At 35.6% G+C, this 56,454-nt stretch carries 69 protein-coding genes, 1 pseudogene and 1 other annotated feature (1 of these 71 only partly in view); of the genes and pseudogenes, 39 read left to right on the forward strand and 31 right to left on the reverse strand.

The features are described from left to right. A protein-coding gene (locus tag MKY76_RS10255; protein WP_342557770.1) for a DNA alkylation repair protein crosses the window boundary here: on the reverse strand, window positions 1-121 show its 5' portion. It extends 587 nt beyond the left edge of the window; only the first 121 of its 708 coding nucleotides appear in the window; the start codon lies at window positions 119-121; the stop codon falls past the left edge of the window. A gap of 166 nt (window positions 122-287) precedes the next feature. Continuing rightward, window positions 288-908 (reverse strand): hypothetical protein, encoded by a 621-nt coding sequence (locus tag MKY76_RS10260; RefSeq protein WP_066038480.1) that lies wholly within the window; start codon window positions 906-908, stop codon window positions 288-290. A gap of 226 nt (window positions 909-1,134) precedes the next feature. On the opposite strand from MKY76_RS10260, the gene MKY76_RS10265 reads away from it, so the two are divergent. The 7 genes from MKY76_RS10265 to MKY76_RS10295 all read left to right on the forward strand — a co-directional run bounded on the left by MKY76_RS10265 (window position 1,135) and on the right by MKY76_RS10295 (window position 5,070). Next, window positions 1,135-1,524: a KGG domain-containing protein gene (locus MKY76_RS10265; RefSeq protein ID WP_066038479.1), complete on the forward strand. Its 390-nt coding sequence runs from the start codon at window positions 1,135-1,137 to the stop codon at window positions 1,522-1,524. Between the two features lie 179 nt (window positions 1,525-1,703). Then, window positions 1,704-2,258 (forward strand): integrase, encoded by a 555-nt coding sequence (locus tag MKY76_RS10270; RefSeq protein WP_269898599.1) that lies wholly within the window; start codon window positions 1,704-1,706, stop codon window positions 2,256-2,258. A gap of 71 nt (window positions 2,259-2,329) precedes the next feature. Next, window positions 2,330-2,512, forward strand: coding sequence for a hypothetical protein (locus MKY76_RS10275; protein ID WP_227744851.1), 183 nt, complete (start codon window positions 2,330-2,332; stop codon window positions 2,510-2,512). Between the two features lie 127 nt (window positions 2,513-2,639). Then, the gene (locus tag MKY76_RS10280; RefSeq protein WP_115673747.1) at window positions 2,640-2,858 is read left to right on the forward strand and encodes a hypothetical protein; all 219 of its coding nucleotides are present in this window, start codon (window positions 2,640-2,642) and stop codon (window positions 2,856-2,858) included. A gap of 280 nt (window positions 2,859-3,138) precedes the next feature. Then, window positions 3,139-4,176, forward strand: a complete 1,038-nt coding sequence (locus MKY76_RS10285) for an aminotransferase class V-fold PLP-dependent enzyme (protein WP_342557771.1) — start codon at window positions 3,139-3,141, stop codon at window positions 4,174-4,176. 94 nt (window positions 4,177-4,270) lie between these two features. Continuing rightward, window positions 4,271-4,822, forward strand: coding sequence for a DUF1697 domain-containing protein (locus MKY76_RS10290; RefSeq protein ID WP_342546571.1), 552 nt, complete (start codon window positions 4,271-4,273; stop codon window positions 4,820-4,822). A 35-nt stretch (window positions 4,823-4,857) separates the two neighbouring features. Beyond that, entirely contained in the window at window positions 4,858-5,070 is a 213-nt protein-coding gene (locus MKY76_RS10295) for a hypothetical protein (RefSeq protein WP_315058103.1), read from the forward strand. Window positions 5,071-5,432: 362 nt separating this feature from the next. Here the strand turns inward: MKY76_RS10295 and MKY76_RS10300 are convergent, their stop codons facing one another. After that, window positions 5,433-5,993: a carbon monoxide dehydrogenase gene (locus MKY76_RS10300; RefSeq protein WP_342557772.1), complete on the reverse strand. Its 561-nt coding sequence runs from the start codon at window positions 5,991-5,993 to the stop codon at window positions 5,433-5,435. A gap of 177 nt (window positions 5,994-6,170) precedes the next feature. Between MKY76_RS10300 and MKY76_RS10305 the strand changes: the two genes are divergently transcribed. Further along, the gene (locus tag MKY76_RS10305) at window positions 6,171-6,971 is read left to right on the forward strand and encodes an SDR family NAD(P)-dependent oxidoreductase (RefSeq protein ID WP_342557773.1); all 801 of its coding nucleotides are present in this window, start codon (window positions 6,171-6,173) and stop codon (window positions 6,969-6,971) included. A 62-nt stretch (window positions 6,972-7,033) separates the two neighbouring features. On the opposite strand, the gene MKY76_RS10310 is transcribed toward MKY76_RS10305, so the two are convergent. Together MKY76_RS10310 and MKY76_RS10315 are read right to left on the reverse strand one after the other, a co-directional pair. Then, window positions 7,034-7,537, reverse strand: a complete 504-nt coding sequence (locus MKY76_RS10310) for a DinB family protein (protein WP_048393832.1) — start codon at window positions 7,535-7,537, stop codon at window positions 7,034-7,036. A gap of 349 nt (window positions 7,538-7,886) precedes the next feature. Beyond that, window positions 7,887-8,759, reverse strand: a complete 873-nt coding sequence (locus MKY76_RS10315; RefSeq protein ID WP_342557774.1) for a DMT family transporter — start codon at window positions 8,757-8,759, stop codon at window positions 7,887-7,889. Window positions 8,760-8,971: 212 nt separating this feature from the next. On the opposite strand from MKY76_RS10315, the gene MKY76_RS10320 reads away from it, so the two are divergent. Then, window positions 8,972-9,388, forward strand: a complete 417-nt coding sequence (locus MKY76_RS10320) for a GNAT family N-acetyltransferase (RefSeq protein ID WP_342557775.1) — start codon at window positions 8,972-8,974, stop codon at window positions 9,386-9,388. 36 nt (window positions 9,389-9,424) lie between these two features. Here MKY76_RS10320 and MKY76_RS10325 read toward each other — a convergent pair whose 3' ends face one another. The 5 genes from MKY76_RS10325 to MKY76_RS10345 form a co-directional block, all read right to left on the reverse strand. Continuing rightward, entirely contained in the window at window positions 9,425-9,895 is a 471-nt protein-coding gene (locus MKY76_RS10325) for a hypothetical protein (RefSeq protein ID WP_342557776.1), read from the reverse strand. 51 nt (window positions 9,896-9,946) lie between these two features. After that, window positions 9,947-10,396, reverse strand: coding sequence for a DinB family protein (locus tag MKY76_RS10330; protein ID WP_082148155.1), 450 nt, complete (start codon window positions 10,394-10,396; stop codon window positions 9,947-9,949). 127 nt (window positions 10,397-10,523) lie between these two features. Next, entirely contained in the window at window positions 10,524-11,069 is a 546-nt protein-coding gene (locus tag MKY76_RS10335) for a hypothetical protein (protein WP_342557777.1), read from the reverse strand. Between the two features lie 345 nt (window positions 11,070-11,414). After that, on the reverse strand, window positions 11,415-12,599 hold the full coding sequence (locus MKY76_RS10340) for an MFS transporter (RefSeq protein WP_115673753.1): 1,185 nt from the start codon (window positions 12,597-12,599) through the stop codon (window positions 11,415-11,417). Window positions 12,600-12,616: 17 nt separating this feature from the next. Further along, a complete protein-coding gene (locus tag MKY76_RS10345; protein ID WP_342557778.1) occupies window positions 12,617-13,435 on the reverse strand; it encodes a MerR family transcriptional regulator in 819 nt (272 codons plus the stop codon). Window positions 13,436-13,674: 239 nt separating this feature from the next. Between MKY76_RS10345 and MKY76_RS10350 the strand changes: the two genes are divergently transcribed. Together MKY76_RS10350 and MKY76_RS10355 are read left to right on the forward strand one after the other, a co-directional pair. Then, complete coding sequence (locus tag MKY76_RS10350; protein WP_342557779.1) at window positions 13,675-14,160, forward strand: DUF2975 domain-containing protein; 486 nt, start codon at window positions 13,675-13,677, stop codon at window positions 14,158-14,160. A 212-nt stretch (window positions 14,161-14,372) separates the two neighbouring features. Beyond that, window positions 14,373-14,828, forward strand: a complete 456-nt coding sequence (locus MKY76_RS10355; protein ID WP_305193826.1) for a GNAT family N-acetyltransferase — start codon at window positions 14,373-14,375, stop codon at window positions 14,826-14,828. 293 nt (window positions 14,829-15,121) lie between these two features. On the opposite strand, the gene MKY76_RS10360 is transcribed toward MKY76_RS10355, so the two are convergent. The 4 genes from MKY76_RS10360 to MKY76_RS10375 all read right to left on the reverse strand — a co-directional run bounded on the left by MKY76_RS10360 (window position 15,122) and on the right by MKY76_RS10375 (window position 17,647). Further along, window positions 15,122-15,769, reverse strand: a complete 648-nt coding sequence (locus MKY76_RS10360) for a pentapeptide repeat-containing protein (RefSeq protein WP_257961149.1) — start codon at window positions 15,767-15,769, stop codon at window positions 15,122-15,124. A gap of 75 nt (window positions 15,770-15,844) precedes the next feature. After that, window positions 15,845-16,795 carry a bile acid:sodium symporter family protein gene (locus tag MKY76_RS10365; protein WP_342557780.1) on the reverse strand — a complete coding sequence of 317 codons (951 nt, stop codon included), beginning with the start codon at window positions 16,793-16,795 and terminating at the stop codon, window positions 15,845-15,847. Between the two features lie 89 nt (window positions 16,796-16,884). Next, window positions 16,885-17,076 (reverse strand): hypothetical protein, encoded by a 192-nt coding sequence (locus MKY76_RS10370; RefSeq protein ID WP_054549391.1) that lies wholly within the window; start codon window positions 17,074-17,076, stop codon window positions 16,885-16,887. Between the two features lie 37 nt (window positions 17,077-17,113). After that, complete coding sequence (locus tag MKY76_RS10375; RefSeq protein WP_048393806.1) at window positions 17,114-17,647, reverse strand: HXXEE domain-containing protein; 534 nt, start codon at window positions 17,645-17,647, stop codon at window positions 17,114-17,116. Between the two features lie 151 nt (window positions 17,648-17,798). Here MKY76_RS10375 and MKY76_RS10380 point away from each other — a divergent pair, with 151 nt between their 5' ends. Beyond that, the gene (locus MKY76_RS10380; protein WP_313872114.1) at window positions 17,799-18,059 is read left to right on the forward strand and encodes a hypothetical protein; all 261 of its coding nucleotides are present in this window, start codon (window positions 17,799-17,801) and stop codon (window positions 18,057-18,059) included. A 275-nt stretch (window positions 18,060-18,334) separates the two neighbouring features. Beyond that, on the forward strand, window positions 18,335-20,107 hold the full coding sequence (locus MKY76_RS10385) for an oleate hydratase (protein WP_066038265.1): 1,773 nt from the start codon (window positions 18,335-18,337) through the stop codon (window positions 20,105-20,107). 187 nt (window positions 20,108-20,294) lie between these two features. Here the strand turns inward: MKY76_RS10385 and MKY76_RS10390 are convergent, their stop codons facing one another. Continuing rightward, a complete protein-coding gene (locus tag MKY76_RS10390; RefSeq protein ID WP_048393801.1) occupies window positions 20,295-20,756 on the reverse strand; it encodes a GNAT family N-acetyltransferase in 462 nt (153 codons plus the stop codon). A gap of 77 nt (window positions 20,757-20,833) precedes the next feature. Between MKY76_RS10390 and MKY76_RS10395 the strand changes: the two genes are divergently transcribed. The 6 genes and pseudogenes from MKY76_RS10395 to MKY76_RS10420 all read left to right on the forward strand — a co-directional run bounded on the left by MKY76_RS10395 (window position 20,834) and on the right by MKY76_RS10420 (window position 24,669). Next, complete coding sequence (locus MKY76_RS10395; RefSeq protein ID WP_048393800.1) at window positions 20,834-21,229, forward strand: pyrimidine dimer DNA glycosylase/endonuclease V; 396 nt, start codon at window positions 20,834-20,836, stop codon at window positions 21,227-21,229. A 15-nt stretch (window positions 21,230-21,244) separates the two neighbouring features. Then, window positions 21,245-21,866, forward strand: a pseudogene (locus MKY76_RS10400) (HAD family hydrolase). Window positions 21,867-22,275: 409 nt separating this feature from the next. Then, entirely contained in the window at window positions 22,276-22,596 is a 321-nt protein-coding gene (locus MKY76_RS10405) for a PadR family transcriptional regulator (RefSeq protein WP_004228545.1), read from the forward strand. Window positions 22,597-22,652: 56 nt separating this feature from the next. Then, window positions 22,653-22,994, forward strand: a complete 342-nt coding sequence (locus tag MKY76_RS10410) for a DUF1048 domain-containing protein (protein ID WP_036080890.1) — start codon at window positions 22,653-22,655, stop codon at window positions 22,992-22,994. Window positions 22,995-23,157: 163 nt separating this feature from the next. After that, window positions 23,158-23,919: an ATP-binding cassette domain-containing protein gene (locus MKY76_RS10415; protein WP_342557781.1), complete on the forward strand. Its 762-nt coding sequence runs from the start codon at window positions 23,158-23,160 to the stop codon at window positions 23,917-23,919. Beyond that, on the forward strand, window positions 23,920-24,669 hold the full coding sequence (locus MKY76_RS10420; RefSeq protein ID WP_259949163.1) for an ABC transporter permease: 750 nt from the start codon (window positions 23,920-23,922) through the stop codon (window positions 24,667-24,669). It abuts the gene before it with no gap. Between the two features lie 102 nt (window positions 24,670-24,771). On the opposite strand, the gene MKY76_RS10425 is transcribed toward MKY76_RS10420, so the two are convergent. Together MKY76_RS10425 and MKY76_RS10430 are read right to left on the reverse strand one after the other, a co-directional pair. Next, window positions 24,772-25,008, reverse strand: coding sequence for a ferredoxin family protein (locus MKY76_RS10425; RefSeq protein WP_004228537.1), 237 nt, complete (start codon window positions 25,006-25,008; stop codon window positions 24,772-24,774). Window positions 25,009-25,019: 11 nt separating this feature from the next. Then, a complete protein-coding gene (locus MKY76_RS10430; protein ID WP_342557782.1) occupies window positions 25,020-25,529 on the reverse strand; it encodes a YwhD family protein in 510 nt (169 codons plus the stop codon). Between the two features lie 587 nt (window positions 25,530-26,116). Between MKY76_RS10430 and MKY76_RS10435 the strand changes: the two genes are divergently transcribed. The 4 genes from MKY76_RS10435 to MKY76_RS10450 all read left to right on the forward strand — a co-directional run bounded on the left by MKY76_RS10435 (window position 26,117) and on the right by MKY76_RS10450 (window position 29,205). After that, on the forward strand, window positions 26,117-26,467 hold the full coding sequence (locus MKY76_RS10435; protein ID WP_048393791.1) for a PadR family transcriptional regulator: 351 nt from the start codon (window positions 26,117-26,119) through the stop codon (window positions 26,465-26,467). Next, window positions 26,454-27,452, forward strand: a complete 999-nt coding sequence (locus MKY76_RS10440; protein ID WP_342557783.1) for a hypothetical protein — start codon at window positions 26,454-26,456, stop codon at window positions 27,450-27,452. Before MKY76_RS10435 ends, MKY76_RS10440 begins: the two co-directional genes overlap by 14 nt. A 139-nt stretch (window positions 27,453-27,591) precedes the next feature. Beyond that, window positions 27,592-27,729 (forward strand): hypothetical protein, encoded by a 138-nt coding sequence (locus MKY76_RS10445; RefSeq protein WP_004228528.1) that lies wholly within the window; start codon window positions 27,592-27,594, stop codon window positions 27,727-27,729. Between the two features lie 121 nt (window positions 27,730-27,850). Next, window positions 27,851-29,205 (forward strand): IS3 family transposase gene (locus MKY76_RS10450; protein ID WP_139111235.1). Its coding sequence is split into 2 segments (ribosomal slippage): window positions 27,851-28,304 and window positions 28,304-29,205, totalling 1,356 coding nucleotides; the frame shifts between segments, so codons are not numbered across the junction. Between the two features lie 125 nt (window positions 29,206-29,330). Here MKY76_RS10450 and MKY76_RS10455 read toward each other — a convergent pair. Next, window positions 29,331-29,726, reverse strand: a complete 396-nt coding sequence (locus MKY76_RS10455) for a DUF3888 domain-containing protein (RefSeq protein WP_342557784.1) — start codon at window positions 29,724-29,726, stop codon at window positions 29,331-29,333. Between the two features lie 472 nt (window positions 29,727-30,198). Beyond that, a complete protein-coding gene (locus MKY76_RS10460) occupies window positions 30,199-30,837 on the reverse strand; it encodes a hypothetical protein (RefSeq protein ID WP_342557785.1) in 639 nt (212 codons plus the stop codon). 134 nt (window positions 30,838-30,971) lie between these two features. Here MKY76_RS10460 and MKY76_RS10465 point away from each other — a divergent pair, with 134 nt between their 5' ends. Continuing rightward, complete coding sequence (locus MKY76_RS10465; protein WP_257961134.1) at window positions 30,972-31,856, forward strand: hypothetical protein; 885 nt, start codon at window positions 30,972-30,974, stop codon at window positions 31,854-31,856. Window positions 31,857-32,242: 386 nt separating this feature from the next. Here the strand turns inward: MKY76_RS10465 and MKY76_RS10470 are convergent, their stop codons facing one another. Further along, window positions 32,243-32,365, reverse strand: a complete 123-nt coding sequence (locus MKY76_RS10470) for a YjcZ family sporulation protein (protein ID WP_081010967.1) — start codon at window positions 32,363-32,365, stop codon at window positions 32,243-32,245. A gap of 186 nt (window positions 32,366-32,551) precedes the next feature. Between MKY76_RS10470 and MKY76_RS10475 the strand changes: the two genes are divergently transcribed. The 6 genes from MKY76_RS10475 to MKY76_RS10500 all read left to right on the forward strand — a co-directional run bounded on the left by MKY76_RS10475 (window position 32,552) and on the right by MKY76_RS10500 (window position 39,160). Then, complete coding sequence (locus MKY76_RS10475; protein ID WP_342557786.1) at window positions 32,552-33,493, forward strand: hypothetical protein; 942 nt, start codon at window positions 32,552-32,554, stop codon at window positions 33,491-33,493. A 367-nt stretch (window positions 33,494-33,860) separates the two neighbouring features. Continuing rightward, window positions 33,861-34,766, forward strand: a complete 906-nt coding sequence (locus MKY76_RS10480) for an NAD(P)/FAD-dependent oxidoreductase (RefSeq protein WP_342557787.1) — start codon at window positions 33,861-33,863, stop codon at window positions 34,764-34,766. A gap of 212 nt (window positions 34,767-34,978) precedes the next feature. After that, entirely contained in the window at window positions 34,979-35,476 is a 498-nt protein-coding gene (locus MKY76_RS10485) for an ATP-binding protein (RefSeq protein ID WP_342557788.1), read from the forward strand. Between the two features lie 156 nt (window positions 35,477-35,632). Then, window positions 35,633-35,884, forward strand: a binding site (T-box leader). Between the two features lie 79 nt (window positions 35,885-35,963). Then, window positions 35,964-37,325, forward strand: a complete 1,362-nt coding sequence (locus MKY76_RS10490; RefSeq protein ID WP_112117983.1) for an amino acid permease — start codon at window positions 35,964-35,966, stop codon at window positions 37,323-37,325. A gap of 189 nt (window positions 37,326-37,514) precedes the next feature. Beyond that, on the forward strand, window positions 37,515-37,985 hold the full coding sequence (locus tag MKY76_RS10495; protein ID WP_257961122.1) for a peptide-methionine (S)-S-oxide reductase: 471 nt from the start codon (window positions 37,515-37,517) through the stop codon (window positions 37,983-37,985). A 653-nt stretch (window positions 37,986-38,638) separates the two neighbouring features. Continuing rightward, window positions 38,639-39,160: a GNAT family N-acetyltransferase gene (locus MKY76_RS10500; protein WP_342557789.1), complete on the forward strand. Its 522-nt coding sequence runs from the start codon at window positions 38,639-38,641 to the stop codon at window positions 39,158-39,160. 210 nt (window positions 39,161-39,370) lie between these two features. Here the strand turns inward: MKY76_RS10500 and MKY76_RS10505 are convergent, their stop codons facing one another. Beyond that, a complete protein-coding gene (locus MKY76_RS10505) occupies window positions 39,371-40,276 on the reverse strand; it encodes an NAD(P)/FAD-dependent oxidoreductase (RefSeq protein ID WP_103118001.1) in 906 nt (301 codons plus the stop codon). Between the two features lie 76 nt (window positions 40,277-40,352). Further along, window positions 40,353-40,757: an Rrf2 family transcriptional regulator gene (locus MKY76_RS10510; RefSeq protein ID WP_112117987.1), complete on the reverse strand. Its 405-nt coding sequence runs from the start codon at window positions 40,755-40,757 to the stop codon at window positions 40,353-40,355. 302 nt (window positions 40,758-41,059) lie between these two features. Between MKY76_RS10510 and MKY76_RS10515 the strand changes: the two genes are divergently transcribed. The 3 genes from MKY76_RS10515 (at window position 41,060) to MKY76_RS10525 (ending at window position 42,432) form a co-directional block, all read left to right on the forward strand. Then, the gene (locus MKY76_RS10515; protein ID WP_342557790.1) at window positions 41,060-41,275 is read left to right on the forward strand and encodes a hypothetical protein; all 216 of its coding nucleotides are present in this window, start codon (window positions 41,060-41,062) and stop codon (window positions 41,273-41,275) included. A gap of 290 nt (window positions 41,276-41,565) precedes the next feature. Further along, window positions 41,566-41,853, forward strand: coding sequence for an RNA polymerase alpha subunit C-terminal domain-containing protein (locus MKY76_RS10520; RefSeq protein ID WP_342557898.1), 288 nt, complete (start codon window positions 41,566-41,568; stop codon window positions 41,851-41,853). A gap of 18 nt (window positions 41,854-41,871) precedes the next feature. Further along, window positions 41,872-42,432, forward strand: coding sequence for a DUF4256 domain-containing protein (locus tag MKY76_RS10525; RefSeq protein ID WP_048393777.1), 561 nt, complete (start codon window positions 41,872-41,874; stop codon window positions 42,430-42,432). 57 nt (window positions 42,433-42,489) lie between these two features. Here MKY76_RS10525 and MKY76_RS10530 read toward each other — a convergent pair whose 3' ends face one another. Continuing rightward, window positions 42,490-42,699 carry a hypothetical protein gene (locus MKY76_RS10530; RefSeq protein WP_112117991.1) on the reverse strand — a complete coding sequence of 70 codons (210 nt, stop codon included), beginning with the start codon at window positions 42,697-42,699 and terminating at the stop codon, window positions 42,490-42,492. 49 nt (window positions 42,700-42,748) lie between these two features. Then, entirely contained in the window at window positions 42,749-43,645 is an 897-nt protein-coding gene (locus MKY76_RS10535; protein WP_342557791.1) for a hypothetical protein, read from the reverse strand. Between the two features lie 233 nt (window positions 43,646-43,878). Here MKY76_RS10535 and MKY76_RS10540 point away from each other — a divergent pair, with 233 nt between their 5' ends. Then, complete coding sequence (locus tag MKY76_RS10540) at window positions 43,879-44,019, forward strand: DUF3953 domain-containing protein (protein ID WP_255600869.1); 141 nt, start codon at window positions 43,879-43,881, stop codon at window positions 44,017-44,019. A gap of 15 nt (window positions 44,020-44,034) precedes the next feature. Here the strand turns inward: MKY76_RS10540 and MKY76_RS10545 are convergent, their stop codons facing one another. Then, window positions 44,035-44,169 carry a hypothetical protein gene (locus MKY76_RS10545; protein WP_342557792.1) on the reverse strand — a complete coding sequence of 45 codons (135 nt, stop codon included), beginning with the start codon at window positions 44,167-44,169 and terminating at the stop codon, window positions 44,035-44,037. 265 nt (window positions 44,170-44,434) lie between these two features. Between MKY76_RS10545 and MKY76_RS10550 the strand changes: the two genes are divergently transcribed. Next, window positions 44,435-44,635, forward strand: a complete 201-nt coding sequence (locus MKY76_RS10550) for a hypothetical protein (RefSeq protein ID WP_054549372.1) — start codon at window positions 44,435-44,437, stop codon at window positions 44,633-44,635. A 172-nt stretch (window positions 44,636-44,807) separates the two neighbouring features. On the opposite strand, the gene MKY76_RS10555 is transcribed toward MKY76_RS10550, so the two are convergent. Continuing rightward, window positions 44,808-45,065: a hypothetical protein gene (locus MKY76_RS10555; RefSeq protein ID WP_244904994.1), complete on the reverse strand. Its 258-nt coding sequence runs from the start codon at window positions 45,063-45,065 to the stop codon at window positions 44,808-44,810. Window positions 45,066-45,718: 653 nt separating this feature from the next. Here MKY76_RS10555 and MKY76_RS10560 point away from each other — a divergent pair. From MKY76_RS10560 to MKY76_RS10570, 3 genes are all read left to right on the forward strand, one after another. Beyond that, the gene (locus tag MKY76_RS10560; protein ID WP_342557793.1) at window positions 45,719-47,809 is read left to right on the forward strand and encodes an S-layer homology domain-containing protein; all 2,091 of its coding nucleotides are present in this window, start codon (window positions 45,719-45,721) and stop codon (window positions 47,807-47,809) included. Window positions 47,810-48,477: 668 nt separating this feature from the next. After that, on the forward strand, window positions 48,478-49,107 hold the full coding sequence (locus MKY76_RS10565) for a hypothetical protein (protein ID WP_342557794.1): 630 nt from the start codon (window positions 48,478-48,480) through the stop codon (window positions 49,105-49,107). 718 nt (window positions 49,108-49,825) lie between these two features. After that, on the forward strand, window positions 49,826-50,698 hold the full coding sequence (locus MKY76_RS10570; RefSeq protein WP_342557795.1) for a DUF5677 domain-containing protein: 873 nt from the start codon (window positions 49,826-49,828) through the stop codon (window positions 50,696-50,698). 102 nt (window positions 50,699-50,800) lie between these two features. Here MKY76_RS10570 and MKY76_RS10575 read toward each other — a convergent pair whose 3' ends face one another. The 5 genes from MKY76_RS10575 to MKY76_RS10595 all read right to left on the reverse strand — a co-directional run bounded on the left by MKY76_RS10575 (window position 50,801) and on the right by MKY76_RS10595 (window position 55,732). After that, window positions 50,801-51,949: a site-specific integrase gene (locus MKY76_RS10575; RefSeq protein WP_342557796.1), complete on the reverse strand. Its 1,149-nt coding sequence runs from the start codon at window positions 51,947-51,949 to the stop codon at window positions 50,801-50,803. An 86-nt stretch (window positions 51,950-52,035) separates the two neighbouring features. After that, window positions 52,036-52,281 (reverse strand): helix-turn-helix transcriptional regulator, encoded by a 246-nt coding sequence (locus MKY76_RS10580; protein ID WP_342557797.1) that lies wholly within the window; start codon window positions 52,279-52,281, stop codon window positions 52,036-52,038. A 139-nt stretch (window positions 52,282-52,420) separates the two neighbouring features. Beyond that, window positions 52,421-53,944 carry a hypothetical protein gene (locus MKY76_RS10585; protein ID WP_342557798.1) on the reverse strand — a complete coding sequence of 508 codons (1,524 nt, stop codon included), beginning with the start codon at window positions 53,942-53,944 and terminating at the stop codon, window positions 52,421-52,423. A 24-nt stretch (window positions 53,945-53,968) separates the two neighbouring features. Continuing rightward, complete coding sequence (locus MKY76_RS10590; RefSeq protein WP_342557799.1) at window positions 53,969-55,204, reverse strand: hypothetical protein; 1,236 nt, start codon at window positions 55,202-55,204, stop codon at window positions 53,969-53,971. A gap of 171 nt (window positions 55,205-55,375) precedes the next feature. Beyond that, entirely contained in the window at window positions 55,376-55,732 is a 357-nt protein-coding gene (locus MKY76_RS10595) for a helix-turn-helix transcriptional regulator (RefSeq protein ID WP_342557800.1), read from the reverse strand. Window positions 55,733-55,912: 180 nt separating this feature from the next. On the opposite strand from MKY76_RS10595, the gene MKY76_RS10600 reads away from it, so the two are divergent. After that, window positions 55,913-56,062 (forward strand): helix-turn-helix transcriptional regulator, encoded by a 150-nt coding sequence (locus MKY76_RS10600; protein ID WP_342557899.1) that lies wholly within the window; start codon window positions 55,913-55,915, stop codon window positions 56,060-56,062. Window positions 56,063-56,454: the final 392 nt, after the last annotated feature.

Raw genomic sequence — 56,454 nt, forward strand, 5'->3', positions numbered from 1 at the left:
GCTTCATAGCACCTGTTGCCACACCAAATAACGGCTCATGGGCGCCATTTGACATATACATTTTTTTCGTCCGTTCTTTGCCAAGAGCCTCTAGCTCCTGCATCACCAATTCAGCATTCATAATAGCACTTCCTTTTTTTTCTGTTTTCTAGATTATTTTTATTATCTTATAAAGAATGTCTTTTTGTAATGGAATAAAAGCATATCATATTAGAATATAAAATATCATATCTGAATATATTTTTGTCAGTCATTTTATATTGAAGGAAGTACCTATTTCCAATTAGCTAGAGCCTATTCCAAATAAACATAAATTGAGCTGCATCCGATTCGAGGGCAATTTGATGATAGTCTGTTGAATCATCATCTGTGATCAAGCGACCTTTTTGCACGTTTAAAATGGCATGTTTAACAGAGTCTGGATGTTCAATCGCATAGTGGGAGTCTTTTAGAAGAGTGAGGGCAGATCGACATTTATGTTTATCGATGCGCTCATTTTTTCCTTTAAAATACAGCTTAATTAAATAGGGCACATCGTCAATGATTAAACCAAGCTCAGGATTGGAACGCACAATTAAATCGTCACAATACCAATTCGCCTTACCTGGTTCAAACCACTGTACGTTTTTATTTTTTAAGAATCTTATATAGGCTTTAACGGCTTCTTGGTAATTTTTCTGGCGTGCAGGAAGGGCATTATCCACGATGTCGAGTAAATAGGTATCATTAAAACGATGTTCATGGTATTTTTTTAATCCATCACGCAAGGCTTTCCAATAATCTTTTATTGGATGGTACTCTCCCTGATATTTTATATCCTTCACAAACTTTGTCTTTGCTGCACTTCCCTTCATTGTGAAGTCTGTAAATTGTGTTAAACCAATAGATGGCTTTGTGAGCGTCGTCATTTTTCCATCACCCTTCTTTCATCATCGATGACATACTATAGATTAGTATTATATTGGAAAGGGTACATGTATATGATTGATGGGCTTGTTAACAATCAGCTCCTAACAGTGTTCTATTACAATAAGAAAATCAATTTTTTAAAAAAATATGTTTAGATGTGTTTTGACTGGGAATATAAATAGCGAGCTAGTAAAAAGCTCAAAAAAATATTTAGGAGGAATAGAAATGGCTAACAAGCAAAACAATCGCAACAGAAACAACAATGAAAACATGACTGTCGAAGAAGCGGGACGTAAAGGCGGAGAAGCTACCTCCAGAAATCATGACCGTGATTTTTATGAAGAAATTGGACGTAAAGGCGGAGAGGCTACGTCTAAAAATCATGGACATGAATTTTATCAAGAAATTGGTCGCAAAGGTGGAGAAGCTACGGCTGAAAACCACGGCGAAGAATTTTATGAAGAAATTGGCCGCAAAGGCGGAGAAGCTACCTCTGAAAAGCACGACGACGATTTTTATGAAGAAATAGGACGTAAAGGTGGAGAAGCACGCAGTAAACAGCGTAGTAACAACTCCAACGGCAATCAAAATCGTCGAAATAACAACAATAACTAATCACTTTTAAATAGCTTGAAACCCTTCACACACAGGGCGTTTGTAGTTTTAAACTACAGGCGCCTTTTTTGTTGTTAAGTTCCTCTCAATCCACAGGATAAATTTGTTGAATTTCTCCTAATTGTAGTATATATTTAATCCGCTTCTATTTGTTTTTAGAGGAAATGAGGATAGAGAGAATGACACAACTTAAAGAAAAAGAACTATTTCAGGTAATTCAATCCGTCGTGCAGGCTGTGAACATGACGGTCAAGATAAAACAAGATGATTCAGGTATTAATATGAGCTATAACTTTATTGGGGATTATGTAGGATTTGATGCGAAACGATTAGTAGAGGCAAGAAATGAACTAATGCTTCCAACTTCACTTGAAATTTATGTCAAAACAATGACCCTACATGAGCTAGGTCATGCAGTGGATCGACAAGCATTACAGGCGTCACTTCCACGTACAATTGAAATCTTTACGATGAAAAAGCAACACGCATTAAAAGAAATATATCGTCAGGAACAACTACTAGCCATGCTGATTGAAGAACATGAAATGAATATTCAATTTGAGCAAACGGCTTGGGAAAACGCATGGATGCTTAACCATACACATCACTTAGTTCCTGAAAAGGACTTTGACTATATCAAACAGCATAGCCTAGCGACCTATCAGCGTTTATATGAGCAAGATTTACAAGCTTATCACCATCTTTTGAACCAGCAGATGGTGCAATTAGTTTAGCTAGAAATAATCATTTCATACCGTCGCGGGAATAGATCAAACCAAATAGGGCAATGTAATACTACTTGGAGGTGATCATTTTGACAAAGGGCAAGCAATATAAACGTCAGTCAGAATTGGCGGAATTAGCGACAGATTTAAGTCCAGATGATTTAGATGTGCGCGAAGAAAATGCTTTAACACAAGAGCAAAAGAAAAATTCGAGCGAAGGAAATCGTTCAAAAAAATCTGCCACACGCAAATCGCAATCATAACGTAAACACCACAATCATTTCCGATTGTGGTGTTATTTTATCTATTTGCCACTTTTACATAGAACTGTACTACCGAGCGTTGATTTAATGTTACAATTTATAGAATGAATGAAAGGAGCTGGAATAAATGATTTTATTTATCGTATTTGTTGGAGTTGTCGTTGTTATAGGCATCGTCAGTAATGCAAATAAAAATCACAGCAAATCACATGAGCACAATCACCATATCCATTCCACTAACGAATTTTCAACAAATGATGCATATCTTTCCTCCCAGGACAGCCAACATTGTGCTGATTCTAGTGCTACTACGAGTGACTCATCCTGTGGCTCCGGTGGGGAATGAAGGTGGCCCATTCTGAATTATGGAGATATTGCTAGTAAATTGGCTTACGAGGATTCAAAGTAATCGAACTAAGAGCAAATTTTTTATAACGTGATCAAAAGCGGAGGAGGTCTGTTTTGCACGATCTCTTCCGAAGTACATATGTAAAATATCATCACCTCACCACTAGTAACTATTGTTACTAGAGAAGTTGTGAACTGTTCTTTAAGATATAGCGAAAATGAAGCAACAGGCGTAAGATAGAGGAATAGATAGAGAGAATTTGGAGGTAGTAGTTGATATGATTCGATTCGAAAATGATTATGCAGAAGGTGCCCATCCACAAATTTTGCAGCGGTTAGTGGCTACAAATGAAGAACAATCTCCCGGGTATGGTATGGATGAGCATTCCGAAAAAGCAAGAGTCTATATAAAAAAAGCGATTGCAGCGGAGCAGGCAGACATTCACTTTTTAGTTGGTGGTACACAAACGAATACAACCGTGATAGCATCTATTTTGCGTCCTCATCAGGGTGTCATTGCTGCGAGTACAGGGCATATTGCGGTGCATGAAACAGGAGCTATTGAGGCAACGGGTCATAAGGTACTGACATTACCTAGCGATGATGGCAAACTAACTGCGGCACAGGTGAAAGCCTGCTATGATGCGCACTGGCTGGATAGCACTCATGAGCATATGGTGCAGCCAGGCTTAGTGTACATATCACACCCTACAGAAAATGGCACGACCTATAGTAAGGCAGAATTAACAGCCTTACGTGAAGTTTGCCGAGACTGTGACTTACCACTGTTTATAGATGGTGCTCGTTTAGGCTATGGTCTAGTGGCACAAGACAGTGATTTATCTCTCGCTGACATCGCTAAGCTTTGTGATGTATTTTATATTGGTGGTACTAAAATGGGTGCATTGTTTGGAGAAGCAGTCATCATCGTGAATCCTGCGTACCAAAAGGATTTCCGCTACATGATTAAGCAAAGAGGAGGGCTACTTGCCAAAGGTCGATTATTAGGCATTCAGTTCGAAACGCTATTTGAAGATACGCTCTATATGGATATTTCGCATCATGCGGTAGATATGGCAATGCTTATACGACAGGCATTTCTCGATAAAGGCTTCGCAATGCGCTATGATTCAAAAACAAATCAGCAATTTCCAATTTTACCAAACCATCTACTTCCAACGTTAGAAGAAAAATATTCCTTCTCCATTTGGGAAGCATACGATGATACCCATACGGTTGTGCGCTTTTGCACAAGCTGGGCTACGACCAAAGAAAATGTGGATCGTTTAATAGACGACATCTACCGTTTAATATAATCAATCAAGCTGCACCTTCCGTCAAAGGGTGCAGTTTTTTCCTATTATTCCCTAACTCTTGCTATACTATAGATAACAGGAAAGGTGGAAGCGAATGACTAAATACGTAGCACTTTTAAGAGGTATTAATGTAGGTGGGCACAATAAATTAAAAATGGCTGAATTGAGAAACGCGTTGCAACCACTGGGGCTCCAAAACATTCGGACATATATTCAAAGTGGCAATATCCTGTTTGAATCGAGTGAATCAGAAGAATTTTTGCAACAGCAAATTCAAGAGACCATCCAAAGTACCTTCACTATCACGAGTACAGTAATTATCCGTACAGCTGAAGAATTCCGCTCTATTGTGAACAATTGTCCTTTCTCAGAACAAGACTTAGCAGATGCAAGTGCTACAGCTACAGGGGAAAGTCTCCATGTTGCACTACTTTCAACAGTTCCAACTGAAGAGAACGGAGCTAAGTTATTACAATATGTAAGTGAAAAAGAGCGCTGCATTATCAAGGGGAGAGATGTCTATCTGTTATTTCACGATAGCATTCGCAATGCCAAGCTTAGTCAACAACTGCCTAAGCTAGAGGTGCCCGCTACAGCTCGCAATTGGAAAACGATGATGAAGCTTGCTACAATGATTGGTGAGTAGGGAAACTCAACTTTTCTATAAGGAGGCGTGTTTGAATGCGACGGGATCAAGTAGGTTATTTTATTTATCCTTTTTTGTACTTCATTGTTAGAACAATGAATCAATGGAGGAAGCATGAACCGATTGCATGGGGAGAAAATGTGACGATGATGGTCATCACAATGGTCATCATCTATTTATTTGTTTGGATGTGGAATTGGTCCAAAAAGCCGTATCAATGGAGAAAGAAGAATAATAAAGAAACATAAAGCAAGAGAGCAAATTTCATTATTGAAATGATGCTCTCTTTTTTTTTACTTAAACTTTTCAGGTTTTGTGGCTTTAATAGAGGCAATTTCTCCACATTGGGTACAGACAGTGAAAATAAGGGGTGAACCTGAGGAAAAGATGGTATTCACGGGTCTTAAAGCAGCATAGCCATCTAATTTCCCTTCAGAAAAAGATTGACCGCCACTTACAACTATATGTATTTGTTTCCATATTCTCACCTCGTAATGTAACTTTAAGGAAATTATAGCATAGAAAAAACTACAGCGATATGCATCACTGTAGCTCAGAATTGGTTGATACCCCTTGAGGTTTTCTAAAGTATTATAGCATAACAACTTATTCATTGTATAGATGAAGGAAAATATATAAATGTTGCGACTTCATTTGACTTTATCGAATTGGCTATTTGAACGAAAAGATTGGGTGTTTCCTGATTCGTGCTATCTTTATAAATGCCAAGAAGATATTGTAAATTGCTTTCTTCAAAGACAAAGAAGTTAAAAAGCAGGTCCTCAAAATAAATTCCCTGACGACCATCTTGCAGTGTATATGCTTTTCCTGAAAAGCTCACTTTCGGTTGAATAGGTCGAATATCAATTTTAAAAATATGCTGTTTCATTTCGTTATGAACATAGAGAATGTTAAGTGAATCATTCATGCCATATTGATGATCTTTGTAAAATCGACCAAACTTATGTGTGATGGAAAACGGGGGTAAAACAGTTGGGAGTTTGACCTTACTATAATGTTGTTCAAATTCCTTCACAGCCGCTTCTACTGATTGATAGCCTGCTTCATCAAATTTTTCCTCAAAAGTGGGCGGCAGAGGATGCGCACTTGCATGTTCAATGGTGTGGTTAATTAAAAAAATACATAGTGAAAAAGTAATTTTTTTTAGCATTGCTTGCACGTCCTTATTTAAATAGCACTTTATATATAAGTATTTCGATTCAGGATGTAAATATACGTGTTCACATTTAAGGATATTAGTTTAAAAATAAATAGTTTAATGTTAAACTATTTTACGTCAGGAGAGCTGATTTGCTCTTTTTTGTGTAATTTGAAGGAGGAATTGAAGATGAATCGAGTAAAAAATAAAGTGGCATTAGTGACAGGTGGAGCTTCTGGTATTGGTTTATCAGCAGCTAGCTTGTTAGCAAAAGAGGGCGCAAAAGTAGTCATTGCTGATTTTAATGTAGAGGGTGCTAAAGAAGCAGCAGCAACTTTAGTCAATAATGGGTATGAGGCAGCAGCCGTTTTCCTTGATGCAGGGGATGCTTCCTCCATTGAAGCGGCCGTGAACTTCACTGTAGAACGATACGGCTCATTAACGGTGCTCTTTAATAATGTTGGTCTAACTAACCTGAAGAAAGATTTAGATATATTAAATATTGATTTAGATGAGTGGGACCGCTTAGTCAATGTGAATTTAAAATCCATATTACTAGGAAGTCGTTTTGCCATTCCACATATGCAAAAAGTGGGCGGGGGATCAATTATTAATACGGCTTCTATGGCTGCATTCGCCAGTGACCAAATACGTACAGCCTATGGGGCAACAAAAGCAGGTGTGGTGAATATGACGAGAAACATTGCCACACAATTTGGGAAGGATCATATCCGTTGTAATGCGGTTGCACCAGGTCTTATATTAACACCTGCCGCGAAAAACAATATGCCAGAAGAAATGCTGGCCATTTATGCGAAATTTAATGCGCTACCATATCATGGGGAAGCGGCTGATATTGGTCATGCAGTTGTATTTTTAGCCTCTGACGAATCAAAATTTATGACGGGCCAAACACTGCAAATTGAAGGCGGACATTACCTCGCTAACCCAACCATCGCTGATACTAATAACTGGCTAGCATCTTTATAGTTAATAAATAAAAGAGGTTGTCTTAAAATAGACAACCTCTTTATTATTTGGCACAAGCTTAGCTACATTTGAGGAGCTTCCAACCCAAACTGAGCCCATTCCTCTTTCGCTGGACCATAAATACCTGGAACAGTTAAACCAGCCTGACGCATCAGAACCGTCATTTGACCGCGATGATGACTTTGATGCTGTAGTAAAAATAATAACAGGGAACCATTGGGCATTTGTTGACCAATAAATTCAATCGTTTCAGTCATTGTCTTGTCAGTCCATTGCGATTGTATCGCTTCCACAAAGGCTTCACTCGCTTGGTGATAGCCATCTGCAATGAACTGAGCAGAAGTAGGAACTGGAAAATCCTTTGCTGGGGCTTCAAACGCTAAATTCGAATTCGAGGTAATAATTCGAATTGCAGTAACCGTGTGCCAAGCAACCCGTCCTAAAGTCCAGTTTTCGGGAGTGATTGCCTGATGTAGCGATTCATCTGTAAGGTGATTAAGTAATTTTTGCGTAGCAGCGGCTTCAAATGCCCAAGACTGTAAAAAATGATCGATTGTTTGAAACATGAAATCCCTCCAAAAATAGCCTATGATGTCTTATTTTCCTATGCTCCTAAAAGAAAAGCAAGATAAAGCACTGCATAAAGGGGAAGGGCAATAGAGAGCAGGATGTACATGCTCCATTCACCAATCGATAATTTTCGTTGCCACCTCGTTAATTTTAGCTGTCGACAATAGATCATACTAGCAAGTAAAAAAATTAATAAAGTAAAATCCTTTAAGTTATCTAAAAAGATGTTCAGAATATCAACTCCTTTAGGCATTTGCAATATATGTGTCAACAAGACGTTCAATGACCATAAGCTGAGCCAACATAAAAAGTGCGTCTCTATCTAACATAGAAACGCACTTCGATTTATTCGTCTCGAATGACAATAAAAACGCCACTAAAAATTAATAGGGAGCCTATCCAAAAGGAAAGCCCAATCGTCTCTCCCAATAAGAGCCAGCCTAAAAATGTGCCAACAATTGGTTGAAAGAAGAAAAATAAGCCGCCACTAGACGCATACATTAGTTGAAGCCCTTTATTCCACAATAAAAAACCACCAGCTGTTGAGATAATGCCTAAGTAAAGCAAGCCCCCTGAAATGGTCGGCTGTAAAACACTTGCCAGATCTAAATTCTTTAGCCTTGGAAGGACAAAAGGGGTCAATAACATCACGGCAATCATAGATGTATAGGTTGTGACAACAATTTGTGAGTAATGGCTTGGTACCTTTTTGACGAATACCGACATCAATGCCCACGTTAAGGCAGCAAGCAGTAAATAGAGTCCACCTAATTGCTGTGTCACATCGATTTGACCATTGCCTACAACGATCCCGACACCAATCGTGGCAAGAGCGATAGACAAGCATTTTTTCAGCGTAATGCTTTCTTTTAAAATCAAACGGGCGAAGACAACCATAAAAGCAGGGGTTGTAGCAGTAATAATTGCCCCCATCTGCGCGGTGGATAGCATTGTGCCCATTTCCTGTGTCACAATTGAAATCGTGTTCCCAATAAGGCCAACAAGAAAAATGATCAGCCAATCTTTTTTAGCTATTTTCCAGGATTGCCTCATCATGATCCCAATGATCCCGAGTGCAATCACCGCGATCAAATATCGCATCCAAACAAGCTCTAATGGTGGCACAACCTCCACCACTACTTTAACAACTACATACATGGCACCCCAAATACTCGCAGCAAGCGATAAACAGATGGCACCGATTATTAGATTTCTCATGTTTTTTTCCTCCGTTTTCATAGATACCTATGCCCTTAACGGAGAAAAAGCGCTTCTACCGTTAAGGAAGAAGAAGTGCTGGTACGTCCTGTTCAAATAATGGAGCAAACATCATAATAATCCCACCATCCTCAAGTCATTTTTTATTAGTATAATAGAATACACATCGTTTTCATAGGGAGAGTTCATGAAAGCAAAAGAGGGGGATGAAAATGGTAATACTTCAATACGAGATGGAAGAGAAGGATTTGCCAATCATAAAGGAGATCTATCAATCTGTTGGGTGGATGAAACATGATGAACAGATTATCAAACAAGTTTTCGATGCAAGCACACATCAAGTTTTCGCCGTGGTAGATGGAAAAATAGTGGGCTTTGCTAGAGCTTTGTCAGATGGCGTATTTAATGCCGCCATTTACGATGTGGTTGTGCATCAAGCCTATCAAGGCACAGGGATTGCACGTTTACTTCTGGAGGATATGATTGCACAGTTAAGGGAGGTATCCTGCATTCAGTTAATCGCCACAACAGGGAATGAACCGTTTTATGCAAAAATGGGCTTTAGAAAATTGAAAACGGGTATGGCCATCTATAAAAATCAGCAACTAGCTCAAGAATATCTGGATTAAAGGAAATGGTCGGAAACCCACAAATGGTTTCCGACCTTACAATTTTATTTCATTATAATTAGACTGGATGAAATAGCTGTTAGTGGATACCTGCTTATAGTGCCCTACATTCCACTCATTCAGGTCGATTAAATCCTTAAGGAGTTTGGGGACAGGGCAATTCCAATCTACATTTGCTATTGTTAGTGGGAAATTATCCTCAGCCGGATTAGGTGTATGGATATTAACTGAATCCAAACCAGCATCCTCCTCTACAAACTCCATCCATATTTGATAAGGTTTTCCGAATGTCGAGAGCCTTTCTGATAAGCGGTTATATAGGGCTATATGTGCTTTGATGTGCTCTCTTCTTATCTTTAAACCATTATTGCCGTACCCGTAAAAATCAAGGTGAGTGTGCCACAAATTAAACCAACCTTCTTCGTCAAAGTCTACAATAGATAGCTCTGTGGTTATTTGTCGCCATAAGTTACGGAAATAACGCCTTTTCCCACGAAATTTTTTCAAATTACTGTTCCTCCATTTAAAAAGCTGTTCCTTTCATTGCGTTGCCTTTTATTAAAATAAAGGCTTTGGCAATCCACTAAGATGCGCGATAACAGAGATTTGCCCAACATGGTAAGCTTCATGTGAGTAAACATGATGAAACAACCAGTTAAGTGTAGGGACGGAAGGTGGCGTCCAACCATCGGAAAACTTTGGCACCTCGACTATTTCATTGAGCTGCGATTCGTCTAATGTATGTAGAATGTCATCCGTATAATTTCTAATTTGAATATAGCTATCTAGTATTTCCTTAGGCGAACAATCATCGTGAAGGTTTAATATACAAGGATTTTTAAGTCCAATTTCATTCACCCAATAGTCTTCGCTACTTGATAAATGAGAAATAATCCATGCTACATTATTTGGATAAAACTCAGATGTCTTAAACCAAAACGTCTCATCAAGTGTGCTTAGGTAAGGTATTAACGTTTTCCTAAGATCATTACGATATGGAAATAGCACATCTATACATCCTTTCATTTATTAATAGGTTTATTGTATAGGAACAAGCACGGGATAGGAAATGAATCCTTTTTTCTCAGATTAAAAGAGGTCTGGAATATTAAAAAAATCACCTAGAGGAAGGTGATTAAATCGGATTGACTTTAAGTTCTCTTAGAATTAAAAGAACGCCCATTCCATACACAATAGAAATGGCTAAAGGTACAAGTGTGAAGGCTTGATCGACAAAGAAGCCACCTAAAATCAGAGCAGAAAAGCAGACGCCTAGAGTCACAAATAAATAAGCCTTACTTTTATAAATCCATATGTATGGCAGAAAATGAGAGCCTGCAAGTAAACCAATTGTAAAGGGAAGATATTCAGGTATGTTCATATACACAATGATAAATACAGGTATGTAAAAAGCTTGAGGAGCGGCAACGATTCCTCCTAACTTCCCTAAAGGATTGCCAGTAGCGTTTAAATTAATCCCAAGAATTTTACTAATACCTAAACCGATAGGGAAAATGGCACCTAAGCCAAATATCCAACTTAAACGAACTGCTTCGATTGGCAAAACTAAGGGCATTAGAGTAAAAAGTAAAAAGACAACCGCACCAGAAAGTAAAATGGGAAATCCCTTTTTTACTTCAACGATCATTTCCTTTTGTAAATCTTCCAGTGTTTTATCCATCAACGCACCATCCTTCATGAAATAAATAGAATATAACCTATAATATACCAGTATATTTCTATTTTTACCACAGATGATTTTAAATGGAATTTTTTAGAAAAGTTTGCGATCCATTGCCTAAAAAATTCTTGAAGACCAAGATTATTATTAAAAAGGAAGGAATAGCAGAGAGCCGAAACTTTTGCTCACTCTATGGCATTGATGTGGAAGCTGCCACAGGTATATCCAATGGGGCTTTTACCTGTTATTTTTTAAATATAAATGTTTTTAATCAAGAGTACATATTTAGAAAAGCTACCTTCATATTGAATATGCCATTTTCAATATAAAGGTAGGATAAAAAAATTAATATTTGACTTTAGTAATAATAGGGGTTTCAACTCTACTATTCAATTTTTGGAATAGCCAGATAGCAAGGAATAAAGCCATGCTTACAGTACCAAAACCGACCCAATTCAAATTTAGGACAGAGGTATGACTGATGACAAACCCGCCTAATGCAGACCCCAGTGCAAAACCGAATTGGATAAAGGAGGTATTTATGCTTAGGGCAATGTCTGGATTTCGAGGTACTAGTGTAACAAGAAGGAGCTGCTGGGCAGGAGAAATACTCCAAGTTGCTACCATAAAAATCATTAAAATCAAGATCAATACAAAGAGATTGATACCAGCTAGTGCGAATAAGAGGAGCGTTACTGCTTGTAACAGCAATCCAAAACAAATGGTAAAACGTGAACCCTTTGCATCAGCCAATTGCCCGCCCACTCTTGAGCCAAGAAAGCTACAAATGCCAGCTAAAAATAGAATGCCACTAATTTCGGTCATAGAAAGAGGGGATGTGGCTTGCAAGAAAGGCGTAATATAAGTAAATAGGGTAGCGTAGCCACCGACATAAAATAAAGTAATCGCCAGGGCAGTTAGAATTTTTGAATCTTTTAAAATCGAAAGCTGCGACCTGAGTGTAACAGCTTCTTCCTCCTTGATAACTGGAATTTTTTTATAGATGATAAGCAGTGGAAGAATGGTTAATAAACCGATCAACATAAATAAAACTCTCCATCCAAATATTTCGCTAAAAAATGTGCCAATTGGAACACCCAGCACGAGCGAACTACTTAGTCCCATCAAAATGATGCCGATAGCACGGCCTCTTCGTTCTTTTTCAACTAATCGAGTAGCTACTGCCATGGCTACCACTGTAGCAATTCCTCCGCTAACCCCTTGAATAATTCGTATCCCTAGTGCGTATTCAAAAGAAGAGCTGATAAACATGAATCCGTTACTAATAATGAACACACTAACGGTAGCCATAAGCAACTTTTTGCGATCCACATTGATCGTGAGCGCAATGAGAATTGGAGCGAAAATAGCTGCCGCTAGGGCAAATAAAGTCACTAATAACCCCGCTTCTGAAATCGTTACTCCAAAGTCTACGGCAATCATTTCAATAACGCCTGTAATAATGTACTCAACGGTTCCGATTAGGAAAACAATGAGTGATAAAACATAGATAATCAGCTTATTTTTCAACTCAATTCACGCTTCCTTCAGCTATTTATAATAGGTATTTGTATCTCCATTAATTGGACGTTTTGGGTTGTAGATAATGGTAAATAGATTTCTCTACCTGGTTCGTTTTCCTTGACTTGATAGTTATTTTCTACAATCCAGTTAGCTAAATCAACACAGGCTGTACAAGCAAAGTTAGAATCTGAACGAAAGGTCATTGTGGCCATCATTGGCTCAGGAGGAAGAGTCCGTAGTTGAAATGTATCAGGGAATGATGAAAGCTCCTTTGTTAAAAAATAGCCGACTTCAAATTCAAACTCTTCTTCTTTCTCCTCTATTTCTTTCCATAAAACAACCTGAGGACTTTGAGCTAATTGGCGCATTTCCTTTGTGAGTAATTGATTAAATGTACGAAACAGATCTGGAATATCTTCTTCTCTCCCGCGTGCTTTCAAAGAAAGGAATTGCTGAGCATCCACTGCCTTGATGCGGATTTCTTGATCTGATTCCACCTGACCCTCTCGTACTAAAAGTTGCATACGTTCTTCAATTCGTGCAAGCTTGGCCTGTTCCGTCTGGATAATATGTTGAATCTCACTTTTTTTCAGCTTAAACATCCCTTGTATATCTTTTAACGAAATATCTTCGTGGAGCAAACGTATAATTTGAGGCAAGGTAAACCCCAATTCCTTATAGAGAAAGATCCGATTGAGCTCTAGTAGCTGGTCTGCTGAATAGTATCGGTAGCAAGTATCATGGTCCACCTTTCTCGGCTTTAATATGCCAATCTGATCATAATAGCGCAATGTTTTTAAGGATACTTTGCTTAGCCTAGAAAATTCACTGATTTTAAACAAAATATCACCTCCAATCTAATAACTTAATGCAAGTATACAGTTTCCTGTGCAGGGGAAGGTCAAGTGCTTTTTAAATAACCTTACTACAATCTAATGTAGTAAGGCGCTTGTGAATATTTCAATGAATGTTAAATATACAAATAACAATAATAATATAATTAAAAACAATTATTATTTATTGTTAATCAATAAATTTCGTGTTAAATTTATAGTGTCATTAAATAAGTGAGGTGCTTTCAATGAATGTTAAACCAGGTTTAACATCTTTTTTAAAGGTAATAATTCTTCTGACTGGGATGGCCATTCTTGCCCTATGTATATTTTTTGTACCTCCTATGGCTCATTTCGCATCGAGTTTGTATCCGAATTTTTACCCAATGAATTATCTCATTTTCATTGTGATGTATGGATCAGCTGTACCTTTTTACATTGCTCTCTATCAGGCTTTTAATCTTTTACGGTACATTGATGCGAATACAGCGTTCTCGGAATTATCTGTAAAAGCGTTAAAGTACATAAAGTGGTGTGCAATAATAATCAGTGGCTTGCATGTCTTAGGTGCACCCCTTTTTCATTTTATAACAAACAAAATGGATCCTCCTTTTGGAATAGTGGGACTCCTCATTATTTTTGTCTCACTAGTTATCGCCATTTTTGCGGCTGTCCTCCAGCGGCTTCTACAAGAAGTGACGAATATAAAATTAGAAAATGATTTAACGGTCTGAGATGGATGATATGGTGATATTAGCCAAACGAAAACTGCTCATAGAAAAGATGTGGAACCTATCAGTTAGAATTCGGAATCCTATGGAAGTTTAATAGTGACGCAAGTAAATTTCTAGATAGATATGTAGTTTAATCTTTTAAGGGGGCTGATCCACTTTTATTCTACTTTTGCTATACTTTATGAAATTGAATAGTATAGGAGGCTATAAAAGTGGATTGGAAGATAAAAAAATTTGATGAATTAACAGTAAAAGAACTATATGAGATACTGAAGGTTCGTGCGGAAGTTTTTGTGGTAGAGCAAGAATGTGTCTATCAGGATCTAGATTCAAAAGACGAAAATGCTTATCATTTATTTGGTGAAGACCAAGGAGAGGTAGTTGGGTATTTAAGAATTCTACCCAAAGGAATAGCATATCAAGAAGCAGCAATCGGAAGAGTGTTAACAAAGCAAACCTACAGAAAAAAGGGATTGTCTCTGGAAATGGTGAAAAGAGCAATTGATTACATTCTAGATGATATTGGAGAAGACGCAATCCGCATTTCTGCGCAGGCATATTTGCTAAAATTCTATGAGGGCTTCGGATTTGAAAAGACATCAGAAGTTTATTTAGAAGATGGAATAGAACATATAGAAATGCTATATAACAGGCTGTCCGTCGAATAATAATATTAATTTAATAACGAACAAACAAGGCGTCCGATAGCATAAATTATCGGACGCCTTGCATTTAAAGTGGAGGATAACCCTCAAATAGCAGGATAGAATTCTAAAAGTGGAGGATAAAACTGAAAAAGTAGCGGATAGAACGCTCAAAGTGAGGGATAGCCCCGCAAATTAGGATGATAGAATTCTAAAAGACGATAAAATCGCAGATTAACAAATTGTAAAAATTGAGCGCTATCCGAGCATAAGGATAAGCGCTTTATTTTTTTCTTGAACTTTTTTAAGCCTTTAAACTAGTATTTAACCTTCAATCCTAGTAAGGAGGCAAAACCTATCGCTTGTTCAGTAGAGACTTCACACCCATTTAAACTTTCTGGAGTTACTTGAAGTCTTTTAAATTTACATGTACTGATGTCTATTCCCTTTAAGGAAGTTTGAGAGAAATCCACATCATTTAGATCACTTTCCTGAAACGCTACCTTATTTAGTAAACAATCATAAAAATTCGCACCTTGTAGGGAGGTGCTATCAAATAGCACTTGTTTAAAGCGCACTTCGGGGAAATTGCATAAGTTTGCAAGACAATTTTCAAATGAAACATTGCCGAGGTTTGCTTCAGTTAAATTCAACCCTAATAATTTACAGTTTTTGAAGGCCACTCTATGAATGATGCCTTCACTTAAGTTAGTGTTAGATAAATCACAGTTTTCAAAAATGACGTCCGTTAAATCAATTTTTTGAAAGGTACAATCGATGAATGTGACATTTTTAAAGATAACATTAGAGACGATTAATCGTTCAATATCCTCGTGAGCAATGACCGTATCCGTAATCATGCAATTTGTTAAATAGGGTTCCTCCTCATAAAAAATATCCTGAAAATTTGCTTTGTCAAGATTCGGGGATATTTTTGGTGATATAAGTTGGAAATTGTATGACATATTAGCACACCCTTCAAATATAAATAAAAGCTTCTCCTATTTAGTATAAGTGCAAACCTAAAATAAGAACACCGTCTATACGGTGCTCTTATCTGGTTTATACAACGAATTCACCATTTTACTAAAAACGGAGGCTAGTACCTGTTGAAACAGCATACCGAACACAACAGGCATGGTGACTTTACCTGGAAAGTACGTTGTGGCCACGATGACACCGACTGCAATATTTCTCATGCCACCAGTAAAAACAAAGGTTGCCATTTGTGGACCGTCTTTTAACAGATATCGCCCTATGAGGTAAGCAAATAGATAGCCTGATACTGCAAGGAAGAACACTAAAAGCACCACGAAGAAGAGATGCATGTTGATATTCTTTAAATAGGGAGCAATGGCACTGCTATTAATCAGTATGACCGCAAATAAACATAGCTTTGAAAAAGGAGCAAGTTTTTTACCGATTTTTTGAGGGATGGCTCCTTTCGAAAGTTCATTCACTAAGATACCTAAAATCGTGGGTAAGACAATCATCCATAGTAAATTCAGAATCAGGGATGCCACATCCAACTCAATTTTTTCACCCGAAACGATATAAAGGATGCAGGGGAGGATGATGGGAGAAAGGAGCGTATCAATTAAAATAATTGATAAGCCTAACGGTAAGTTCCCTTTGCAAATATTGATCCAAATAACACTCGTTACACCTGTTGGAAGTGCAACTGCTAAGACAAAACCAACAGTCAACAAATGGTCATCGAACAAAACAGTGGATAAGAAATAAGCCCATAAAGGCATCAAGAGATGAAGAAAAAGGATGGAGAATAAAATGAGAACTGGATGCTTCATGAAAATTTTTACATCTTTAAATTTCATATGTAAGCTTCCTGAGAATGTCATGAAGGCAAATAGCCAGGAGACAAGGAATAATAAATGATGTCCAATACTTTCTAAGAATACACCTACAATTAAACTTAATGGTGTCAGGATCGCAATGTATTTTTGGAGAAATACATTTAGTTTTTCTAACATACAAAGACCTTCTTTTTTTATCTGATTTTATCACTTTTATTATAATCGTAGGTAAATTTACCGCAAAAAAAGCAGAAGATTTACTCCTGCTAAGAATTTACATGTTTTTTATTGGTTTCTTTAGTGAACGGCATCCATACAATGCCTACGATCAATAAAATATTACCTGTCCACCTAACCCATAAATAATAAGGCTGGTCTTTTAAAAAGTACAACGAAGCTAGGATAATAACCATCCCAATACCAATCATTAATTTTAAATAAATCGGAGTTTTTGCCATTCTCCTGCCTCCTTTCTATCTTTTCATGAATATGTATCTATATCACTTTTTTTCCTATCCAATGCGCAGTAAAGACAATGGGGAAAAATAGTATGCCAAAAGGCAGGCTTATCAAAACGATATGCCAAGTAAGGATGCCACTAGTAAACAAAGATTTAAATAAAATAATGCTATAGGGAATAATGATGATGGCTGATGTTATAGCTCCTGGAGTAACAGAACGAAATAAGAGCGATTGTCCAATATGGGTAAAAGCATGGATAAAGAAAACAAGTGTAACAGCTGTGAAAAAATAAATAGTAAAAGCAGCCCCGTTTAGAAAATAGTAGTTAGCCAGAATGGTAGAGAGACTGACAAACAAGAAGATAAATAAGACAGCAACAGCAAATTGTGCGGTGCTCATTGAAAATTGTTTCACCACTTTATCGGCTATTTTTTGGGGTAATCTTTCATACAGCTTATGACGATTATGATGTAACCATTTCTCTACCATAATAATTTCTTCAAAATCATGAATAATAAATAAAATAGGAAACAACCAAATTAGTGTTTGAACATTCAACCATTCCATATGAATACCTCTCTCCTTATCACTATGCTGGAAGTGTTACTGAAAATACCATATTTATATAATATATGTTAATAATAACATATTAGAAAAAGTTGTAAGCTAAGATTCATTTATTATTGAATCTAATTATTAAGAAATCGGGGATGAAGCTGTGAGTGAAATCGATAAACGTAATAGACTAAACAAGGAACCATTCTCATATCAAACGACAAAAAAGGGGACTGTCGTTATTTATTATGAAGGCAAGCAAATTAAAATCGTCAAGGAGAAAGAGGCTGAGCGTCTACTAGCAAAAATTCAGCAGGTGGAGGGGCAGATAAAGGAAGTCCAGCTATTGTTAGCTAAAATTACGGGTAATTTTAAAAGAGGTAACGAGAAATTGGCTAAACATCAAAAAGGGAATGAAGGTTAAAAAAGATTTATTGAGATAATAATTATGCAAAGCTAATAGTAACTTATTGAATTGGTTTTTCCTTTTTAAGGCAGGCGTTAAGGGGGTTATTACGATTATTTACTGTATGGTTCTCTTTATAAAAATACAAGCACTTGCTTTGTCCAATGAGAAGGGAAGATAAATTAACGCACAATTAGCGGATTTGAATTTTTTGTTAATTATTAGCTCATTTTACCATTTTGTCGATAACCTGTGTTATTCTATATTAGAATAATAAATTAGGAGGCGGTAATATGTATTACAGCAATGGTAACTATGAAGCTTTCGCACGTCCTAAAAAACCTGAGGGAGTCGATAAAAAGTCTGCTTATCTGATTGGCTCGGGACTAGCCTCACTGTCAGCAGCATGTTTTTTAATTCGTGATGGCCAAATGAAAGGTGAGAACATTCATATTCTTGAAGAGTTAGATATTTCAGGAGGAAGTCTAGATGGCATACTTAATCCGACGAGAGGGTTTATTATTCGCGGTGGACGAGAAATGGAAGATCATTTTGAATGCTTATGGGATTTATTCCGTTCCATTCCTTCGTTAGAAGTAGAAAATGCTTCCGTTTTAGATGAATTTTACTGGCTTAATAAGGAAGATCCTAATTATTCAAAATGTCGATTAATGAAGGATAGAGGCCAAAGACTTGAGGATGATGGCAAGTTCACTTTATCAGACAAATCCTCAGAAGAAATGATTAAATTATTCTTTACGCCTGAGGAAAAATTAGAGGACAAAAAAATCACAGATGTTTTCTCAGATGAATTTTTTGAATCGAATTTTTGGCTCTATTGGTCCACAATGTTTGCGTTTGAAAAATGGCATTCTGCGATGGAGATGCGTCGTTATATTATGCGTTTCATTCATCATATTGGCGGATTACCAGATTTATCGGCCTTAAAATTTACAAAGTATAATCAGTATGAATCGCTCGTGTTGCCAATGATTAAATACTTAGAAAGTCATGATGTTGATTTCCAATATAATACGGTTGTAGAAAATGTTTTAGTTGATAAGGTAGGAGACAAAAAAGTAGCTCATACATTGGTGTTACGAAAAGATGGTGTGAAAAAGAATATTGAACTAACAGAAAATGAGTTAGTGTTTGTGACAAATGGTAGTATTACAGAAAGTACAACATACGGGGATAATAATACGCCAGCCCCTATCAATAAAGATTTAGGTGGCAGCTGGTCCCTGTGGAAAAATATCGCTGCCCAAGGTGAAGAGTTTGGTCGACCAGAAAAGTTCTGCGATAATCTGCCAGAGGAAAGCTGGTTTGTTTCAGCTACCCTTACAACATTAGATGATCGTGTGGCTCCATATATTGAAAAAATCAGTAAAAGGGACCCATACGCTGGTAAGGTCGTAACAGGAGGGATTGTCACAGCTACCGATTCTAATTGGATGCTAAGCTATACATTGAACCGACAACCTCACTTTAAAAATCAACCAAAGGACCAATTAGTTGTTTGGATTTATGGCTTACTATCAAACAAGCCAGGTGATTTTATTAAAAAAAGTATTACGGAATGTACAGGTATTGAGATTGCACAAGAGTGGTTATACCATATGGGTGTACCAGTGGATGAAATTCCAGACATTGCACAAAATTCTTGCAATACGATTCCATGCTATATGCCTTACATCACTTCTTATTTCATGCCAAGAGCAATGGGTGATCGTCCACTTGTTGTGCCAGAAGGATCTGCTAATTTAGCCTTTATTGGCAACTTCAGCGAAACAGCAAAAGATACAGTCTTTACTACTGAATATTCCGTAAGAACGGCGATGGAGGCAGTCTATCAACTATTAACGATTGACCGAGGTGTGCCAGAGGTGTTTGCGTCTGCCTTTGATGTTCGCACATTATTAGCATCAACGGCTCGTTTGCTGGATGGTAAAAAACTAACAGATATTGATGCACCATTTATCTTAAAGCAAATCGGTAAATTGGGTATTCATAAAACAAAGGATACAATCATTTATGATTTACTGAAAGAAAGTAAACTAATATAGTGTTGAAAAAGAGACAAAGCAGTTTGAGGGGCTTTGTCTCTTTTTTTTATAGCCAGTCTTTTACATAGGCAAGTAAACCGATAAACGCACCTAACCCCATGCCAATAAAGACAGGCACTATGAGGTTGGCTTTCTTGTGTACGGTTTTCATTTCTTCCATTGAAATCCCTTCTTTCTCATCACATACTTAAAATTCTAAGCGCATCGTCTGGTTCGTATCCTTGAACCCGTGTTTTTCATATAAGGATTTAGCGCCTTTATTTTCAGTCAATACATTTAACTCCAGATAGTCCAAGTGACGATAGGCTGCCCATTTTTTCGCTTCATCTAATAAAGCAGACCCAATTCCTTTGTTTTGGTAATGCTTGCCAACAATCACATCCACAATAAAAGCATATTTGTGCTCAACCAAGCAAGTATAGGGTGGGGTCGTCGTTTCTTTAATAAGCAAAAAGCCTACTACTTCGTTCTCGAATGTTGCGATTAAAATATCTGAATCATCCTCAATGATCGTAAACCTGATAAAGTTGGCATCTTGTTTGGCAGGTTTGATATATTTAGGTTGAAGAATCGACATCTCTAAAAAAAGCTCTTGGTATAAACGCTCAATTTGTGGAATTTCATCGAGCGTTGCAGTTTTTATTTTCATACTATCCCTCCGTCAGTTTAGTATCATAGTAAGTAATATTTTACATTAATGGTTGATTAATAGAAAGGAGAAGGCACATGAGGTTATGGCATATAGATTTAATTGCGTATCTACCAAAAGGACAACTACTGTCGCAGTGGAGAGAGCTAAATAGCATATTTGCGAAAGAGGATCAGCATATACTGATTAATTATATATACGAATACCCAAAAGAAGATTTGTATTTGTATACAGAAAAAGTCATGGATGAAATGAAGAAGCGGGGTTATCAAATTCGAACCTACGAAAAAAAGAATAACTACTTTAAGGGTTTGGGCCCAGTAAAGGATAGGAGACCCTTTCAACAGCATCATAATCAGGAATATCTTGAAATATGTTTTTATAATTTAAAGGAGAAATTTATAAGAGGCCAGAAGGATTATGAAGAGGAATTGTATCAGCAATTATGCACCTATATAAATAACGTGCTTTAACTAGGAGGGTTATACATGTTAAGAGTGATTATATTTGATGTAGATGGAACGATTTTGGATACGGAGCAAGCGATTTTACAGTCATTGCAAAGAACATTACGAGAAGAAACACAACAGGACTATCCCTTTGAGGCATTACGATTTGCTTTAGGCATCCCAGGAAAAGATGCATTGCAGAGGCTTAACGTGGATGACATAGAGGCTGTGCATCAGAAATGGTCTGCGGCTGTGCTGGATTTTTCACATGAAGTGGCTGTTTTCGAAAGTCTAGAGGAAGTTATTCAGCACCTTGCAACAAAGCCACTACAATTAGGGATTGTCACTTCTAAAACAGCGCAAGAGGTAGTGGATGAGTTTGAGCCGTTTGGGTTAAGTGAGTATTTCCAGCATATTGTAAGTGCCAGTGATACGGAAAAGCATAAACCACACCCAGAGCCGCTGTTAAAATGTCTGGAAGCATTACAGGTAGCACCAGAAGAGGCCATCTATATTGGTGATTCTATCTATGATTTCCAATGAGCAAAGCAAGCAGGCACCAAATTTGCCCTTGCCCATTGGGGAGCCAAATCCACCATTGGCTTTGAGGAGGCAGATTACGTTTTTTGAGCCAAAGGATATTTTAGCAATCGTTAAGTAGCATGAAAAATAGAAGATGGTGTCCTATATATCACACCATCTTTGCCTAGGAGGAACGTAAATAGTTAAAAAGATTAAGACAGTTAAATTCCCAATATCTACAATTACATGCGATAAAATAATCGAATGAAAGCTTTTTGTTAGTAATGGTCAACTCGATACCTATTGTCAGTCGCCTGATAAGATTGTGAAATTTTAATGAAAGAACATGGAGTTGCGTAGGCAGCTCTTTTTTTCTTTCTTGAATAGTGGCATCAAAAAATTTATAAGAAAAGTAATTGACACCCAAACTACTCGGTGTTACTATGTAGTTGTAATAAGTAATACTTAATAGCTTCTCGAAAGCGAAAAAATTTTACCTAAGTACTAAGTTGTACAGAATAGTAAAGCAAATAGAGGTGGTTCTGCATATGGAAAATTTAACGGAGATGCTGAAGGGGTCCCTGGAAGGCTGCGTACTGGAAATCATTAGCCGTCATGAAACCTATGGATACGAAATTACCCGACGCCTGAACGAGTTAGGGTTCACTGAGGTCGTGGAAGGGACGGTCTACACCATCCTCGTGCGTTTAGAGAAAAAAAAACTGGTAAATATTCAAAAGAAACCATCAGATATGGGACCGCCCCGCAAGTTTTACTCACTTAATGAGGCTGGACGTGACGAACTAAAATTATTTTGGGAAAAGTGGGATTTTATCTCGTCAAAAATCAATGCTCTAAAGTCTTTTTAGTTTCATATGATAATGCGTCTGATCTTTAGCTTGATAATACAAAGGAGGAAAATAACGTGATTGAATTGTTCAAAAAAATGATGGGTGATAAAAAAGAGTACAAGATGATGATGGCACGGGTCGAACAACTACCAGAGGATTACCAATTTGTGTTTAAAAAAATTCAAAACTACATGTGGAATTTCACAGTGGGTAATGGGATGGATATGCTGCATATGCAATATGAATTGATCGAGTTGTTCGAGGCTGGGGCAGCAGAAGGCAGGAAAGTGCTGGAAATCACTGGCGAAGATGTAGCGTCTTTTGCTGATGAACTCGTGGCAAACGCAAAAACCTATATCGCCAAGTATCGTGAAGATTTAAACCAAAGCATTCTAAATCGATTAGGAAAAAAATAAATGGGTCAGTAATACCGACTGAATAGCTACTTGTTCATTGTTGCCTTCGCTATTCAGTTTTAATTTCAAACGGTACTAAGTTATACAGATTATCAGTCATACTAAGTAGTTAAGGAAGGGCAATCTAATCTGCAAACAGATTTTTAAAAAGGGAGGAAAAAGGATGAGCAAAGATACGATTTCTGTAAAAGGGTTAAAAAAATCTTTTAAAGAAAAGGAAGTTTTAAAGGGCGTGGATTTTGAGGTGCGGCGTGGGGAAATTTTCGCATTGTTAGGCTCAAATGGAGCAGGGAAAACGACGATAATCAATATTCTCTCCACATTGATGAAATCTGATGGTGGCAAAGTAGGGATTTGCGGTTTTGATGTCCAGCACCAACCAGATCATGTTCGTCAGAGCATCAGCCTAACAGGGCAGTTCGCCACTTTAGACGGTATGCTCACAGGGCGGGAAAATCTGATCATGATTGCTAAATTGCGAGGAGTTTCCAATCCCGCTCAAACCGCAGACAATCTACTCGCAAGATTCAGCCTGACAGATGCAGGCAATCGTCGGGCAGACAATTTTTCTGGCGGGATGCGCCGCCGACTTGACATTGCCATGAGCATGATTGGGTCGCCAGCGGTTATTTTTCTAGACGAACCAACGACAGGGCTTGATCCTGAAGCACGAATGGAAGTCTGGGAAACAGTCAAGGAGCTTGCGGATGGTGGCACGACCATCTTGCTAACGACCCAGTACCTGGAGGAAGCCGAACAACTGGCGGATCGTATTGCCATCCTACATGAAGGAAAAATTATAACGACAGGCACCCTTCTAGAACTTAAAGAGATGTTCCCACCTGCAAAAGTAGAGTACATTGAGAAGCAGCCAACACTTGAGGACATTTTCCTCGCCATCATTGGCAAAAAGGAGGAGATTTAAATGAAGAGTAAAGCATGGGTATTGCTAGGGCGTTTAATGCGTAACATTATGCGCAGTCCAGATACAATAATTACGGTGGCGATTACGCCAATTATGATGATGCTACTATTTGTCTACGTATTTGGTGGTGCAATAGAGACAGGTACAGCCAACTACGTCAATTATTTATTGCCAGGAATCTTATTGATGGCCATTGCATCGGGCTGCGCTTACACTTCTGCACGGCTGTTTACAGATAGAAAGAGTGGGCTGATGGCACGTTTTATCACCATGCCCATCAAGCGCTCGTCTGTATTGTGGGCTCACGTGTTGGCCTCGCTTATTTCCAACGCGCTTACTGTTGTAGTCGTTATCCTTGTTGCGTTCTTGATGGGTTTCCGTTCTAGTACGGATCTCTTGGATTGGTTTGCGGTAGCTGGCATACTAGGGCTGTTTACGCTAGCACTGACATGGTTGGCAGTCATTCCTGGATTAGCAGCAGGGTCTATGGAGGGGGCAACAGCCTATTCGTACCCGCTGATTTTCCTACCCTTTATCAGTTCGGCCTTTGTTCCCACGGAAACCATGCCTAAAATTATCCGTGCGTTTGCTGAGAACCAGCCCGTTACCTCAATCGTCAATGCAATTCGCGCCCTCTTATATGAAGGCTCTGTTAGTAATGATATCTGGCCCGCTCTTATGTGGTGCATCGGCATCATGGTCATCGCATATTTTTTCGCCATTAAACAATTTAAACGCCAGTTAGGCTAAATTCGTCATTATCAAATAAGCCATACGAACAAGTCGATTTCTTATTGTATAGGAAATCGACTTGTTCTCGCTTCTATTCAATCTATATGGATAAAGACAATGCTAATTTCGAAAATGATTTCGTGCTAGAAGGGTTGCTGACTGATATTCAGAAGGCAAATCATCCTCAAAATAAATCGCTTCTACTGGACAAACTAATTCACAAGCTCCACAATCAATGCAAAGATCTGGATCAATTACATATTGGGTATCTGTCATAACAATGCAATTTACTGGACAGACATCCAAACAGACAGCCGCTTTTTCATCCCTGCATAATTCTGTAATTACAAATGCCATTATAAATCCTCCTATACAGACAACTGGTGTTTTAATTCTTCGGGTGAGTGTTTCCAATACGCTTCATTAAATTCAGATAAAAACTGAAAAAGTAGCTTTTTTGAATGACTATCCATATGCTGCAAGAGAAATTTCCCTTTCAGTGCCTTATCTAAAAAATTTACCTGCTCTGGCAAAGATTTATAGCCAAGCTTAATACGACGTTCTTCTTTTGATACCCGTACTTCACTTGCGGTACATCCCGCATAATAGGGGCCATTTTGATTAACCTGAATCGCTACCCAAACTATCCAATAACGATAATAATCGCTACTAGCATGAGCTAGATCAGGTGAAAAACGAACTTTTTTTTCAATTTTACTTCGTCCGTGTAAGGCTTCTAAATCTATAAACACGTGCTCTTTTTCACAATCTATAATAATTGACGTTACATTATTTAGATCAAGGGTACCTACTCCGTAACCTCTATCTCCGTCAGTTGAATCGTTACTTAAAATTGTAAAATGCATTTTCTCTTTCATAGAAGTCACCTCGACACATTTGTATTTCCTTATTAATAAATAGTTAATCGGTCTGAACAGACAGTTTTTGCTCATAGCAAAAACGCATAAAAAAAACATCACTGTACGCTACGTTGTACAAGATGTTCTACCTGTTGGTAATTTTTCAAGTACAAATCTAACAAACACATTACGTATAGTTTTTATAAATTAAGATACTTGAACGTTTTAGTAGTAATTTTTTTCTATACGTAATGGTTGTCTAGGATTTTTCCTCATACTTTTATCGTTAAAAAGTATAAATACAATATAACGTCTAACATCAATGATTGTCTTCAGACTAATGTCTGAAATGTTATGTATTGGAAATTTGACGATAATACAGTGATTGGACCTTTAATTAGCAGAAGGTTGTTGCTATAAATTTTGCCTTTCCGATTTAACTGTTAGAAACCAAGCAGCTGAAAAAGGGACTAAGACTCCTGAAAACAGCTATTTTTTCTATAAAGGAAAATAAAATTGCTTGTTGTTGTAACAACAATAGTGTACGATACATAGTATAAGTTATACAGTGTATGTCATATAGTAAGTGAAATTGAGGTGAGTGAATGAGTACGTTACTGAATTCATTAATGACAGAACTTAGGAGAGGAACACTGACATTAGCCGTTTTAAGTCAATTACGAACACCGCAGTATGGATATTCACTTGTTCAATTATTGGAAGATTCGGGCATTAACATTGATCAAAGTACCTTATATCCATTGCTTCGCCGTTTAGAAAAACAAGAGTTAGTGACAAGTAGCTGGGAAACCTCTGAGAGTAGACCCCGCAAGTATTATGTATTAAGTGAATTTGGATTAGACGTCTTTTTGCAATTGAAGCGAGAATGGATTAATAATTCAAAAGAACTTTATGAGCTACTAAAAGGAGATGAGGATAAAGATGAGTCTGACTGAAATTTATATTCAAGAAGTCACGCGGAGGCTGCCTGAAAAAAATCGTGAGGATATCGCACTTGAGTTACGATCAACCATTGAGGATATGCTGCCTGATGATTACAATGAGCATGATGTAAAGGAAGTACTGGAAAAGTTAGGGAACCCAGCGGCGTTAGCGAGCGGTTATCGTGACCAACCAATGCATTTAATTGGCCCTCGCTATTTTGATGTATACCTCTCGTTACTAAAAATGATTATTCCCATTGCCGCTGTCGTTGCAGTAATCTCAATGTTTGCTGAATATTTTATTAGATTTGGCGGGGAAGAAGCGGTTCTTAATGTTGTCCTCAATCTGATGGGTGAAGGAATATGGAGAATCATCGAAGTAGGCATACATGTCTTTTTCTGGCTAACAGTCGTATTCGTCATTTTAGAACGTACTGATAAAGGAAAAGAGCAGCATCCATTATCAGCAAGTCTTAAAAAATGGACTCCCGAAGATCTGAAAACCGTCATTTATATTCCTAAGAAAAAGGCAATTACCAAGCTTGAAGTATTTGGCTATTTAATGTGGACGGCCATTTGGGCAACTTTTTATTTTTATGCAAATCATCTTTTAGGTATATATGAAGATGGTGGAGAGGGTCTCGAATTCGTAATGCCAGCTTTAAATCAGGATGTTTTACTTCATTATTCGCCCATTGTGATCGTTGTCATTGCTCTCGAAATTGGGTTAGCTCTCTACAAATTACTGAAAGGGCAATGGACGAAAAAGGTGGCAATCTTTAATACAATTGTGGAGCTTTTCGCAACCGTTGTATTCATTGTGATAGTAAGTAATCCGAATTTAATGAACCAAGAAAGTATCGCGTACATGAGTAATTTATTTACCACCTCTACTAAGCAATTTGAAATATGGCTAATTGGCGGCATAATTATTATATTTGTTGTATCTGCGGCAATCAGTATATTCGACGGCTTCCGCAAGGCTCGAATTCGTTAATTCATCGTTGTTTAGCATTAATTAGTACTCAACCATGGATACTTTACTTAAAGATGGCCTTCGTATAGAGCCATCTTTTTCTTTTGAAATCTATGTAGGATGAAGTGAAATTACATAAATAAACAGTGGGGGAAGTAAAATGGATTTACTAATTGGAATAGCAATTGTACTAATTGTGTTTTTCTCTTCAAGCATAATAGAGAGAAAGTTAAAATCGATTGAAAGGCAAAACAATCGCATAATAGAAATACTAGAAGAAATAAGAGATAGAAAATAAATAGATCGTCTATGAACAGCGAAGTTTAGTATAACGATGAAATACCCCATCAAAGTAAGACAAGCTTTGAACTGCTCCCCAAATGTTAGACACATCTAACATTTGGAGGAGCAGTTTTTATATGGCTAAATTTACATCGGAAGAAAAACTACAAGCAGCCTTACGTTACATAAAAGGCAATGAAAGTTCACATGAAATTGCTAAATCTATCGGAACAGATCACAAAGCAATTCTTAATTGGGCGAAACAATATGAGTATAATGGCGTAGAAGCGTTTATAAAGCGATATACAAATTATTCGGCACAGTTTAAACTAGACGTACTAAACTTTATGATTGAAAATGGTACGTCCTTACTTGAAACAGCAGCTATCTTTAAGATAGCTACGCCTTCTACACTTCGTAGTTGGAAAAAGCAATTTAAAACAAAAGGATTCGATGCCCTTCAATCAAGGAAAAAGGGGCATCCATCCATGAAAAAAGAAACGAACAAACAACCAAAACAAGCACCAGTAGAAGGGACACCTGAAGCACTTCAAGCAGAAATCAATCGTCTACGTATGGAAAATGAGTACTTAAAAAAGTTGAACGCCTTAGTTCAAGCCAAGGAAAAATCACCAAAGAAGACAAAGTAAAGGTCATCTATGAATTAAGGCATAAATACTCGGTGAAGGCGCTTGCGAAATTCGCAGGCATTCCACGTAGCACGTACTATGATTTAGTGAAGAAGATGGATCGTCCAGATCCAGATGCCGAGTTAAAGGCCGAAATTCGAGCAATTTATAACGAACACGAAGGTCGTTATGGTTATCGTCGTATTCGTGATGAGCTAGCAAATCGTGGGAAAAAAGTGAATCATAAAAAGGTTCAACGTATCATGAAAGAATTAGGTTTAAAGTGCTTAGTGCGTATGAAGAAATACAAATCTTATAAAGGGACAATCGGTAAGATTGCGCCTAATAGATTGGATCGTAACTTCATAGCAGAAGCACCGAATGAAAAATGGGTTACAGATATTACGGAGTTTAAGCTGTTTGGTGAAAAGCTCTATTTATCACCTATTTTAGACTTATTTAACGGCGAAATTATTACGTACACAATTGGTCATAGACCAACATATTCGCTTGTATCAGAAATGTTGGAGAAGGCACTAGAGAGGTTGCCAGAGGAACATCAATTATTGATGCATTCAGATCAAGGTTGGCATTACCAAATGAAACAATATCGCCACGCCCTTGAATCAAGAGGCATTGTGCAAAGTATGTCACGTAAGGGAAACTGTTATGACAACTCTGTCATGGAGAATTTCTTCGGCATCATGAAGTCAGAATTCCTCTACTTAAAGGAATTTGATAGTGTCGAGCATTTTAAAAAGGAACTTGAAAAGTATATAACGTATTACAACACGAGACGTTTAAAGGCAAAATTAAAACTGAGTCCGGTAGAATACCGAACTCAGTTTACCCAAGCTGCCTAAACGAAATAACCGTGTCTAACTTATAGGGGTCACTTCACTTTGATGGGGTGCTTTTATGATTCATAGATAAAAAAATCGCATGACATTCAAAAAAGGGACAAGCTTACAATTTTAATGGGAAGGTATTATTCAGGCGGATATTTATACGTTTTGAGATGCGTGTGATGAATCAATTTAACATCAGGTCCTGAAGAAATTTCATAGGTCATTCGATCCTTTCCAATAGGAATCCATTGTCCGCCATCCGTAGGTTCAATTTCAAATGTAATTTGCATTTGAAAGCCTCGGAAATGGTTTCTATTTGTATCAATTACTTCAATTTTCCAAGGCGTAATATGAGGGGAAACATCCTTTCTAATCTTTGAATAATAATTGGTCAAATCTTCTTCAATATAAGGAGTAAGCAAAAGCATGAGCATATCCTGCAATCTCAGCTCGTTAGAATCCTGTGTTGGTTCAGCGGATATCGTTTGAAAAGAAGTAACAAATATAAGGGGGAGTACGAGTAATATCTTTTTCATTTTCTTCTACACCTCTTAGTGATCTTTCCCTAATGCATTGTATTGTTACCTTTATGGAATGAAGTATGTATGATCGAAGTAAAGGTGTTCGAGTATAGGTTATACAAATAATTGAAGATATTTTCTGACATGACGATTGGAAAAAAATAAGCTACGATATGGTTCATCACAATAAATGGTGTGGAACCAATCATTTTGACGGAGCCTTGCTATATTTTGACCAACATAGGTATTCGATAAAAAATTTAAAATAACCTCTAACATAAATCTACGTCCCATCATAACGAAATAATTATATGTATGGGATGGCGATGAAGTGTGCAATAGGCAAAAAATAGAAGGGGCACAGATGGAAGTGCCCCTTAGTAACAAATCGGGAGGTGCCATGTTAAACGAATTCGCTTAACACTACTTCTATTTATATGATAAGATTACTTGGTTTTATAGACCATCATCTTGCATATGCTAAAATTTACACATCGTAGCGAAGAATAGCTGTTATCCAGTCCTTTACTAATAGTTGCCATTGGAGCTGTGAACTGTCTAAGGGAAGAGAGAGACTTTGCAGCTCTTTAGGGAGCAAGTGTATTTTATGACGTATCATTTCATTGTCAGGTGATTCTGTATCAATAAATAAAAGATAGCGTCCAATTAAATCTTCCTTATACATAGATGGATAATCAAGGGCTTTTAATACACGTGTAGAAAATTCCACACCATTTAGTTTTACTTCAAAATGTCCCCGCACATTAAATTCACAGTGAATATGTGTACCAGATAATCGACGTAGCGCTTGTAGGAAAGCAGCTAATGTTCTTTCACTAGTGAAATAGGTTTTCCAATAGTATTGACTTTCTTCATGTTTACTTGAATTAGCATCATATGTATCATATCTTATTTCTAATGTTTCTTCGGCTTCGTCAGATTTTTTCCTAGTGAGGTAGTGCCGAGCAATTTTTTTAATGGTGTGATGATCTAAGTCACATCCATAGCTGAGAATAGTTACTTGTCTACGTTGTGCTTTGGCAAATAACCGCATTTCTAAATTAGCATCACTATTTAGATCCCAGCCATAGCGTGGGTTGTAATGAATACATGTACTTTTGTTCATTGCGACCTCCTTTTTGCCATGTCTACTAACATTATAAATAATTTTGTCTAATTTTCCCTATTTTTCTTTTAAAAATGAAACTTTTGGATTTTAAGTTTCGTATAAACTGGAAAATACTTTTTTAGGAGGTAATTATGGCTAAATGGAGAGGCACAATCCTTCTTTGTACATTGCTATTAACAGCCTGTACAGCAGAAACCGTTCAACCTAAAGAACAAATACAGGAAGAGAAAAACGATGAAAATATTGTGGTCACAAAGGATGGCAAAATAACCTTTGAAATTAAGAATGAGATTGGTGTTCCACAAGAAAAAGTAGAGGCTATAAAGGATGAAATTGTGACAGCATACGACCACATAAAGAATTCTATACATACTTCCTACACGCCATCCGAGCACATAAACGTATGGTTTAAGGAAGACGGTCTCTCCTGGGGGTTTGCATCGAAAATCGAACTAACTGGTGTTAATGAAGATATCTATCCACTAGTCCATGAAATGACCCATTCTTTACTTGGCTATGGCAACAATTTCGAATCAGATCATGGCTATTTTACACAAGAGGGTTTTGCGAGTTATATGGAAGAACAATATGGGAAAAAAGAACAATTTTCCTTTGAAAAATTCATGAAGCATTATCTGGATTCAGATAAGTTAATTCCTATTAGTAAGTTAATTGATCCAAATCAAGATGATGTCTATTTTCGCCCAGCACTTTCAAGTGAAGAACAGAATCGAGTCCTGATGGAGATGAGCTACACGCATGCGGCATCATTTGTTAAATACTTAATTGATACCTACGGACTCGAAAAGTTTGAGCATATCTACAACGAGAAAGAACTAGCGCAAAAATTAGAGGAAGTTTACGGAAAGAGTAGTAGTGAGTTAGAAAAGGACTGGTTAGCATTTATTCAACAACAACAAGGATTTACTCATGAGGAAAAATTAAAATCGGGATTCTTTTATGATATGAACACAATTCTTCTTCAAATAGATCCAAAATATTTTGCCAAGGAATAATTTTTTTCTAAATATTTAATAAACCCAAGTGCTCTTTATTTGGAGCTCGTGGGTTTACTTGTGTATGATTTCGGATGAAACTGTCTATGTAATAAATGAACGCCCAGTAAAACGCACAGACCACCAATGATTCTTAATAATATATTTTTGAGAAATACAGTATCGTCAACCGTAATGACAATCAACATAGGGCCAACCATAATCAATGCGATGCCTAGCAATGCTTTAATTACTCGCAACATGTAGAATTCACCTCAAATTTACCATTTCAAATTTGATTATCGCACGATTATCTGAAAAGGAAAAGGGTCACTAGGCTGGTAAAGTGACCCTTGACCTTACAGACTCCTAAAGTCTGTAAAAGGGTTAGGTGCTAATTGGGATGATTAGTACAAGAAAGAAGCGCCAACAATAATTAAAAGAATGAATAGAACGACGATTAATACGAATGTTGAACCGTAATAGCCGCCACCGCCAGAGTCGCCGCCATAATAGCAGCTGTTGTTCATGTTACCTACGTTTCCGTTGTATCCCACTGAAAATCCCTCCTTTCTACAACCTATAATATGTATGCTTGCAGAAAGGAGAAATGGTATTTACCCTATGGTTCTAAAAAATGCTGAAAACATTCTTGTAATTAGTTCAAAAAAGAGAAGATTAAATTAGTGAAATAGATTCAGAGGGGAGTGAATGTAGTGAGAAATTTTATTTCTGTTTTCATAATAATTGTTATAGTCATCTTGGTAATTAACGTAAACATCGATAAAAATGATAATTTTTCTAATAATAATGTTGATGTTGAGAAAAAATGGGATCGTATTGCATCTGTCCTTGAGAATGCGTGGGATGATTTTGGTTTATTTAGTTTTCAAGCAACCCCAGATTCAACAATTTTTATTGAAATGGATGAAACTAAAAGTGAATTACAATTGATAAAGTATTTAGAGGAAAATATAAATAAAACAGATTTGAATCAATACAATATTAAAATTACTAAGAAAAGTTTACACGAAGTTGAGACCGAGAGTTTTATGATGAAGGTTTCAGGAATTGTATTTGATTATTTACAAGAAAATAATTATCACGATGTGGACATTTACGTCCCTTCAACTAAACCTTCACCGATACTAAAAATATCGATTCCTAAGTCCAGTACACGTTCTAGCGAAAACATAAAAAAAGAGCTAGAAGATGTATTAGCTTCCAAGAGCGCTAAACTACCAAACAAAGATATTTCCTATGAAATCCAGGTGGTTGAGCATATTGATGAGAGTACTATTGAATCAGATGCCTTAATCAGTGATGTTGTTGAAGATTTGGAAGGAACAGAAAACCATTTAATCATTTCTGATAAAGATATTTTTAAAGGAAATGGTATCTATAAAATGTCCTGGGCGCAACCATCAGATTCGAAGGAATATAAATTTCATGTTACAAACAATACAGGGACAAATGTAACCGTGCAAATTCAACAGAGTAGTCACACAAAAACTTATAATTTAGCGGCTAATGATTCTACTACATGGATCCAATCAGCTGCTTCTTCTGGTGACCATACAATAGTGGTCACAACATCTGATGGAAGGATTTTTAAAGGTGATGTTTTTGTCAGTAGATCTGATGTTCCTTTGAACTAATTAGAAAATCTTTAACAAGTTAAGTTCTTTAAGAGGGATGGAGTGCAACAAAGTTTTATTACGTATACGTAAATAAACCTAATAACTTTCCCAAATACAATTGGAAACACACAAAAAAAGGATAGCAATGAAATTTCAAAATTTATTCATACATACCCGAAAGACTCAGAAGCTATTGAACAACTATTGTCAAATTTATCTAATTGTGCGCATTTCTTTAAAAAGGAATGCGTCTTTTTTAATACGAAATAAACAAAAACTGCGCGTTATTAGTGTGTAAAGAATGGAAGTCCATGATGTAGGAAATAATGTAGTTCTCGAATGCAAATTACAAATCAAAAGTAAGCAAATCATTGTGGAGGTAAAAATGACTGTTCTTGATTGTATCATAATAGGCGGAGGTCCTTCTGGGTTAAGTGCTGGCTTAACTTTAGGAAGAGCTAGGAGAAATATTGCATTAATGGATGATGGGACAAATAGGAATAGAGTGACACAGGCGTCACATGGATTTATTACGCGTGATGGGATAAAACCACAAGAATTTAAAGAAATAGCGTTAAAAGAGTTGGTGAGTTACCCGTCTGTCTCCTATCTTAATGCGACAGTTACTGAAATTATAAAGGATATAGGTAATGAGCGATTTACTGTCAAAACATCTACGAGTCAGGAATTTGTTTCAGAAAAAATCATCCTCGCCACCGGTGTTCAAGAAATATTTACTATATCAAGTATAAGAAAGTTTTATGGGAAAAGTCTATTTAGTTGTCCGTATTGTGATGGCTGGGAGCAAAAGGATAAGCCATTAGTGGTGATGGCAGAAAAAGAAGAGCATGTACTGCATTTGACTAAGTTGATTTATAATTGGTCACAGGATTTGGTTGTCTTAACGAATGGAGCTCACTTATCTAAAGAAGGTAAAATGGAGTTACAAAAACACAATATCAAAATAATATCAGAAAAGATAAAAGACCTCATAGGCAATGATGGGTACTTACAAAAAATAGAGTTTGAATCAGGAGCAACCATTATAAGGTCAGGTGGATTTGTAGCCCCATCTTATTATCGCCCCAATCAGTTTGCTGAGAAGCTTGGCTGTGATATTGATGAAGATGGAAAAGTCATAACAGATGGTGTTGGTAGAACAACTCAAAAAAATGTATATATTGCAGGGGAAACCGAAAGATCTAAACCATCCACTTTAATGATTTCAGCTGCTAAAGGTAATAAAGCTGCTGTTTCAGTAAATACTGATTTAACGATGGAACGCTTTTGATGACGCCAAAACACTTGAAATAGGATATTAGCTAAAACACATCAGCTAATGTGATCTCACAACTACTTCAAACATTGTGTTAGAGTTACTATAAGAAATGACGAAGAACGGATTTTGCTTGTAGAATCCGTTTTTGTTGTTCCAAAAATTATAGTTTTACAAGGGTAGGGTAACAACTAAAACCAATAAAAAAAGCTCGGGGGAAGAAAAACATGAAACAAGTGGGGACTCTATACTTTTTCTGTGGAAAAATGGGAGCAGGAAAATCAACAAAATCAAAACAATTGGCAAAAGAAAAAAATGCGGTACTTTTATCTGAGGATGAATGGCTTTCCTCTCTTTATCCCAATCAGATCACATCATTTGAGGACTATCTAAAATTATCAGCACAGCTCAAGCCGATGGTGAAAAAGCATGTCCAAAACATATTGAGTGTTGGTACGCATGTAGTAATGGATTTTCCAGGTAACACTCAAAAACAGCGAAAGTGGTTTTTGGATATAGCGTCAGAGGTCAATGCAAACCATCAACTAATCTACCTTAATTTAAATAACCAGCAATGCTTGCGTCAAATTGCACAAAGGCGTAATGAACAACCCGAAAGAGCAGCTTTTGACACGGAAGCGACGTTTATTGAAGTTACAAAACTTTTTGAAGCACCAGAAGCTTCTGAGGGTTTAAATATATGGGAGTTTAGTGGGAAAGAATAACACAGAGTTATAGCACCAGGAAAAATTAGCTGGACTAAACCGCCTATAGAATTGTCATATGTAATTTATGCGGTTTATGAAGAATTTTTAAAAATTATATTGACAAACTATTTTTTTTCTGTAAAATGAAAAACAATTCAAAAATATTTGTATAGAACAAAGGCTATGAAAAGAAGTAGTATCAATTATTTTTACGAACAGAAAGTTACCGGTCGATGAGAGGTGCATGTAAAACGATTGAGAATTCATCTTGGAGCTGTGTACCGAAAGGATTATTCTAAGTAGGCTACGCCGGTAAGCACCCGTAATCATGTGCGAGAGTATCGTCAAATGACCGTACTTCTTAAGGTAAGTAATGTGAATTGCTTATAAATTAAAGGTGGTAACACGAGTTGAATCGTCCTTTTGGTTAATCCAAAAGGGCGTTTTTTTTTATTCCTTTTTTGAGCAAGTATTTGAAAATTTAAACGTATGAGGAGTAAGCATTATGAAAGATAATCATCAAGATTCACAACTAAAGCGGGAATTAAGTACTCGTCACATGCAATTAATTGCACTAGGCGGGTCCATTGGGGTCGGTTTATTTTATGGCTCTAGTTCAACCATTCAAATGGCGGGACCATCTATTTTACTAGCTTATTTAATTGGCGGGTTAGTTATTTTCACCATTATGCGTGCATTAGGCGAAATGGCAGTAGCAGAACCTGTATCAGGCTCATTCAGTATGTACGCGAATAAATATTTAGGGCGCTTTGCTGGGTTCTTATCTGGTTGGACATATTGGTTCATGTGGATTGTCGTGGGCATGGCAGAACTAACAGTAGTCGGTGTATATATTAACTACTGGTTTCCAGATATTCCACAATGGGTAACTGCTCTTGTCGTCCTTGTTATGATGACGCTTGTAAATTTAGCAAATGTAAAAGCATACGGAGAATTCGAATTCTGGTTTGCGATGATTAAAGTTGTGGCAATTATCGGGATGATCGTTCTAGGATTAGCCATTATTTTCTTCGGTGTCGGCAACCACGGTGAAGCAATTGGCTTTGATAATTTATGGGCACATGGTGGCTTCATGCCAAACGGTTTCCATGGTATTTTAATGTCACTCGTATTAGTTATGTTCTCATTCGGTGGGGTTGAATTAGTGGGTATTTCTGCAGGAGAAGCAAAAAATCCTAGCAAGTCCATTCCATCAGCGATTAACAACATCGTTTGGCGTATTTTAATTTTCTACATTGGGGCGCTAGGCGTTATGATGGTTATTTATCCTTGGAACGAAGTTGGCTCAGAAGGTAGCCCATTCGTTCAAATTTTCGATTACGTCGGTATCCCTGCTGCGGCTCACATTATTAACTTTGTCGTTATTACAGCTGCAATGTCTGCCTTTAATAGTGGCTTATATGGTTCAGGACGTATGCTACACAACTTATCGGTACAAAAAAATGGTCCAGAATATTTTAAAACAGTAAGCAAGAACGGTAGTCCGAGTCGAGGGATATTATTTTCGTCAGCTGTGTTATTAATCGCGGTTGTCTTAAACTATGTAGTACCTGAAAAAGTGTTCATCTATATTTCTGCAGTTGCGACGGTTGCAGTTATTACAAGCTGGATGATTATTTTATTAGCACAGTTGAAATTTAGGAAGTCAAAAACGAAAGAGGAAGTAGCCAAACTGAAATTCAAAATTCCGCTTTACCCACTTTCTACCTATATTGCTATTGTATTTTTATTAATGGTTATTGTGTTAATGGCGTTTATTCCAGATATGCGTGTTGCCCTATATGTGGCACCAGTTTGGTTTTTCATCTTATTTATTGGCTACAAAGTAATACATGTTAAAAAGTAGTTACATCTTTTTATACTGATACTTCTACTGCGCAAAATTGTTAAAAAATCATTTTGGTATACTCGATTCGTTACGTTATCTAAGATTTAATAATTTTTAGCCATTAGTAAAGAATGTGATGAGTGCCTTCCTTTATGAATAGGTTCATAATAAAATTGATCTGTATTTAGACAAAAAAGGAGGGGCATGATGGAAGTAATATATTTGGCTGGTGGATGTTTATGGGGCGTACAAGCTTTTATAAAAACGCTACCAGGAGTTACGTTTACAGAAGCAGGAAGAGCGAATGGAACAAGTCGTACGCTTGAGGGCGATTATGATGGATACGCTGAATGTGTAAAAACAGGGTTTGATCCAACAGTTGTAACCATTAGGGATTTAATGGGCTATTTATTCGAAATCATTGATCCTTACAGTTTGAATAGACAAGGACAGGATGTTGGCGAAAAATATAGAACAGGCGTATATAGTGAAAATCCTGAGCATTTAAAAGAGGCGAAGGCATTTCTTAGAGAGCGAAATGATTACGAGTTTATAATGGTTGAAGTGTTGCCCCTTACAAACTATGTCAGAAGTGCAGAGGAACATCAAGATAGATTAACCAGATGTCCAAATGATTATTGTCATATTCCCGCAGAAATTTTAAATAAATATAAATAACGGAATTTACGAGACCTTTCTATGTTATTAGTGCGTCATTTGGATTATCAGGTTATGTATTTGCTAAAACGCAGAAAATTAGAAGGAAATGATAAGTAGCGTAAGAAGGGCTAGTGCGTGTGTAGCTAAACCCGTTCTACTCAGTAAATGAAAATAAGTGAATGTAGGCTTTTTCCAAACGGAATCATTCAAGTTAAATAAGAGAGACAGCTATTTGTAAACAGTATTCCTATTAATGATAGTTAGAATTAGGAAAATAGTGAATTGGTATATAATGTTGAACAATGTATTATCAAATCAGTACATCACTAAGATAATAGTGATGTACTTTTTTATTTGTAGACCACTTGTATTTTTTAAACAAAATTTAACCGTTTATAAAAAAGATGAACTGTTTTTTAGAACTTAGAATGATAATTTAAAAAAGTTTGAACAAAAATCCTGTTATATGCAGGATTTTCCCTTATTCAGCAATCGGGCCATTTAATTGAATGTGGAGATTGTCGAGAAAAGTACTTAAACTAACGGCGCAGTTTAGAGGAAGAAGGATGTTAATTTACAATGATATGTAATCCAAGTAAAATCTAAGAAGGAGGGGTTACATACTAATGAAAAATTGTTTTGTAGAATGAATATAAGGGAGGAAAGTTGACTTGGAATTCACAACAGAAAGATTAACAATTAGAACTTTTAAGAGTACGGATTTACAGGATGTATTTGCTATTTATAATGATGAGGATACATGTAAATTCTTATTACATAATAAATGGACTCAAGAAGATATGCGGGAAAGATTTAATAAGAAGCTAGCAAACAGTGCACTCACTAAAGAATCAATGTTAAGTTTGGCAGTTGTATACGAGACTAAAGTAGTTGGTGATCTATCCGTATGGTATACAGATATGAAAGACACTGTAGAGATTGGTTATGGTTTTTCTAATGAAGTAGCTGGAAAAGGTTTGGCAACAGAAGCAGTTAGTAGTTTGGTTAATAAATTATTTAGTGAATTTAATGTACATCGTATACAAGCCAATCTTGATGCACGGAATACAGCTTCACAAAAATTGTGTGAACGAATAGGTATGAGAAAGGAAGCCCATTTCATCCAAAATTATTGGAATAAAAATGAATGGACTGATAGCCTTGTCTATGGAATGTTATCCTCCGATTTGTAGTAATAGAATTACATCACCTCACCTTTATATAACTCAGCTTTTAAAAAAGCTTCATAAGCTTTATAGTTATTCAATTAACGGGCGCTTTCCTGTAATAAGGATAGTGCTTTTTTTATTAAATACCCATTTAACGGAATAAGTCTTTTAAGTTATTAGACCTAATAATAAAAAAGCTGATGAGTTTGCATTTATAACTCAACAGCTTATACTTTAAAATCTATCTATTGTTATATCCATGTTTATGCTTGAAGCAACCTTATTGCCGTCGGCTGCAGCAATCATCAAAGAAGAGGGGCCTGCCTTTTCAGTTTCACCTGCAATATAAACCCCATTTGCTGTTGTTCGTCCAGCACCGTCTGTGATAATTCCTCCGTTTTCATCAAATTGACAATTTAATTGTTCCGCAAATTTATTTGGGCGATAAAAACTAGGAACTACGAAACCACCACTTCTTAGAATGTTTTCACCTGATTTTAATTCAATACTTTCTAAGTAACCATTATCTCCATGTAAGTTTTTAATAACTTCTGTATAAACATTAATCTTTTTACTTTCAAAATCATTTCGTATTTTATTGAATAGTTGATGACCATTAGTAAAAACGATTAAATCCTTTGACCAATTATAAACCAATTTAGTCATATGAATAATGTGGTCATCATTTTCTGCAATTATAGCTAACGGCTTGTCTCTAAGCTCCCAGCCATCACAATATGGACAACTGAATAAACTTTTACCGTAATATTCCCTAATCTGTGACAAGGGAAATACTTCTTGAATACCGGTAGCCAACAGTATTTTTTCTGTTATATAAGATTTATTGTTCGTTGTATTGACTAAAAATAAATTATTTTGTACATCTTTATTTACTTCTATAACTGTCTCATTTGAAATTGACACAGAAGGATAAGATTCTAATTCTTTAATTGCAATATTTTTGAATTCTTGTGGTTTAATTCCATCTCTTGTTAAAAAACCGTGTGACTCTTGCGTTACACGATTTCGATTTGTTCCATTATCAAATATGGCAACTTTTCTACGTGCTCTCCCTAAAGTTAAGGTTGCACCTAATCCAGCTGGTCCTGCACCAATTACAATACAATCATATTTGTTCATCAATTATTTTCCTCCTTCTCTATAATGTATATTATAGAGTTGTAATATCTATAATTAGGGTAAAAGAAATCATGATTTACATAGATTTCTCATTCATTTTGTTAGCCAAATCAACTATACGTGTTTGATTCAATTCATTTAAAAGCTTTTCCTCCGCTGATTCGATCGCTTTCTGAATTAAGCAATCAGGATTATGACCTAGACAATAATCAAAAATAGGCGTCAAACCTTCAATAGCTTTTATAACATCGAGTAAAGAAAGTTCTTCCCAACCCGGTTTTAATTTATAGCCACCATTTGCACCTGTGACAGATTCAATCATACCGGACTTTACTAACATTGTTAGTATTTTAGATAAATATGTTGTTGAAACTTCTTGGCGTTCAGCCAATTTTGCCACACCAATATGCTCATTGGGGGGATTAACAGCTAAAAATAGCATGGTGTGTAGAGCGTAGTTAGTTGCTTTTGTTAATTTCATATGATTACTCCTATTATAGATTTAATATATCTATAATATCTACTTAATTTTTAAAAGTCAAATACTACGTTATTCAACAATCGGGCGCGATTGTGGAGCAACACAGGTAGAAAATAATCAAACGTTTTTATAATAACCTAACTTAAAACTGCTAAAGAAGAATCCCTTTTGATCAAACTTTTTTCAAAAGGGATTCTTCTTGCTCTTACACATAACTCTTGGTATAGACACTGGAACAAAGCTATGAAGTAAGAGGGTTTAAGCCTTTATTCTCAAAAAGCAAGACATTGGTGACAAATCGAATGAGATTGATTAAGGAAACATCACAATCTGAGGGTCAACTTGCTCAGAAAATGGCTGAGCTTGTTGTGTATATGGCATGGAGAAGTGGAGAAGAAATATTGAACGTTTACGAATATTTTTTTACTGTGGAAGAGGCTGTTAAGTCAATCGATATATTTACGGAAAATATGAAGAAGCAAGAAGAGTACCTTAAAAAACGAGGTTCAAAAAAGTAAATGTAAAAAAATCAAGTCGCAATTGTCAAAATTCCTTCTTTTGTTATGAGGAAATACAAGAGGACAAAGATATAGCTGACTTGTTTGAGGAGTTGGAGAATATTAAATGATAGAAACAAAAAGTTGGTGCGAAAAGTTATCAGATGCAATTCCTATGAAAAGTTGCTAAGTCTGTAAATGTAGCACCAACTTTAAAAGAGCATGAATTGATGAAAAAATTCAAGTGTCCCTTTTCAATCCCTTTGAGGAAATATGGTAAAATGAACAAAAGAATAAGGTTTGGAGGGATGATATTGGCAGAAAAAAGGTTAAAAGTTTGTGAAAAAGGACATACATTTTACAAAAGCACAGATTGTCCAAGCTGCCCTACCTGTGATCAGGAAAATAAACCTAGCAGTGGCTTCCTTTCCAAATTGAGTTCACCTGCAAGAAATGCATTAGTACACGCAGGTATTGATACGTTGGAAAAACTATCTATGTATACGGAAAAGGATATCTTAAAATTGCATGGTGTTGGACCAGCCTCCTTACCAATTATGAGATCATCATTGAAAGAAGAAGGCTTGTCATTTAAATAAGTGAGGGGGAAGACAACAATGTCAACGAAAGAATTATCACAAGAGCAAACCGAGGAACTAATCAATACTTTGCAAGTTCGCTTCGAGAAAAATACATCTCGTCATGAAGGGCTTGATTGGGCAAATGTCCAAGCTAGGCTAGAGGCTAATAGGGAGAAACTATGGTCGCTCCACGAAATGGAGGCAACAGGCGGTGAACCAGATGTAGTAGGCTATGATGCAAACACGGACGAGTTCATTTTTTATGATTGTTCTGCGGAAAGTCCTAAAGGTCGCAGAAGTTTATGTTATGACCGTGAAGCATGGGAATCTAGAAAAAATCACAAGCCTGAAAATACGGCTATGGATGTTGCCAAGGAAATGGGCATTGAGCTGTTAACAGAGGAGCAATATCGCCAACTACAGGAGCTTGGCAAGTTCGATTTAAAAACATCAAGCTGGGTACAAACACCTGACAACATTCGCAAACTAGGCGGTGCCATCTTCTGCGACCGTCGCTATGACATGGTCTTTATGTACCACAATGGCGCAGAATCCTACTACGCAGCAAGAGGCTTCCGTGGATCGTTAAGAGTTTAAGAAATAAAGGCATATGTCCGATCTGCTGATGAGCATATGCCTTTTTTATAGAAAATTTTATTTGTTTAAATCAATAATTTTGACATATGGCCTTTTACTTCTTTTGATATATTTAATGTGATTCACACAAGCTCCAAATGCTGAAAACATGATGAATAAAATAGTGATGATACTTGGAATCGACAAATAAATTGGCATGATAATCCACATTAAAAGTAAAGCATACCAAGAGATAACAAAACTCTTACTATGTCGCCACTGTTTCATTTACGACGCTTCCTTTCTGTATTGGCGATAAACTTACTTAAACAGATATTTATTCAAATGTCATAGACCAATTCCCATCAGCCGTTATATCAAAGTAGTAAATTGAAGTATCCTCTACTTTTTGAACTTTTGAGCCACTGTAAGTACCAATTTCATTAGCTAATAAAACGCTGTCATTAGCTTTCACTACAAAATTCCGAGAGCCGTCATGCGTGAAAGCAACGTTTTTAGCACCTTTTGAAATATTCATAAATACTACGCTATCACCTGTACCTGTAACTTTGCCTTCAGGTGCAACCTCAGCAGGAATTTCTTGGGACATATTAATCGTCCATGGACCACTTGCTGTTACTTCATACTGATATTCACCAGTGGGTACAGCATAAATTTTCTTACCAGTGTAGTTACCAATCTCATTAACAACTAATTTGATCATGTTAGCATTAGCGTCTAATAGTTTAACAGCAAAATTGCTAGACCCCTGATGAGTTGCATCTACAATAACGAAACCCTTCTCTAATTTGAATTTCTTTGTAGCTGTATCACCAGAGCCATTTATTTTTAGAGCTTCTAGTTTAGCGATTCTTTCAGCTTCAGCTTTTGCTTTTGCTTCGGCCTCAGCTTTTGCTCGAACTTCAGCTTCTTCTTTTGCCTTTTGTTCAGCCAATGCTTTTTCTTCAGCTTCCTTTGCTTCACGAGCAGCTTTCTCTTCTGGGGTTTCTTCTTTAGGTTTTGTCACAGTTTCCACTTTTTCATGGGTGTCAGCTTGTTTACCTGATTCTGTTCCATCAACAGGCGTTAATATGAATCCAACAATAAATATAACAACTGAGATACCTAATACAAGTCCGCCCTTCATTTTTTTCTTTTTAATAAGTCCAATCACTATTAATACGAGACCTACAATAAAACCTAAAAAGCCCAAAAATGCCAATAATAACGACATATTTCCATACAACCTCCTTTTATATTACTATATAGGAAAGTATAGGTAGATGTATACAGAAAATGAAAAGAAGTAGCTAAGTATATTGACACTGCACGAAATAATTTATATTGTAGTTACTAAAAAGGGTGTGGGAATTTATGTTAAATTGTTTAAAAATTATTTTTTCCATAACAGGCATATCTTTAGCAGCTTACGGATTAATCACACGAGATTTCCAATTGAATTACCTCATGATATTGTTCTTAGGCTTTTTCATGTTCACTTTAGGTATTCAAGAATTTCAAAAACAGCGAACAGTTTATGGTTGGTTCCTAATGGGGGTATCTATATTTTCAATCTATGTGTCCGTTCAGAGCTTTGTCTTGATTTAAAGGAAGCAACCACTGTTAATTTTCGTAATACCATACATCAATCAAGTCCTTCCAGACATTTTCATAAATCACTTCCAAAGTATATAATGGCCCTTCATCTGGATGGGATTCAGTTAAAATTTGCATGGCATTTTTTTCTGTCGATGTCATGTTCAAATGTTCGTCTTTACCTCACGATTTGCCCCTTGTCCCATCATTATTATTTTTAGGATTTCATCAGGAAATGCAAATGTTTTTTCTTCCGTTTTAACTGATTTCATTACACCCTACAAGCAATAACAAAAAAAATCTAAGAATATTTTCTTCATTATTTTCCTAGATATTTTATAGATTTGATGGGTCAGACCCGCTCATCGCTCATACCAGATATTTATATGTTATAATTTACATAAATTACATAAAATGAGGTGATATAATGGAGAATGAAAAATTAGTTTGCAAGGCTTGTGGGCAGGATACCTTTACGATTGGACAGGTGGGTGGTACTACAAGCCAAGGCAATATACGACCTATTGGCGCAATTATGGCGGTAGGGTCACCACTCCAAATGACTTTTTGTAAAAACTGCGGGGAAGTTGCTTCATTTAAAGTGGTAAAACCACAGAATTTTAAATAATCGTTGAAAGGGTCACTGATAGGAAAGTGATCCTTTTTATATAGTGGACGTTTAAAGGGGGATAAGGATTTAAAAGCATACATATGTTCGGCTTTGGTTAATTGAATACCATGATATGAAACCTGTCTTACAAGACAAAACACCCTCTAATAGGTTAAAGGGTGTTTAAAAACTAGATAGAATTTCGATAAGCTCTCAAAGTTGAATGTAAGTTTGAATTCGAACTTGAGATTGATTTTTTATAGTTATACATACCTAATGGGCTTAAATGATTAGAACTAGATCCTAATAACCCTTGCTTTACTGCGCTTTTTAACGTTTCAATTTGTTTGCTAGATAGTTTAGAAGTTTTACTTTCTTCAAGAATTTTATTTACATTATTTATTTTTTCTTGATCCTCTTTTGATGTAGCTTTAACTTCCTTGCTCATTTGTCGTGTCAACCCATAATACTTAGACGAGGACTTTCGTGACATTAAATATTGCATAGTGGAGAAATTGGTCGTCATCATGATAAATTATCACCTTCCTAATCACATTTTTAGTTCCATAGTTGTTATCGTACTGAACTTGAAAATATTTAGTATATTTACTTTTATTAGTAATTGATTGTCAGGTTTAATCAGATTAGATGATGGCACCAGTAAGCATTGAAAGAACGTGGAGAAATACTATCAAGAACACAGTATTAAGTCAGTTGGATATAAACTATCATAACTACCACTGCCGAAGAAGCATATATTGAATATGAAAATTTGCAATATCAATATATATTGAACGAATGGTTTGAATTACAGAAGGAAAAAAAGTAATAGGTAAAGAATATTTATTGTGGAAGACCCTATTAAAACTAGATGAGTTTGTTGATAGGAGGGATACAATTTAACAAGTAATTTGTGATGTGAAATAGAGCTCTAAGTAAAGTGAGAAGTCGCTGTACAAGCAAAGAATAATTCTAAGCTGTTAATAATTAAACAATTAACAGTACTATTAACGTTTGTTAATAGAAACGACATTAAATGGCTATAAAAATTAAAATGGAAGATGAAAGATACTTATTCCAAACTAACTAAGGAGTGTTATTTTGAAAAATATTATTATAAGCATAGTATTCTTATTAAGCTTTGTCGTTTCATTTCTTTCAATAAATACAGTCACCTTTGCTGCAGTTGATTTCTCTGATATTGAGAATTCCTATGCAAAAAATGCTATCAACGAGTTAGTTGAAAAAGGCATTATAAATGGTTATCCAGATGGTGAATTTAGACCAACATCAGCAATTACAAGACAAGATTTTGCTATAATTTTAGCGAAAGCACTGAATTTGAATCTAACTAACTCTCCAAGTACTCCAACATTTACAGATATTCCAACAACTCATTATGCTTATCCAGCTATCGAAGCAGCAGTTAAAGCTGGATTAATAAATGGGATAGGTGATGGGAAGTTTGGCGTTGGCTCAGGTTTAACACGTCAAGAAATGGCCACTCTATTTGCTAGAGCATTAGATGGTGAAACTAATGGCCTTGGCGAACAGCTTACTTTTGCTGACCAGCATAAAATTTCTGCTTGGGCAAGGGATGCGGTAGGTTTTGCAGTAGCATCAAACCTAATGACAGGCGATACATTAAATCGTTTCAATCCACAAGGAATAGCTGAAAGACAACAAGTTGCCCTTGTTGCGTCTCGGTTTTTAAAGCAGATTGATAAAGTAACACCAGAACCAGAACCAGAACCAGAACCAAAGCCAGAACCAAAGCCAGAACCAAAACCAGTACCAAAGCCAGAATCAAAACCAGAACCAAACTCAGACTCAGATCCAGATCCATCACCAACACCAAGTGTAATTCCTGTAGTCGGGATTACATTGAATGAGGTGATAGAAAATCTTAAAATTGGTGAAACAAAGACACTAACAGTAACTGTTGTACCAGCAAATGCGACAAATAAACTTGTGAGATGGACTTCCTCAGATCTGAACGTTGCAACTGTTAACGGGCAGGGGAAAGTAATAGCGACTGGTATAGGTACTGTGACCATAACAGCAACAACGGTAAATGGACTAAAAACGGCTTCAGTTACTTTCACAGTGACCCATAGCAATGGTGCAGCGATTACTGGCGTAGGAACGTCATCATCTGTTTTACAACTGGGAGAAACTACTAGTAGAACAGCAGAAACAACCGAATCAGGCACAATAACGTGGTCATCAAGCAATACAGGTGTTGCAACAGTTCATTCTAGTACAGGGGAAATTACTGCTCACACACCAGGCAACACAACCATTTCGTATACAAGTAGTAATGGTAAAATGAATTCTGTGAGTCTCACTGTATATGATGAGGCAACAGCAAAAAGCCCAACATATTCGCAAGTATTGCAAATGGATGAAGTAATAACAGCTTCAGTAGGAGCAGGCTTATCTGCAACAGCAACAAACAAAAGTTTTGTAGCTGAACCAACAAGTGTAGCGACAGTGAATACTACAACTGGCCAAGTAACAGCTATAAGTGCAGGTAGCTCAGTTATTACGTATGTAGGAATGGATGCTAATGGCGTAGTAATTGAAAAAGGTACGACAACTGTGACAGTTCATCCACAAGCAACAGTAGCAGCAATACCCATGGTGCCAGCACCTTATTCAGTTATTGGCTGGGGCTCAGCAGCAACTAATTTTACGCCTCCAGGAGTCGGACAATCCATCATCTGGACTGTAACAAATGGTACAGGAGCTGCAACAATTCAGCAAAGTACAGGGGCTATAAGAGGTGCTACAGCTGGTGATGTAACGGTAAACTATAAAATAGTAGATAATAACACTAGAGTAGTAGCTTACAAGTCAGCACCCGTAACGGTGACAATTCCAGATACACCAAGAGTTAATATTTCACCACCATATGTTGATGGTGGGACATTTGGTGGACCTTATTCCATGTCAACTAATGTGAATTTGACGGTTGCCATAACAGGGGAAAACAATTCAACTGTCATTTTCAGTAATCCGAGAAGTAATGATGACAATATTGCCACTGCAACGATTACGGGTCCAAATCCTTCTGGACATGTTTTTTTAAATGTGCAGAAGATTGGTACAGGAGAAGCTCAGATAACATTTGATTACACAGATATTAACAATAATACTGGGTCGATGACATGGATTTTTAATTTCCAATAGAACTAATTTTACAAGCTAAAGGATGCGTCTATGGACGTGTCCTTTTATAGTGTCGTTCAAAAGAGGCATTGACTAATCATTCCCTCTTTTTTCAGCATAAAGTCGGCAATAAAATCATCACAGCTTGGCGAGCAGCCATTCATATATAGTGAACCTCCAAGTAAATTAAGCGAATCAAAACAAAGCCAATATGATACAAAGCATGTCGCGTGTTAGTCGATGTATTGATACGAACCGATTGAAGCATTTTGGTGCAAAAGCATGACTTATGTAAATATTATAAGCATACCGTTAGCAGAAACGTTTGAACGGCTTGAGTCCTGTCTACTTAGAGTTGTTCATTTTGACAATTATGTGAATGGTTTTACCTAACTAACTTTAAAATGTTTTCAAGGGTTTTTGAAGAAAATTCACAGTAAATATTACTTTAGATGTACAAGTAATAACTTGTACGCCAATAATAAGGAAGGGTAAGTGACGTGATTTGGCGTGATTTGTTTTTTATTTATAAATTACGCCAAAATATACATAATAAACGCCAAAAAAATGGCGTTGATTGAGTGTTGATTTAGAAAAGTTAAGAATGTTAGGATAAAATTACCTCGAGGGATATTTACTATAGTAATTCAACAACTATTACTAAATAGATTACAATAGGAGTTTATTTCATGAGAAAATATAAATTAATGACTATTTTAATGATCACAATGACGTTACTTTTTTCAGGGGTCTCTAGTTCGTATGCAATTAGTACTGTTGAAAGTATGAATCAAGAACAAAAATTAGAAAATGATTTAGCAGAAGCACTTGAATTGATTTTTGACAAAGCAGTTTTAAAAAATAATAAAGAAGTTATTGTAGGTTATGATAGAGAAATAATAGAGACAGAATTAAAAGGTAATTCTATGAAAGAGGCGATCATTGAGGGATTAGAAGTAGAAAACCTACTAATTTCTTCTGAAGACGTTAATATAATTTCTGAACCACAAATTACACTATTTGCAGTAGCTTGTGAATGGCATGGTAAAAGAGAAACAATGGAATTTAGAGCAGCAGAAAATGAATGTATTAAAGAAGGTTTATCGAGTTATTTTGGTATTGCTACATCATTAACGATTATTGTTTATGCAATTAGAGCATCTAATTTCAAACAAGCTGCAAAATTAATTTTAAAAGAGTTTCCTAAAAAAGTTGCAGGTGCAACACTTCCAGGTTTAGTAATAAATCTTAGTGTTATCTCAGTAAGCTGTTCTACTAAGATGAACAAACTATTCCCAGGAAATTCTAATTGTGAATAAGGAAAAATAAAATATGAAATTAATCAGGAACTTTCTAATTTATTTTATAGTCGGTGCGATAATTATAAACATTTCTAAGTTTATTTATAATAAAGAGGACTACTATTTTGATAGTAAAGAGACGATAATGTACGGTATTATCACTATGGTTGTATTTCTAATAATGGATTATGTAAGAAATATAAGAAAGTCCAAAAGTAAATAATTTTGTGATAAACCCAGGTATTCAATAATTTTGAGCCTGGGCTTTTTCCTTTTGTATTATTGGTATATTTAGTAATTAAATATTACTTTATATGAATACATACTAGAAGCGATGAAACATAATGAAAGCTTTGATTGTTCAAATTGAGCAATCACAAAAAAGTCACATTCCTCCCGAAAACCCACGAAATCAGGCGAAAAGCATGTCTTTGTACATTCACACGAAACCTCTTTGCGAATAGATATGAAAGAGGGTAAAAGCATGAATGCTTATGATGAATATAAGCGTTCATGCTTTTTAGGTTCCTTGGTATATCAAGGTTTGTTGGGGATTATTGTGGTTGGTTTTTGAAAAAAGTCACAGAAAGTAAACATTTTTTAATGCTTTAATCATATGGTGATAATTGTATAAAGTGAAATATTGTATATTTTTTGGAATCGTTATACAATATTTGTTATTGGAATAAGTAGTAAAGTTTATATTATTGATGTACCAATGGGAGGTCGGAGTATTTTGGATAAATACAAAACATTAGAAGATATTTCTAATAGTGATGTGAGATATTACATGGATTCAATACTAAAAAAAATTGCAACTGAATTAGAAAAAAAATACAATAATGAGGATTTTGGATATTTAAATAGAGAGTTAATGTACTTAATTTTAATTATGTTTAATAAATTTAAAATTCAGTTTTATTCAGTGATTAAATTGACGTATGATATGACCCATGATTTAGAAAATAAATATGAGTATTTGGATATCGTTTCGATTAATGCACTCCAAAGAACTTGCTACGAGAATTATTTAATTTTTCATTATATTTTTATTTCGCATGAAGATTTTATTAATAATAATAGTAAAGAAGATTACTTGCATGAAGTTACTTTTAAATATCTTTTGTACAAGTATGATGGTTATAAACAAAGTGAGATGAGTTTTGAAAAAATACCTGAGGAAAAAGGTCAGGCAAAATCCTTGAAAAAAGAAGTTCTGAAATTAATAAGATTAAACGAAACATATAAGAGTATGGATGCTAATACTAAAAAAGATATTCTTGAAAGATGGAGACCTTCTTGGAATGAGATTGCTAAAAAAACTAAACTAAGTATTTGGAATTCAAAGTCAATGTATAATCTTTTGTCTCAATATTCACATACTTCCTATACTTCTTTACTCTCAATTAATCATTATTATTTAAACTTATCAACCTATGATCGTGATTCAATGAATTTAACCTTATATCAAATAACGACACTTTTTGTTAAGGATATTTGTAAAATATTTTGTATTGATAAAAATATTTTTTCCTCATTAGAAGAGGGTTTAATGAATGAATTTTATTATTTAGCTCAAATCAATCCGAATGAAATTAATGTTAACTAAATAAGAAAATGTTTTCTAAAGATTATTTTGATAAATTATTTTAAACTTTGATGGTTAATATAGCAGTTTATTAGGATGACTACAATAAAGTATCTCTTTCTATTAATCCCCCAACAATCTCGTAAATTTTTCATGCATTTTCTCAGTAGCAGCTGCACGCATTCCAGACGTAACATGCAGATAAATGTTCGTAGTAGTATCAGAGTTTTTATGCCCAACACGATTCATAATAAAATTCAAGTCCACACCAGCCTCTGCCAACAAACTTATATGAGTATGGCGGAGGATATAGATGCGGAATTGTTTGTTGATGTCAGTGAGGATGCCAAGTCGTCGAACGGTTTGGTTCAGCATCTTTATGGTAGGGGGGATACCTTCCTTGTCACCGAATACAAAATCGGACTTTATCCATTCACGATCCTCACGCCAGTGATAAAGCTGCTTCAATTTTTCTACCACAATATCATCAATATCAACGGAGCGGATGCTGCCAAAGGTTTTTGGAGGTGTAAGCTCAAAGTCACCACGTACACCATTTTTCGCATATACCATTTTGTTGATGTGAATAACCTTCTTCTCTAAATCGACATCCTCATACTTAAGGGCAACAGCTTCTCCTGGGCGCACACCTGTGAAGGTAATTGAGTAGATCAATGTGCGATACATAATATTACGATGCTTATCTACATAACTTAAAAATTCTTTCAGCTCATCTGTTTCTAAATAAAACTTTGCTGTTTCCTCCGTAGTAACTTCTCCTAACGTCATTTTCTTCTTTGGTACAAAAGTAGCTTCTACAGGATTTATCTCTATCAATCCAGTTTCCTTCGCATAGGCAAAGATCATTTTTGCTGCATTGTGAGTGCCCCGTAGTGTATTAAATGCTGTACCGTTTTCAAATAGGTGATTGAGCACACCTTGTAATTCAATCGTTGAGATGGCAGTCATTTTCTTTTTCGCTAAGTACCGATTGAGTAGGGAAATGCAGTAGGCACGATGTTCATTTGTTGTTTCCTTATTGCCTTTCATCCGATAGAGCTTTAACCAATCTTGGCTAAACTCATCAAACATAATCTTTGCATCAAAGGTATATGCTTTCTTTAGCTCAGCAATAGCTTTTTCTACTCTTTTACGAGCTTCACCTTTACTTTTACCACGGCGTGTGATTTGACGACGTTTACCAGTAGAAGGGTTTCGAGGGCCCTCACCAGTACAACGCCATGTTGATTTATTTAATTGAACAAAATGCACTAATTGTCACCACCTTCACGAATTACATCCCAGATTACTTTTAGTTTCTCAACATCTTTTTCATTACAGTGGGGGAGAAACTTATACTATAGCTGTAATGTGGGATTGTGAGCAAAAGGTTCTTTTAATGCTGGATTATAAAAAGGATCATCATAGAAACCTACCACTTCTATTAACTTTAAATAATCAAATTTATATGCGTTAGCGATTCGTTGCAAAGTTTCTGGTGTTGGATTAATAGGATTACCAGTGCGACAATCTTTTCCTCTTTCAAGCATAGCTAAGTAAGAAAACGTAATGTTCATACGTTTTGCTGCATCACGTAAAGCCAATTTTCCAATATAACTTCTTTACAAAATCCTCAGTGTGTTGTCTTGTAATACATAAAATCAACTCCAAAAATCCATAAAAGAACAAATGTTCTGTTTTAGTATAAAACAAAACCCCATTTTTTGAAAGTGGGGTTAGATGTTATTTCACATTTAAGTAAGTTAGTATTACTACTAAAAAAAGAAAAACATAGATTTCAATTAACCATATACGAAAATATCCTATTGCTATTTTATCAACTGATTTTAAATTATCTTTGTACTTTTTAATACTAAATAATTTGTTCAGATCATTCTTTTCTAGTAAGGAGTCTTTATATAATTTCTTTATATTAATATAGTAAATGAAATTCTGTTTCCTTTCTAGATAATATTGTTTATAAGACATTAACCAATATATAGATGAAACAAATAAAAAAGCGAGACACAAATAATATTTTTCCATATTAAAAATAGGTTTATTATAATCATTAGATAAAGAATTAAAAATAAAAATAGAAGCAAAAAAACTAAGTACTGTTAAATTATTATTCTTAAAACTTGTTGCAGCCTGCCTGACTAATTCTTGGTTCTTTATAGAGACTTCTGCAACAACTTCAGTTGCTTTTGATACAGTTTCGTAATATTGTTTTACATTATCTTTAAGATATGTTGTATACGCAGAATTAATAGCATCCATTGTAGATTTTTTTAATACCCAGTTAAAATCATAATGCTCGAAGTTTTTAGAAACAATAGGTCTAACTAAGACTAATTTTTCGGATGAAAATGTATCTTCAAATACCCATTTATAAATGTCAAATAAAACTTGTGCTTTTGAAATATTTATTTTTTTGTAATTGCTAACAATATGTAGATAATGTTCTTCAAAAACACTCATTTCAAACTCATCATTATCGTTAACTCTAGAAGTATTTGCTATGAATGAGGCAGATAAAATAATCTTAATCTTTAGAAAATGTTTGATTAGATGAGAAAATTTTGTTTCTTCAACATCAATATCATCTATGCTGTTATTAAAATCACTTGGCAGGAGATTGAAAACTCCTAAATTATGCGGGTTAGTTAAACGATTTCTTTGGTAGATAATGTTTTCTCTTTCGTTGCTAACAGAGTCTATGGAGGCTGGATACGACTTTGAAATAATTGAAAATAAATCACTTTTATAGAAAATTCTTTCCGAATCATTTTGTAATTCTAAAACTTTTATTTTATTATTAATAAATTTTTCATTATAAATTTTTAAGAGAGTGGTCATACCCTTATTTTCAATATCATCTTTAATAAAATAATTGTCCAAATAAACCGAAATTGTGTTTAGCCTAATTTGTTTAGAAATTGAGTAAAGAATTTTCAACTCAAAATCTTCGGTATCATTTTCATTAAAAAGTTGATTATTAATATATTCAATTGTTTCATGTGATGGTAAAGTCTCAAAGGCTGCTTCAATACCGTCTGGATCTACACACACATTTGGTTTATCATTCTCATTACATAGTATAAAAAATGTACTGAAAAAATCTGCATCTAGCTCTTTAAAAAATCGTTTAATGTCAAGTGAGAGTTCAAGTGAATCAAAATCTTCTTTGATTTCCCACGTATAGTAATTGTTATTAAGGCCATAATCATTTAACTTTGAGCTAACTAAAGAAATAAAACTATCCACTTGAATCACTCCTTTCGCTCAAAATTATTCTTCTTTTTTAAAGGCATTATATGCATCATCACTAACTTTTTTGATAACTAGCACCTTTTCGTCGTCTATTTTTGTAGCGATAATTGTATTGTTTATATCGCGAATATGACTTTTAGTTTTCAATACAATACTATCATTAACCTGTATATCACGGCTAAATTTTTTCTCAATATCTTTTTTCTCAATATCAAAATGTGTATCAAATTTTTTCTTCGAAGGTAATTCACCTAATTCTTGTGCTAGTTCTACGATTTTCAAGTTTGTATCTTTAGGAGCGTAATCACCAATAACAGAGCTAATCATTTCTTCATGTTTATAACTAGAAGTTCTTTCAAAATAACCGATTAAATTGTTGTGTATAACAGTATAATCATTTGGGAACTTTTTGAGTTTTCTACTTAAAAAACTTTTTATTGAGTCAAATGCTGTGTTGGTATTATTTAAATCAGTACGTTCTTCTTTTAACTCTAAAAAGTCATTTGTCCAGAAAGCTGATATTTTTGAGTTAGTATCAGTAATAACTATTGAATTTATAGTGCAAATTGTTTTATGGCTTTGATTTGGAACATTTAATTCTAAAAAATAGGGTTCATCAATTTTTTCTGGGTCCAAATTTGCAGAAATAGTTAAATTAATCAAACATGATTTTTGAGTTTTGTTTTCTATCGGAAAGCCCTTTTCATATTTTGCATTTTGTCGTTCTAAGTACTCTTTAATATCAATTTTTGAAATAAGTAATTTTATACTGTGATGTAACTCTGATATATCTGGATTGAAAATGATAGTCAAAGCACCATCAGAGGGCTTTTGCATATTTGGATTCTTTGATTCAGATTTTTGTTGAGCTGAATTCAAACGTGCAGCAGTTTTTTCTGAGAAATGGTTAAATGATTTCTCAAAATTCTCGCTTTCTTCCAAATAGTCCTCTAAAAGACTCTTAATTAAATTTATAACTTCGGTTGTTTGACTAGTTATATTATAATTTCTGGTATTTTTAGCTGTCTGAGATTGTTTAAATAAAGTTTGACTAAAATCATTTAAATTATCACCGTTAACCATGGAAGAAACAATGTGGTCTTCAATTGCATGAACCGAAATAAACATATTATCTTTCCTTGTTGGGTCAGATTGCATTTCAGAAGTAACATCAATTTCCTCAATTACTGTTGCAGAAACTTCATTTTCTGAAAGATTATTTTCATATTCTATAGAATTTTCATTATTAGTCATATTCTTGCTCCTTGTATTCATTACTTTTTTTATAGCTAATTTGTATTAAGTAAATACGCCTATATTAGATTTAAAAAAAATTATAAATCCAAAAATGTTTTGATTTTACATATATGGGGTGTATTAAAGGACATACATGTTTGCATGTCCTTACTTCATTGCTAAGTTATTTTATTTTTTCTCATTTTTAATAATTTCCCATATATTACGAAGCTTGCGTACTGCTTCTTCATCTGATTCAGGAAGCTCCCTGTAAAATACATTTAATTCTGGATCATTGGCGAAGGCTTGAAAAGCATCTTCGTCTTTTTCTTGTTGTGTATTTGCTGGATTGTCTGTACGTCCAAGAAGGTAGTCAGTACTTACTTCAAAATAATCAGCTAATTTAGCTAGTGTTGAGTTATCAGGTTCACCTAAATTATTTTCATATTTTGCATAACCTTGTCTTGTAATCCCAAGTAAATCAGCCATTTCCTGTTGGGTCTTACGTTGCTGTGTTCTTAAGGCTTTTAAACGAATTGAGAGCATTGTAATCCCCCTTAGTTTAGTAAATATTAAACAATTTTTATTATATCGTAACTACGAGTTGCTGTGTGCAACTAAAAGTTGCTGAAAAGTATTTACAGTAACATATGGTAGCTTTATATTTGGGGTATAAGGTAACTAAATGTTGCTCTTAAGGGGAGGTGAAACGAGAGAAATAAATTAATTAAACTTCGCGGAGATAAAACATTAACAGAAGTTGCACAAGGTCTTGAAATAACAAGACAAATGTTAAGTGCCATTGAAGTGGGAGTAAGAACACCTTCATTAGAATTAGCTAGAAAAATTGCTATTTACTATTCTAGCACAAATTGAAGATATCAAATTGCTTAGAACATGATAGTACTCCTCTTTCGATAATATTCATGCAAGTCTCCATTTTGATTTTGTAAAACTTATCTGTTTTTCGAATGGTATATTTTTCAATAAGAATTTCTTCGTTATCATCAAGTTGTTGTCATACCATATAAACAGGATCAAAAGAAAGTTCAATGATATCATAAATATTTACATTAACTACCTTCAATATCCCCCATTTCTTTACCGTCTTTCCAGTGGCGACTTCTATTTCAAATCATCTCCAGAATAAGTAACAATTAGTTACATTCAGATTCAAAAAAATCATGACCAATTAAAAAAAGAAAGGGCGGCAACTATAGCTCTCAATAACAAGGCTTCTCCCTTGCTAGCAGTAAAACTATTATTGC

Source organism: Lysinibacillus sp. FSL P4-0201 (genome assembly GCF_038593425.1).
In the GTDB taxonomy this organism is placed as follows: domain Bacteria; phylum Bacillota; class Bacilli; order Bacillales_A; family Planococcaceae; genus Lysinibacillus; species Lysinibacillus capsici.

Coding starts and splice junctions, on each gene's coding strand:
- MKY76_RS10260 (WP_066038480.1), bottom strand. CDS start 908: ATGACGACGCTCACAAAGCCATCTATTGGTTTAACACAATTTACAGAC.
- MKY76_RS10265 (WP_066038479.1), top strand. CDS start 1,135: ATGGCTAACAAGCAAAACAATCGCAACAGAAACAACAATGAAAACATG.
- MKY76_RS10270 (WP_269898599.1), top strand. CDS start 1,704: ATGACACAACTTAAAGAAAAAGAACTATTTCAGGTAATTCAATCCGTC.
- MKY76_RS10280 (WP_115673747.1), top strand. CDS start 2,640: ATGATTTTATTTATCGTATTTGTTGGAGTTGTCGTTGTTATAGGCATC.
- MKY76_RS10285 (WP_342557771.1), top strand. CDS start 3,139: ATGATTCGATTCGAAAATGATTATGCAGAAGGTGCCCATCCACAAATT.
- MKY76_RS10290 (WP_342546571.1), top strand. CDS start 4,271: ATGACTAAATACGTAGCACTTTTAAGAGGTATTAATGTAGGTGGGCAC.
- MKY76_RS10295 (WP_315058103.1), top strand. CDS start 4,858: ATGCGACGGGATCAAGTAGGTTATTTTATTTATCCTTTTTTGTACTTC.
- MKY76_RS10300 (WP_342557772.1), bottom strand. CDS start 5,993: ATGCTAAAAAAAATTACTTTTTCACTATGTATTTTTTTAATTAACCAC.
- MKY76_RS10305 (WP_342557773.1), top strand. CDS start 6,171: ATGAATCGAGTAAAAAATAAAGTGGCATTAGTGACAGGTGGAGCTTCT.
- MKY76_RS10310 (WP_048393832.1), bottom strand. CDS start 7,537: ATGTTTCAAACAATCGATCATTTTTTACAGTCTTGGGCATTTGAAGCC.
- MKY76_RS10315 (WP_342557774.1), bottom strand. CDS start 8,759: ATGAGAAATCTAATAATCGGTGCCATCTGTTTATCGCTTGCTGCGAGT.
- MKY76_RS10320 (WP_342557775.1), top strand. CDS start 8,972: ATGGTAATACTTCAATACGAGATGGAAGAGAAGGATTTGCCAATCATA.
- MKY76_RS10335 (WP_342557777.1), bottom strand. CDS start 11,069: ATGGATAAAACACTGGAAGATTTACAAAAGGAAATGATCGTTGAAGTA.
- MKY76_RS10350 (WP_342557779.1), top strand. CDS start 13,675: ATGAATGTTAAACCAGGTTTAACATCTTTTTTAAAGGTAATAATTCTT.
- MKY76_RS10360 (WP_257961149.1), bottom strand. CDS start 15,769: ATGTCATACAATTTCCAACTTATATCACCAAAAATATCCCCGAATCTT.
- MKY76_RS10365 (WP_342557780.1), bottom strand. CDS start 16,795: ATGTTAGAAAAACTAAATGTATTTCTCCAAAAATACATTGCGATCCTG.
- MKY76_RS10370 (WP_054549391.1), bottom strand. CDS start 17,076: ATGGCAAAAACTCCGATTTATTTAAAATTAATGATTGGTATTGGGATG.
- MKY76_RS10375 (WP_048393806.1), bottom strand. CDS start 17,647: ATGGAATGGTTGAATGTTCAAACACTAATTTGGTTGTTTCCTATTTTA.
- MKY76_RS10385 (WP_066038265.1), top strand. CDS start 18,335: ATGTATTACAGCAATGGTAACTATGAAGCTTTCGCACGTCCTAAAAAA.
- MKY76_RS10390 (WP_048393801.1), bottom strand. CDS start 20,756: ATGAAAATAAAAACTGCAACGCTCGATGAAATTCCACAAATTGAGCGT.
- MKY76_RS10395 (WP_048393800.1), top strand. CDS start 20,834: ATGAGGTTATGGCATATAGATTTAATTGCGTATCTACCAAAAGGACAA.
- MKY76_RS10405 (WP_004228545.1), top strand. CDS start 22,276: ATGGAAAATTTAACGGAGATGCTGAAGGGGTCCCTGGAAGGCTGCGTA.
- MKY76_RS10415 (WP_342557781.1), top strand. CDS start 23,158: ATGAGCAAAGATACGATTTCTGTAAAAGGGTTAAAAAAATCTTTTAAA.
- MKY76_RS10420 (WP_259949163.1), top strand. CDS start 23,920: ATGAAGAGTAAAGCATGGGTATTGCTAGGGCGTTTAATGCGTAACATT.
- MKY76_RS10425 (WP_004228537.1), bottom strand. CDS start 25,008: ATGGCATTTGTAATTACAGAATTATGCAGGGATGAAAAAGCGGCTGTC.
- MKY76_RS10430 (WP_342557782.1), bottom strand. CDS start 25,529: ATGAAAGAGAAAATGCATTTTACAATTTTAAGTAACGATTCAACTGAC.
- MKY76_RS10435 (WP_048393791.1), top strand. CDS start 26,117: ATGAGTACGTTACTGAATTCATTAATGACAGAACTTAGGAGAGGAACA.
- MKY76_RS10440 (WP_342557783.1), top strand. CDS start 26,454: ATGAGTCTGACTGAAATTTATATTCAAGAAGTCACGCGGAGGCTGCCT.
- MKY76_RS10445 (WP_004228528.1), top strand. CDS start 27,592: ATGGATTTACTAATTGGAATAGCAATTGTACTAATTGTGTTTTTCTCT.
- MKY76_RS10455 (WP_342557784.1), bottom strand. CDS start 29,726: ATGAAAAAGATATTACTCGTACTCCCCCTTATATTTGTTACTTCTTTT.
- MKY76_RS10460 (WP_342557785.1), bottom strand. CDS start 30,837: ATGAACAAAAGTACATGTATTCATTACAACCCACGCTATGGCTGGGAT.
- MKY76_RS10465 (WP_257961134.1), top strand. CDS start 30,972: ATGGCTAAATGGAGAGGCACAATCCTTCTTTGTACATTGCTATTAACA.
- MKY76_RS10470 (WP_081010967.1), bottom strand. CDS start 32,365: ATGAACAACAGCTGCTATTATGGCGGCGACTCTGGCGGTGGCGGCTAT.
- MKY76_RS10480 (WP_342557787.1), top strand. CDS start 33,861: ATGACTGTTCTTGATTGTATCATAATAGGCGGAGGTCCTTCTGGGTTA.
- MKY76_RS10485 (WP_342557788.1), top strand. CDS start 34,979: ATGAAACAAGTGGGGACTCTATACTTTTTCTGTGGAAAAATGGGAGCA.
- MKY76_RS10490 (WP_112117983.1), top strand. CDS start 35,964: ATGAAAGATAATCATCAAGATTCACAACTAAAGCGGGAATTAAGTACT.
- MKY76_RS10495 (WP_257961122.1), top strand. CDS start 37,515: ATGGAAGTAATATATTTGGCTGGTGGATGTTTATGGGGCGTACAAGCT.
- MKY76_RS10505 (WP_103118001.1), bottom strand. CDS start 40,276: ATGAACAAATATGATTGTATTGTAATTGGTGCAGGACCAGCTGGATTA.
- MKY76_RS10510 (WP_112117987.1), bottom strand. CDS start 40,757: ATGAAATTAACAAAAGCAACTAACTACGCTCTACACACCATGCTATTT.
- MKY76_RS10515 (WP_342557790.1), top strand. CDS start 41,060: ATGAGATTGATTAAGGAAACATCACAATCTGAGGGTCAACTTGCTCAG.
- MKY76_RS10525 (WP_048393777.1), top strand. CDS start 41,872: ATGTCAACGAAAGAATTATCACAAGAGCAAACCGAGGAACTAATCAAT.
- MKY76_RS10530 (WP_112117991.1), bottom strand. CDS start 42,699: ATGAAACAGTGGCGACATAGTAAGAGTTTTGTTATCTCTTGGTATGCT.
- MKY76_RS10535 (WP_342557791.1), bottom strand. CDS start 43,645: ATGTCGTTATTATTGGCATTTTTGGGCTTTTTAGGTTTTATTGTAGGT.
- MKY76_RS10540 (WP_255600869.1), top strand. CDS start 43,879: ATGATATTGTTCTTAGGCTTTTTCATGTTCACTTTAGGTATTCAAGAA.
- MKY76_RS10545 (WP_342557792.1), bottom strand. CDS start 44,169: ATGACATCGACAGAAAAAAATGCCATGCAAATTTTAACTGAATCCCAT.
- MKY76_RS10550 (WP_054549372.1), top strand. CDS start 44,435: ATGGAGAATGAAAAATTAGTTTGCAAGGCTTGTGGGCAGGATACCTTT.
- MKY76_RS10555 (WP_244904994.1), bottom strand. CDS start 45,065: ATGAGCAAGGAAGTTAAAGCTACATCAAAAGAGGATCAAGAAAAAATA.
- MKY76_RS10565 (WP_342557794.1), top strand. CDS start 48,478: ATGAGAAAATATAAATTAATGACTATTTTAATGATCACAATGACGTTA.
- MKY76_RS10590 (WP_342557799.1), bottom strand. CDS start 55,204: ATGACTAATAATGAAAATTCTATAGAATATGAAAATAATCTTTCAGAA.
- MKY76_RS10595 (WP_342557800.1), bottom strand. CDS start 55,732: ATGCTCTCAATTCGTTTAAAAGCCTTAAGAACACAGCAACGTAAGACC.